This is a genomic window from Nannocystis exedens (genome assembly GCF_002343915.1).
Taxonomy (GTDB): Bacteria; Myxococcota_A; Polyangia; order Nannocystales; family Nannocystaceae; genus Nannocystis; species Nannocystis exedens.
The window spans coordinates 692,060-749,730 of sequence record NZ_NETK01000001.1 but is presented as its reverse complement, the minus strand read 5'-3'; the positions used below and the strand labels follow the sequence as shown (position 1 = coordinate 749,730).

Here is a 57,671-nt window from a genome sequence, read left to right as displayed (position 1 = left end):
GCTGCGGCAGGTCGACGGTGAGGACGGCGGTCGGCTCGCGGAACTCGTCGCCGCCGAGCGGGCCGAACAAGCCGGGCTCCTGGGCCCGCAGCGGGCGCGTCGCGGCGGCGGCGCACAGACCGGCGGCGCCGGCGAGCAGGCTGCGACGGGTGCGGGGCATGGGTGGCGAGGATAGCATCGCGCGGGGCCGGGAGCAGGCCGCTTCACGGCAGCAGCGCGCCGAAGGTCTGGGTCCAGTAGTAGGTGAGGTTGCCGGTGCCCTCGTAGAAGCCGACGCCGGTGTGGGTGTACTGCGGGTTCATGAGGTTGGCGCAGTGGCCGTCGCTGTCGAGCCAGCCCTGGACGGTCATGCCGGGGTCGTCCGAGCCGGCGGCGATGTTCTCCCCGGCGGCGGCCCAGCCGGTGTAACCGGCCTCTTCGATACGGTCGAACGGCTCCTCGCCGTCGGGGTTGACGTGGTCGAAGAAGCCGCGCTCGGCCATGTCCTGCGAGTGCTTGCGCGCGGCGCAGTGGAGCCGCACGTCCATGCCGAGCGCCGGGGCGGGGCCGAAGCTGCCCATGCTCCCGCAGTCGGCGCCCTCGGCCCGCGCGGCGTTGATTCGCTCGAGCACCTGCTGTTCGCGCTCGATCCACGCGGCCAGCCACTTCTTGTCGGCGACGGTGTAGCAGTACGGGGTCATCCACGCCGGGTCGTCGGCGCCGCCGGTGGTGTCGCCGGTCGGGTCGTCGGTGGTGTCGCCGGTCGGATCGGCGGTGGGGTCGGTGGCCGCGGAGGCGCCTTGTTCGGTCCCGGCGCCGCCGTCGTCGCTGCAAGCTGTCCCGAGGAACATGGTCGCACAGACTTGTACGAAGAGACAGGTGACTCGGAGCCCGCGCGACGTCATGCGGGCAGCGTAGCAGAGGCGCGCCGAGGACGGCGACGGCGATGCCGGGGCGCGCGGCGCGACGGCGGCGGGCGGGGCGGGGTCAGGGAGAGAGGGGAGAGCCCGAGGAGCGCCCGTTCGCGCGAGCGAGGCGCGCGAGGGCGTCCGCGCGAGGGGTTCGGGAGGTCGCCGGGGGAGCGCGTGACGTCAGCGCGGGGCGGCCAGGGTGAGCGTCCAGTAGGCGGCCCGCTGCGGCTCCTCGGCTTCCTTGGCCATGTAGGTGGCCTCGCGGCCGCCGACGCCGACGTCGACGAGCTCCCGGGCGTAAAGCTGCCAGCAGCTGGTCGGGTTGTCGCGCCAGGCGGTGACGACGTCGGCGGCGTCGTCGAGCTCGTCGACGGCGTCCTCGGTGACGACGGCCACGACCTCGGCGAAGGTGGCGGCGTTGTACTCGAGGCTGGCGAGGCGGCTGCCGACGCCGAGGCCGTCGGGGTCGACCGAGCTGACGTACTCGCGCTCGATCATGTCGGCGGTGTGCAGGCGAGCGGCGCAGCGCAAGGCCGGCTGCATGCGCAGGGGCGGCGCGGGCGAGAACTGCAGCTCGCCGCAGCGGCCGCCCTGGGCCCGCAGCTCGTTGATCCGCGCGAGGACCTCGTGCTCGGCCGCGGCCCAGGGATCGGGCCACTCGCCGTCGGCCGCCGGCTCGCACGCGGCCAGCTCGGGGACGGCAGGCGCAGGCGCCTGCTCGGGCGGCAGCGGAGGGTCGCAGGCGAGGACGAGGAGCGCGCCGACGCACGTCCCGCGGAGCGCGGTGGCCATGGCCCGGGACGATAGCCGAAAACTCCGGCGGCGACGCCGTCAGGCGACCAAAGAGCATCGGGCCGAGCGCGGCTCGACCCGATGGGGTGGTGCGGATGGCGGAGGGCTAAGTTAGGAGAGGGCTAAGTTCTAGATAAGCCAGTGGTCAAGCCAAGTAAGCCAAGGCCGGGCGGCTCGCAAAGAAGCGGAGGAAGCGGCGCGCCGCCCGTGTCAGACCAGGTTTGCAACGACGGGGCCTGGCTTGGATGTGGTTGAAATGACAGCGGTTTGGTGTGGAGGCCGGAGCCGGGCGGGAGATCGCGCGACGCCTGTGCCCGGGCGCCCGCCGGATCGCGCGACAGCCCTGTCAGGGGTTTGCCGCCGGGGCCGGATCGACGATCGTGGCGGCCATGGACGCGAGCTCCCGGGTCCGGCTCAGCAAGTTCCTCGCGCTGCACCTGCGCCACGATCCGGCCGGCCTCGGCCTCGAGCTCGAGCCCGGCGGGTGGGTCACGGTCGAGGCGCTGCTCGCCGCCTGCGCCCGCAAGCAGCGGCCGATCTCGCGGGCGCAGCTCGAGGAGCTGGTGCGCACCAGCGACAAGCAGCGCTTCGCGTTCGACGCGACGAAGACGAAGATCCGCGCCAACCAGGGCCACACCGTCGCGGTCGACCTGCAGCTGGTCCCGGCGGCGCCTCCGCCGGTGCTGTACCACGGGACAGGCGAGCGCTCGGTGGCGGCGATCCTGCGCGAGGGGCTGCTCAAGATGCGACGCCACCACGTGCACCTGTCGGCCGACGCAACCACGGCCCACCGCGTCGGGGCCCGCCACGGCCGCCCGGCCGTGCTGAAGGTCGACGCGGCGGCGATGGCGGCGGCGGGCTTCGTGTTCTACCGCGCCGAGAACGGGGTCTGGCTGGTCGAGCACGTGCCGCCGGACTACCTCCGCGGGCCGTGAGGCGCGGGCGTCGAACGCGACCGATGAGGCGGCTCGGCGACCGATGCCGAGGCCCGTGGGCTCGTCGTCGGGCGAGTCGCGGCGCGTCGGTCTCCGCGTCGTGGCCGCCCGTGAGGTCGGCGCTGCCGTTCGCGCTCGCCACGCCTCGCGCGGCGAGCCGGCCGCGGGCGCCCCCGAGGACATGCTCGAAGGGAAATGTCCGCAGCGACATGGCCTTTCAGGCATGTCCCGCGGACCTCCGATCACTGCGGCATGTAGGCGTGGATCGTGTGCAGACCGACGCCGCTGGCCGGCTCGGTCGACGGGACGAAGAAGCGGAACTCGACGCTGCGGGCGACCGGCTCGACGGGGTCGGTCTCGGCGACGATCCGGGCCTCGTCGATGCGGCCGCGGGCGGCTCGCAACATGGCCTTTCGGACAGGCTCCGCGCGCGGGCCGACGAGGCGGAGGCAGAGGTTGGGGTTGCGCTCGAGCTCGGCGAGGGCCTGGACGAACGCGGGCGGCGGTCGGCGCGGCTGGGTCCGCGCCGGCTCGGGCTCGGCACGGGCCGTGGGCTGCTCCGGCGGCGCCTGCGTCGTCGTCGTCGGGGCACACCCGAGAACGGCGAGGACGAGGAGCAATGCGGCGCGGCGTACCACGCCCTCACCCTGATCGGTTTTCACAGGGTGGGGTTGTGCATGCCCTCACCAGTCGGCGATAGCGGCGCCCCAGGTGAATCCGCTGCCGAACGCGACCATCGCGACCTTCTTACCGCGCACAAGGCGCCCGTCCCGCGCGCTCTCCGCCAGCAGCAGCGGGATGGTGGCCGCGGTGGTGTTGCCGTAGCGCTCGATGTTGTGGGGGACCTTCTCTTCGGGGATCTGCAGCTGCTGGGCGATGAACTGATTGATGCGCAGGTTGGCCTGATGAAAGAAGAACAGGTCGATGTCCTGCAGGTCGAGCGAGAGCGACGAGCAGGCGCGCATCAACGAGCCGACCATGGCGGCGACGGCGTGCTTGAACACGACCTTGCCGTCCATGGTCGCCCACAACATGTCCGCGGGGACAGTGCCGCTGCGGTCGGGGTTCTTCGGCACGAACGGCCGCTGGCGGATGTCCCAGATCTTCTGGCACAGGACCTCGGCGAAGCGGCCGTCGGCGCCGAGGAACACGCCGCGCACGCCGCGGTCCTCGTCGGTGGCCGAGACGATGACGGCGCCGGCGCCGTCGCCGAACAACGAGGAGACGGCGCGACCCTCGGCCGAGAGGTCGAGCGCGGCGGAGTGGGTCTCGGCGCCGACCAGGAGGACGTGCCGCGCCATGCCGGCGCGCACGTGGGCGACCGCGGTCGACAGGCCATAGAGGAAGCCGGAGCACTGGTTGCGGACGTCGAGCGCCGGGACGAACTTGGCGTCGTCGCCCTCGCACAGGCCGAGCTTGCGCTGCAGATAGACGCCGCTGCCGGGGAAGGCGTGCTCGGGCGAGAGGGTGGCGACGATGATGAGGTCGAGGTCGTGGGCGGTGAGCCCGGCCTCCGCCAGCGCCGCGCGGGCGGCCTCGGCCGCCATGTCCGCGGTGCCGACCCCGGCCTCGGCGAACCGGCGCGCCTCGATCCCGGTGCGCTGGACGATCCACTCGTGCGTGGTGTCGACGCCGAACTCGTGGATGAGGGCGTCGTTGCTGACGACCCGCGGCGGCACGTAGGAACCTGTCCCTGAGATGTAGGCGTTGACCACGGCGGGTCCTCCGGCGGCGCAGTCTAACACGCAGGTCCCACCCGGCCAGGTCGCGGCTCCCGGCCGCGCCGCGCCGGCGCTGCTCCGCTTCAAACAGGCCGCAGGCGCGTGGCGACGGCGTGTGTGCGCGACGAGCGTGACGCCGCGTGACCGAAATATGACGGTCACGCGCGCGGCGATGCCGGGCGCACGTGAGCGAGTGACGGCGACGCGCCGGGCCGCGCGCGACCGCGACGGACGGTCACGCGCCGGCCGGGGCGAGCGCGGTCAGTGGCCGCTGCGCGGGCCGCCGATCGTCATGCCGTCGACGCTGTCGAAGCCGTCGAGCAAGAACTTGCTCGGGTCGGGCGGGCCGAACTGCTTGACGCCCTTCTCGGTGCACGGCTCGCAGGCGGTCTCGCTGAGGAAGTTCTGCAGGACCTCGCCGCGGTGCGGCAGGAACACGAAGCGGACCGCGTCGGACAGCGGGAAGCGGGTGCCGAACGGACCCTCGGCGGTGAACTCCTCGCTGATGTGGACGAACCCGAGGCTCGGCTCCCACGGCAGGCCGTCGCCGAAGTCGAGGTTCTCGCCGAAGTTGTTGTGCTCGTGGCAGCCGGCGCACGACAGCGCGAGCGCGCGGTTGATGATGTTGTCGGCGGTGAGGCCGGGGACGGTGATCGCGTCCTCGATCTTCTGGCGGAACGAGCCGCTGAAGCCGGACTGGATGCGGTAGTTGTCGAACTCGCCCTCGGAGTTGCTGGCGCCGGAGGCGAAGGTGCCGACGTCGGTGGTGAAGAACAGGTTGCTGCCGGCCTTCTCGAGGTTCGGCACCTGGCGCACGAACCACTCCTGGAACGCCTCGGCGCCGGGCCACGGCGAGTCGTCCTGGAAGAGCTCGGGGAACGGGTTGTCCTTGAGCAACGTCGGCTTGATGCAGGCCGAGTCGCCGCAGTCGTGGACGAACTCGAACTGGCGCAGCTGCCAGGCGTTCGGCCCGTTCATGAACATGTTGGTGCGGATCTGGCCGCCCTTCGGGCCGTAGTTGTCGGCGTGCACGACGGGACCGGCGCCGGCGGCGTCGACGAAGTAGAAGTCCTCGACGCGGTCGCGGATCTCGGTGATGTCGTCGATCTGGCTGAGGTCGGCCCAGAACTGCGCGATCGGCCGGCAGCCCTCGATGCCGCAGCTCGGGTTCGGGTTGGGCAGCGTGGCCTCGAAGATGATGAGGTTGCGATCGTTGGGGTCGAACAGGCCGGACTGCTTGGCGAACACGATGCGGTACTCGCCGCAGTTGCTGCCGTCGAGCGGGGCGAGGTCGAAGCGGTTGAACACGCCGAGGGCGATGTACGCGTCGGGGTTGTTCGCCGGGTCGTCGAACGGATCGGTGTCGGCGAGCCGACCCTCCGGGCGCGGACACGCGTGGGGGAAGGCGCCCATCGCCGGCGAGCCGTCGACGAGCTCGTCGTCGCAGTGGAAGGCGTCGGGGTGGACGCCGGGCTTCTCGTTGAAGAAGTCCCACCAGCGCTGGTAGAGGACCGTCGGCGTGACCGCGGGCGCCGGGCTGGTGCTCAAGATCTGCGTCATCACCCGCGTGAAGGTGAAGGGCTCCATCACCGTGAACTCGCTGAGGACGAGCGAGCGACGCAGGTCGAGCTCGATGTCGTCGCCGCACAGCTGGCCGCCCTTGTCGGGCGCCGCGAGCGGAGCAGGTCCTGGCGACTTCGGCGACGGGCCGGGCTCCGGATCGAGGCTGTCCGAAGGGTCACATCCCGCCGCGGCGACGGCCGCAGTCAACAACAATAAGTTAAGGTGCAGCGTACGAGCGAGCACAGGTACAAGATAGCGGGCGCGCCGCCCGTCCGCCAGCGGGGACAGCGCGCGCCAGCGAACGGGGGGCCGCCGGGGAGGCGGGCGAGGGGCCGTACGGGGCCCCGCGGGCCAAGCCCGGCGGCCGGGTCCGAAGCCGGTCCGGGTGCGCGGGGCCGTCCGCCGGTCAGGAGCCGGTGCGGGCGATCTTCACCGGGTCCGGGGCGTCCGGCGGGTGCTCGGCCCACTCGGCCTCCAGCTCGGCCCACAGCCCCATGACGACGGCCTCCTGGTCGGCCCAGACCTCGCCGCCCAGGCCCTTCGTCGGTTCGACGCCCAGCATCTTGAGGGTGACCGGCTTGTCGGGGTCGAGCCCGAACTTGGCCGCGCGCCCGCGGAAGTACTTGCCCATGATGGCGGCGACGTTCTCGTTCTTGCTCGGGCACAGCTTGCCGCCGCTGACCGCCCGATGCACCGTCTCCCAGGTCGCCTTGGTGGTGTGCTGATAGGTGCGGCCGTGAGCGTCGGTGCATTCGATGGCAGATCCCGCCTTCTTGATCACGCGGGCGACGGCGCGGCGGTAGACCAGGATGTCGACGATCGCGTCGCACAGGACGCGCGGGTCGGCCTGGTTGTCCCAAACCTGCGTGAAGTAGTTGGAGTTCATGCCGAATAGGCCGTAAGTCTGCCAGTGCTCGGGCGCGGCGTGGTGCGGGTTGCCCTCGTAGAGCTTGGCGGTCTTGTGCCACGCTTGTAGGCTGGCCTCCAGGTCAGGTGACAGGCGGTGCACCAACCCTTGCTGCAGGCTCGACTCCCGCGCTGCCACCAGCTGGAGCAGCTTGAGGAAATCGTCGCTGGCCTTGAGCCGCTTGACGACGTGGGCGAGCACGGCATAGGTCCGTTTCTGCTCGTTCCGCGTCAGTCGCGGGCGCTGCTCGTCGACGCCGTGAACGCACTGCCGAGGTAGGAACTGCCGGACCTGTGCGCGGTCGGCGGCCGCGCGCGCGGTCTCGTCGGCGTCGGCCTCCGCCGGCACAGGAGCCAGCGGCGCGGCGACGCGGGTCGGGGCCTTGAGAACTTCGTCCAGGCTGCTCGGGACGGTCCGTCCGGCGCTGCTCAGGTCGCCGTCGAAGTCGTAGCGGTCGTCGTACCGGACCTCGTGGGCCGCTTCCGCGCTGGCGCCGTCGTCGAGGACGTCGGTGACGACGGCGACGATGTACGCCAGAGCTGTCAGTTGCACCAATCTCATTCCGCAACACTCCTTCGTCTCCGTTGAGCTCGCTGAGGTGGTTCGGCGGCTTGGCTCATCAGGCCGACAAGAAGAAACCGAAAGCGGTGGTCCGTCCAGTGCGCGCGTGCAGGAAATTGCCGCGCGCGCGAGCGTACGGCCGCGTCAGTCGCGTGCATGTGCACGAGCGACCGGCGTGAGAATGTGACAGTCGCTCGTCTGTGTCCGCGCGTCCGCTTTGCTGCAGGCACAAGTTGTGGACAGCGCTGCGCGCGTAAACCCAAGATGTTGTATGTGGAGCGACTTCGACGTCGCGCACATCATCGCCGTGGTCTGAAAGCCGCACGCGTCGCGACGCGCCTCGATCGCTGCGCCCTCGCGCAGCGCAGGAACGCATGCTCTGGCTCAGACAAAGTCACGCGGATCGGCGTGCGCGTGCTGCGGTGCGGTCAGTTGACCGCGTTCGTCCGATCGAGGCGCGGACCCGCGACGAGGATGCATGTACACCGACGCGCTCAGCCCGCGAGCCCGCGCAGGCCACGACGCCGCAACAACCACAAGAAGAACGGGGCCCCGACCAGGCTGGTGATCACTCCTGGAGGGATCACGACGCCGCTGGCCGAGCGAGCGACCGCGTCGACGAGGATGGTCGCGCTCGCGCCGACGAGCGCCGCGAGCGGGACGAGCCGGCGGTGACCTGGCCCCGAGGACATGCGGGCGACGTGCGGCGCGACCAGACCGACGAACGCCAGTACGCCGGTCAGCGCGGTCGCGGCACCCACGAGCAGGCCGACGGCGACGACGACGAGCAGGCGGAGGCGCGCCAGGTCGACGCCGAGCGAGGCCGCGGCGTCGCTGCCGAGGTGGAGCGCGTCGAGGTCGCGGCGCAACCATAGCGCCAGCGCGAGCCCGAGCCCGCAGGGGGGCACGGCCCACGACAGGTGCGGCCAGCTGCGGCCCTCGAAGCTGCCCATCAGCCAGTAGACGACCTTGAGCCCGAAGTCCCACTGGTGCGAGGCGAGGGCCTGGCACACGGTGATCAGCGCCGAGCACAGGGCCCCGAGCGCGACGCCGGCCAGCAGGAGCACGGCGAGGCTGGCCTGTCGCCCGGCGGCCGCGAGCAAGAGCACCATGGCCGCGGCCGCGCCGACGGCGGCGACGACGGGGATCGCCCACAGGCCGGCGCGGTCGAGGTTGAACAGCAGGCCGACGACGGCGAACAGGGCGGCCCCGGAGCTGACGCCGAGGACCCCGGGATCGGCCATCGGGTTGCGGAACAGGCCCTGGCACAGCGCGCCCGCGGCGGCCAGGGCGGCGCCGACCAGGCCGGCCAGCAGCGCCCGCGGCAGCCGCAGGTCCCACACGATCGCGCCGCGCAGCCCGAGATCGTCCCCGGAGAGGCGGCGGCCGATCACGCCCAGCGCCTCGCCGAGGCCGATCTCCCCCGGACCTGTCCCGAGAGACACGAGCAGCGCGAGCGGGATCGCGGCCGCGGCCAGCCAGGTGGTGCGCGTCACGGCCGCTCCGCGAGCAGGCGGTCTTGCAAGATCTCCGCGGCTCGCGCCATCCCCTCGCCGGTGCTGGCGAGCGCGCGGCCGGGCACCGCGATGATCCGCCCGCTGCGCGCGGCCGCGGTCGCGCCCACCCCCGGCAGCGCGGCGATCGCCGCCTCGGCGGCGGGGCAGGCCGGGTCGTCGGGCTCCGCCGCCGGGCAGCCGGTGACGATCACCGGCGGGTCCCACGAGACCATCAGCTCCAAAGCCACAGGGACATGTCCTTCGAGACCTTTCTCTTTGGCCAGGTTCGAAAGGCCAGCCGCCTCGGCGATGTCGTCGAAGCTGGTGCCCGCGGCGGCGGCGTGGCCGTCGCCCCAGCTGATCGCGGAGAGCGGGGCGGCGGGGCGGCGGGCGGCGAGGCGGGCGAGGCGGGCGTCGAGGTCTTCGAGCAGGCGCTCGCCGGCGGGCGGGTCCTCGACCACCGCGGCGAGCCGGCGCACGTGGGCGCGGTAGTCGGCGAAGCCGGTGAAGCGGGTGAACTCGAGCAGGCGCACGCCGTGGCTCGACAGCAGCTCGCGCACCTCGGGCGAGGTGAAGCTGGCGATGATCGCCAGGTCGGGGTCGAGGGCCAGCAGGCCCTCCGAGGTGAGCGCGCGCCGCGGGGTCTCGGGCGGCCACACGCCGGCGACGCCGGAGTAGCGCGGGTCGTCGGCCAGCGCGCTGACGCCGACCACGCGGGCCTGCGCCGCCGGACCGAGCGCCCACAGCACCTCGTCGGAGAGGATCGTCTGCGAGACGATCCGCCGCGCCGGCGCGTCGCCGGCCTCGCGCGCGGGCGCGGATGCACCTGTACAAGCAGACAGGGCGAAAAGGACAGCGAGGCCGCGCGGCACCGCGGGCAGTCTAGTGCCGCGCGCGCGCCGTTTCGACCCCTTTTCGCCGCGCGCGAGGACGGCGCGCGGCAGGTCGCGTGCGCGAGCACCGGCGAGGCCGCGCCACCGCGTCGCGCTTCCCGAGGCGCGGGCGGTGGGCGCGGCGTCGGAGCGCGCGCAGGCCGAGGTCGCGGATCGCGGCCGGGCCGCGTCGGGGACGGTTTGTCGGCGTGACCGGGACGAGATCGCCGGGGCTCGCTCGCGGACCGCGGACATGGCGTTCACGGGATCGCCACGGCCGCGTACGGGGCGAGACCGAGCGCGAGCGGGGCGCCTTGCAGCGGGGCCGGCGGGTGCTGGCGCAGGTCCCACGCGCGCAGGCCCGAGGCCCCGTGGGCCCGGTCGCCGAAGTAGAGGATGTCGCCGACGACCTCGAGGCTCTGCTCGACCGATTGCAGGCCGGCCGCGATCTCCTCCAGCGGCTCGTCGCGGTCGAGCGCGGCGCGGAACAGCGCCAGCTCGCCGAAGTCGGCGCGGTAGGCGGCGAGGTAGATGTCGGCGCCGCCGGGGCCGAGGTCGAACGCCTGCGGCTGGCGGTAGTCGGTCAGGCCGGCCGCCTGCAGGCGCGCGTCGGCGACCGCCCACGTGGATGTCCCGGAGGACAGGTCGACGCGCTCGAGCCCGGTGGTCAGGACCAGCGCGGTCCGGCCCGAGGGATCGGCGGGGTCGAGCCGGAGCTGCCGGGCCCACGAGCCGAGCAGCGCCAGGCCCTGGGCGCCGGGCACCTCGGGCTCGAGGTCGTGGACGGCGCCGCTGGCGAGATCGACGGCCGCGAGACGGGCGCGCGGCTCGTTGGGCACCAGGCCGGCGTCCTGGTCGACGCGGTCGACGGCGACGAACAGCACGCCGCCGCACAGCAGCAGGTCGGAGGCCTCCGGGTTGCCGTCGGCGTCGGCCAGCGGCCCGAGATCGATGCGCCCGGTCAGGGCTGGATCTGTCCCGTCGGCCAGGTCCCACACCTGCACCTCGGGGGCGCCGAACAGCGAGACGTAGCCGCGCCCGTCGGCGCCGACCACCAGGGCGTGCGGGTTCGCGCTGACGACCGCGGGATCTTCGGCGACGATCGCCCGCTGCGCCAGCAGGCGGAAGCCGTCGTCGGGGTCGAGCACGTCGAGCGCGTCGAGGCCGTAGCGGTGCAGCACGTAGGCGACGCCGTCGTACCAGAACGGCTTGGCGTCGGTGCTGCCGAGCGCGACGTCGGCCTCGGCCGTGAAGTCGGCCAGCGCCACCGTGCTGATCCCGCCGGTGGCGAAGTCGGTGGTGGTCACGAGCAGGCGGGTCGGCGCCGCCGGCTCGCCGACGCAGGCCCCGACCTCGCGCGGCCAGCCCGCGATCGGCGGCGGCGCGTCCGCGGCCGGCGGCGCCTCGTCCGCGGGCGGGCCGCCGGGGTCGCAGGCGATCCCGACAAGCGCGAAAGTACAGGTACGAACGGACATGTGCATGAGGACCTGGCTCTCAGGGCAGGGGGATGAAGGTCCACGGGGCGACCGCGGTCTTGAGCCCGTCGCCCTGCAGCTCGTTCTGGGTGGCGGGGTCGTAGACGCGGACGCGCGGGTCGGCCGGGTCGGCGTCGCCGATCCACAGGAAGCCGCCGACCCGCTCGAGCATCTTCTCGCCGGAGTTCAGGCCCTCCATCACCTTGACCGGCGCGGCCGGCTCGCCGCCGTCGAGGCCGACGTGGAACACGGCGGCGGCCGGGAACTCGCCGTCGGTGGCGGCGAGGAAGATCGAGGCGCCGCCCTGCGCGAGCACGAACGCCTGCGGGTCGAAGCCGTCGATCCCGGCCTCCGCGAGCACTTCGGGCGCGACCGCCCACTCGGCGGTCCCGCGGGACAGGTCGACGCGCTCGACGCCGGAGGTCAGGACCAGCGCGGTGTGGCCGGCGGCGTCGGCCGGGTCGCGGCGGATCTGCTTGGGGTAGGGGCCGAGCAGCGCGATGCCCTGGGTGCCCTCGGTCGCGGCGTCGAGGTCGAGGACGGCGCGCGCGGCGAGGTCGACGGCGACGAGGTAGCTGTTGTCGACCGGCGCGAAGTCGACGAGGCGCTGGACGCCGACGAACAGCACCCCGCCGCAGGCGAGCGCGACCCCGGCCTCGGGGCTGCCGTCGGCGTCGGCGACCGGCGACAGGTCGATCTCGCCCTGCAACCAGGTCGACGAGTCGGCCGCGGAGAAGTCGTAGATCTGGACCGCCGGCGCCGCGAACAGCGGCACGTAGGCGAGGCCGTCGGCGGCGAAGGTGACGCCCTGCGGGTTGGGATCGTCCGAGGCGGGGTGGGTGACGTCGACCGAGCCGCGCAGCAGCCACTCGCCGGCGCGGTCGACCACGTCGATGCGGTTGTGGCCGAAGCGGTGGACCATGACCAGCCAGTCGCCGGTGGCGCCGAGGACGGTGTCGGTGGTCGCCGGCAGGATGTCGGCGGTGACGGCGAGGTCGCCCGCGTCCACCCGGCCGAGCCCGGCCGGCGTCACGAAGTCGTTGGTCACCAGCGCCAGCTCGCTCGCGTCGTCGGGCCCGAAGTCGCACGGCGCGTCGAGCTCGACGACCACCGGCGCCTCGCCTGTCGTCGGGGACATGTCCGTCGTGCCATGTCCTTCGGTATCGGTGCCGGTGTCGGTGTCGGCGTCGGTGTCGGTGTCGGTGTCGCCCTTGGAGGGGTTGCAGGCGGCGAGGGCGAGGGCGGTGGTGAGGAGGGCGGGGCGGCTGATCATGACGGTCTCTCGGTGGTTCGCGGGCGGCGCGAGGGCTGGAGGTCGACGCGCAGGGTGGTCCAGAGGCTGGTGCCGGGGAGCGGGAAGAAGAAGAAGTCGCTGATCGGGACGGTCACCGTCGGGCCGCCGGCGACCGGGGGGCGCCAGGCGGCGACGCGGGCGCCGAGCAAGTTGCGGACCTCGAGGGCGAGGTGGATCCGCTGCAGCAGGTGCAGCTCGAGGAAGGCGCCGACGAGGGTGCGCGCCGGGACCTCGAAGCGGCCGCTCGGATCGAGGAAGGTCCGCGCGGCGTGCTCGAAGGTGGCGCCGAGGCGCGGGAAGAACTCGCGGCCGCGGAGGTCGTAGGCGTGGCCGGCGACGACCTGCACGAACAGCTCGTGGCGCGGGCGACCCGGCAGCGGCTGGCCGCGCATCGACGGCTCGGCGCTGCCGTTGCGGGTGGCGAGCAGGGTGTAGTTGCCGCGCAGCTCGAGGTCGCCGCCGAGCAGGCGCAGCGCGGCCGCGGCCTCGAGGCCGGCGACGCGGGCGCGATCGAGGTTGGTCGGCCGCAAGTAAGGGCCGGTCTGCGTCCACGCGATCAGGTCCTCGGACCAGGTGACGAACCCGGCCGCGTGGGCGTACAGGCTGGTGCGCGCGGGCGGGGTGCCGACGACGAGGCCGCCGTCGAGGCCGGTGCCGCGCTCGGGGCGGAGGCCCTCGTTGCCGACGGCGTAGCCGCGATCGCCGAACAGCTCGACGAGGGTCGGCGGGCGGAAGTAGCGGCCGGCGCTGGCGCGCAGGCTGATACCTGGCCGAAGAGACAGACGCATGCCGAGCCGCGGCGAGACGCCGAAACTGGTGTGATCGCGGCCCTCGTCGCTCTGCTCGCCCTGGCCCGCGGGCACGGCGAAGGCGCTGCGGAGGACGTCGAGCCGCACCGCGGGGGCGAGCTGCAGGCGCCCGGCGAGCAGGCGCTGGTCGAGCTCGAGCCCGAGGCCGCCGGCGACGCGCCGGCGATCGGCGTCGCCGGTGGCCCCGAGCGGCCCGGTCGAGGCGGCCCGCTCGTCGACGCGGACGAGCTCGCCGCGCACGTCGGCGACCAGGCCGATCTCGGCGCCGCGCCACACGCCGACGCGGCCGCGCGGCGAGGCGTAGAGGTCGAGCGCGCGGGTGCGCTGGTCGTCGCGGGCGAGGCCGATCTCGCCGGCCGGGTCGCGGAAGCGGACCTGCTCGGCGAGCACGCCGAACACGCCCTCGACATGTCCTGCGGGCCAGGTTCGGCGGACGCGCGCGACCGTCCGCGCCGCCACCGTCCCCAGCCGGGTGTGCCGCGCCTGGGCTCCGGTGGCCATGCTCGGCACGCCCTGCTCCTTGACGAACACCAGCTCCTGCACGCTGTAGCGCAGGTCGCCGACCCGGCCGTGGACGGCCACCTGGGCCAGGGCGCGGTCGTAGCCGTTGTTGACGCGGCGGTCGAGGCGGTCGTCGCTCGGGTCGAGCGGGGTCTCGCCGATGTTGTGGAAGCGGAAGTCGCCGGCCGAGCCGGTGTAGCCGGCGCGCACGTCGAGGCAGTGCGCCGCAGATGTCTTTCGGGGCATGCCCGATCGGGCATGTCTCGAAGAGCGCGCCACGAGCGGGACGGTGGCGCCGACGCGGGCCTCACGGGCGGCGAACGAGCCGGCGCCGACGACCGCGCGCAGGCGCGGGGCGGGGGCGCAGCGCAGGTCGGAGCCGAGGTCGACGGCGCCGCCGAGCGCGGCCCCGCCGTAGGCGATCGGCACCAGGCCGCGGTAGATGGTGACGGCGCCGAGGGCGTCGAGCGGCAGGTCGGCGAGGTTGACGACGCCGCCGCTGCCGGCCGACAGCGGCACGCCGTCGAGGAACAGCGCGACCTGCTGGGCCGAGGAGCCGCGCAGCGACAGCGCCGAGTACTGCCCGAGGCCGCCGAGGCTGCGCACGGTGGCGCCGGCGCTGCGCGCGAGGATCTCCGGCAGGCCGTCGGCCGACCGTGCCCCGCGCTCGGCGGCCAGCTCGATCGCGGTGTGAAACCCCGGCCGCTGGGCGTCGAGGCGGCGCTGGGCGTCGAGGCCGTCGCCGTCGCCGGCGCGCACCACCGTGCGGTACGGCCCCGCGCGGCCGCGAGCGCGGCCGGCAGGGGAGGGCCGCGCGGCGGGCTCGCGGTGCTTCGCCGGGCCGGCCGCGGCGGCCCCGTCTCCGGCTCGCGTCGCGTCGGTGGCCCCGTCTCCCGCGCGCGTCGGGTCGGTGCTCCGCGCGGCCTCTTCTTCATGACGAAGCGCGGCGCCGGCCGACTCGGCGCCATCGCTCGCGCTCCGGCCGTCGCGGCTCGCCGAGCCGCGCGCGGCGGCGCTCGGGATCACGACGAACGCCGCGACGGCGGCACGGACGAGGCCGCGGAGGCCCGGTATGAAGGGGGCGAGTGCGATGGCGAGTGAACTCCCGTCTCACCAGGCTCTCGGGTCCGAGAGCCGTCACGGCCGCAGCCGTGCATGCGGATCGCAGGAGCGGGGCCACGCGAACGCGCCCGAGGTCGAACTCCCGCGACCTCCCGCCACGGGCCGAACGGCGCGGGCGGACGTGGCACGCGGCAGGTCTCCTGGCTCACGGGTCATCCTCGACCGGCGCCTTCCCACGGCCCATGGCCGCAGTGGTCCCCTTTGCGGGGTCGCCGGTCTCGTCGCCGTTCACAGTGGCGGGAGCCGCATCGGACTGGGCGCCGACGACGTGAGTCGAGGCACCGCACCGATTTCCCTCTTCGAACCGGGCTGGAGATCCAGCCCGACCGCGTGCGTGGATGGCTTGTCAAGCAGCGCGCCTCGGACCTGTTTCGGGCGAGGCGAGGGCCTTACTGCGCTTTCGGGCGCGCGATTGTCAACGGCGCGATCGCGCGCTGACTCACACGTTTCGCGCGTGCTTTTCCCGGACCGCCGGGGTTTTGCGAGTTGAGAGGCCCATAAAAAAAACGTAAGTTCCGAAACATGCTGCGCTCCTCCATCGCTCTCGCGCCTCTCCTCTGTCTGTCGGTCGCGTCCGCGTGTTCGGACGACGGCGGTGCCTCGGGTACGGAAGCGCCCGACACGACCGCCACGAGCGCCACCAGCGACGACTCGACCGGCGGTGACACCACCGCCGAGCCGACCACGGGCGAGCCGTTCGAGCCGTTCCCGGCGCGCGGCGGGATCGTCATCGACCGCGTCGAGGCCAACTCGGGCGTGGCGGTGGCGATCGGCAAGGACGGCGCCGAGGTCCCCGGGGCCGATCGCGTGGCCTACCTGCCGGCGCGGCGCGACACCCTGGTCCGCGCCTACTTCAAGCTGCCCGAGGGCTGGGTGCCGCGCGAGCTCGAGGCGCGGCTCCACCTCACCGGCGGCGGGGTCGACAAGGTCTACACGGCCAAGATGCTGGTCGAGAACGACTCGCGCGACTCCGACATCACCAGCACCTTCTCGTTCGGCGTCAAGGCCGAGCACGTCCAACCTGGCCTGAAGTACAGCATCAGCCTGTGGGAGACGGCACCTGGCCAGGAGGACACCCCGGAAGGCGACGTGCCGCCGCAGGCGCCGTACAGCGGCACCGCGTTCGTCGGCATCGAGAACGCGGTCGCCAACATGCGCGTCGTCCTCGTCCCGGTCGCCTACGACTTCGGCGGCTGCCAGGCGACGGTCGACCCCGCGGCGATCGAGAGCAAGTTCAAGCAGGCGCTGTTCCAGCAGAACGCGCTCGAGTCGCTCGAGTTCACCGTCCACGAGCCGTACCCGGTGACCTACGACATGACCGCGTACCAGGGCCTGTCGCGGCTCGTCAGCGAGATGAGCCAGCTGCGCACCGCCGAGGGCGCCGACCCGAACGTCTACTACTACGGGCTGTTCGACAACTGCGGCGAGTGCATCGGCGGCGGCAGCGGCATCTCCTCGGGCTGCACCGTCGGCCTCGCCGCCGACATCACCGGGCCCGACAAGTCCGACGCCTCGCGCCGGGCCGCCGCGGGTCAGCTCAACAGCGGCGCCGCGGACACCTTCGTCCACGAGATCGGCCACACCCAGGGCCGGCGCCACATCGAGTGCCCCGGCGGCAACTCGCAGGGCAACGACGGCACCTACCCGCACGCCAACGGCGTCATCGGCGTGTGGGGCTTCGGCATCCAGGACATCCGCCTGCGTCACCCGAGCACGCACTCCGACTACATGAGCTACTGCGGCTCGACGTGGGTCTCGGACTGGCAGTGGAACGCGACCTACCAGCGGATCCGCACCCTCAGCTCGTGGGACCTCGAGGGCGCGCCGGCGCCGGGCCACGACGATCACCCGGGCGAGGGCGGCCTGCTCCTCGGCGCCATCGACGACGGCCAGGAGATGTGGTGGACGGCGCCCGGCTCGCTCGCCGCCGACGCCCCGCGCAGCGCCACCCACACCGTCGACTTCGAGTTCGCCGACGGCACCACCCCGGTGGCCGCCCAGGTCAGCGTCCGGCCGCACGGCACCACCCTCAACATCGTCGCGCCGCTGCCGGCCGACTTCGACGGTCGTCAGCTGCAGCGTCTCACCTTGCGCGCGCCGGAGGGCGACAGCGCCGTCGAGCCCACGGCCGTCCGCTGGCTTCACCGCCCGGATCGCCTCAAGGCCGCCGAGTGAGTCCACGGGCCGCCGTCGCGCCGCGCGGGAGATCTACTCCGCGCGCGGTCGCGGCGCGCGGTCCGCTCGCGTGCGGCGAGTGATTTCTGGCCCGCGGACGCGCGCCCGCGCCGGCTATCCAGGACCTTGGACTTGGGTTAGCCTGGGCCGACTGGAGTAAGCGGATGCTCGACTTCCCGATCGCAGAGCTCATCACCCCCGAGGAGCAGGTGGCTGTCGCCCGCGCCGTGGCGATCATGGCATCCCGCGACAACCAGGTCTCCGACAGCGAGCGCCACTTCGTCGAGGAGCTGATGGGACAGATGATGCTCCTCCCCGAGGAGCGTGACCTGGTCCGGCGCGAGTTCTCCCACCCGTCCGACCTGTCCAACGTGGCGCGGTCGGTCCAGCACCGCGAGGCGCGGATCTTCCTGTTCTACCAGGCCGTCTGCGCCGCCCTCGCCGACAACAAGATCGTCGACGGCGAGATGGACGCGCTGCTGTTCCTGGCCGAGGCCTTCAACTTCCGCCGGGAGCACGCCACCGCCTTCATCGCCTGGGTCCGCGACACGCTCGACCTGCGCGAGCGCGGCCAGCAGCTCCTCATCGAGATGTGAGTCATGTGAGCCGCCGCGGTCTTCGCCGAGGGCGGCCGTTCTGAGCCGCCCGGCCGGGACTTGCGCCTTCGCCCCTCTCCCCCCATACTCCGCCCCCCATGGCCCGCGTCACCGTCGAAGACTGCCTCGAGCTGATTCCCAACCGCTTCGCCCTCACGATCCTCGCCGCCCGCCGGGCTCGGGCGCTGCTGGAGGGCAAGGGCACCGCCCAGGTCGTCTGCGACAACAAGCAGGCCGTGACCGCCCTCCGCGAGATCGAGGGCGGCCAGGTCCGCTACCAGGAGCAGATCACCGGCGTCATGCTCGACTTCATCGAGGAGCAGCGCCAGAAGCTCAAGCTCACCAGCAACGACAACACCTTCCTCGAGGCCGCGGCCTTCAGCGTCATCGAGGGCGAGGAGGAGTCGGAAGAGGGTGACACCATCCCCGAGCTCACGGCGGACTTCGAGAAGGTCGGCATGGCCCCCGAGACCACCGAGGGCGACGAGAACGTCGACGTCGAGGAGACCGAGACCGAGACCGAGGAAGCCGGCGAAGAGGAAGAGGAGCTGGGCCCGGCCCCCGACCTCGACGACGCCGCCGGCCTCGAGGATCTCGACGACGCGGGCCTCGACGACGAGGAGCTCTCCGGCGGCGAGGCCGAAGAGGACGACGAGTAGCGAGGAGCCCGTGCGATCGTCCGGCCCGAGCTCGCGCCGCAGCACCGCAGGGGTGCTCGTCGCGCTGTTCGGGCCGCTCCTGCTTCTTGCGAGCTGCGTCGACAAGACGCCGCCGCCGCTGTGGCCGACCCCGCCGCCCCCGCCGATGGCGACGCCGATCGGGGTGACCGAGCGGCGCGCGAGCGCCGGGGGCGGGCAGGGCAGCGAGCATGAAGAAGGATCCATGAAGCCCGAGGTCGCCGCCCCGGCCGTCGACGCTCCTGCGGCCCACGAGCCCGAGACCTCGCCGCAGCAGCAGGGAGCGCTCGGCCCCTGGCAGCCCGCGCGCACGCATCGCTGAGGCCGCGCGGTCCCGCGTTTTGTGCTACCGATCCGGCGTTCTGCCATGACGCCGCCTTTTCGCAAGATCCTGGTCGCCAACCGCGGTGAGATCGCCCTGCGCGTGTTCCGAACCTGCGCCGAGCGTGGGATCGCCACCGTGGCCGTGTACAGCGACGCCGACCGCGACGCCCTGCACACCACGATGGCCGACGAGTCGGTCCACATCGGCGCCGCGCCGGCCGCCGAGAGTTACCTGCGCGTCGACCGGATCCTCGCCGCCGCCAAGGCGACCGGGGCCGAGGCCATCCACCCCGGCTACGGCTTCCTCAGCGAGCGCGCCTACTTCGTCGAGGCCTGCAAGCAAGCGGGCGTGGTGTTCATCGGCCCGAGCGCGCACGCGATGAACGTGATGGGCGACAAGGCCGGCGCCCGCAAGGCGATGCGCGAGGCCGGCGTGCCGGTGGTCCCGGGCTTCGACGACATCGCCGACGCCGAGCAGGCCGAGGCCGCCGCGCGCGAGATCGGCTTCCCGGTGATGCTCAAGGCCTCGGCCGGCGGCGGCGGCAAGGGCATGCGGATCGTGCACGACGCCGCCGAGCTGCGGCGGGCCTACGAGGGCGCCGCGCGCGAGGCCAAGGCCTCGTTCGGCGACGATCGGATGCTGATGGAGCGCGCGGTGCTGAACGCGCGCCACGTCGAGATCCAGCTGATGGCCGACCAGTACGGCGAGACCGTCTACCTCAACGAGCGCGACTGCTCGGTCCAGCGGCGGCACCAGAAGGTGATCGAGGAGAGCCCGAGCCCGAGCCCGCAGATGACCCCCGCGGTGCGCCAGGCCATGGGCGAGGTGGCGGTGCGCGCGGCCAAGGCCGTCGACTACACCGGCGCCGGCACCGTCGAGTTCCTGTTCGAAGAGACAGCCAAGGGCCCGCGCTTCTACTTCCTCGAGATGAACACGCGGCTGCAGGTCGAGCACCCGGTGACCGAGGCGACCTGCGGGCGCGACCTGGTGTGGGACCAGATCCGCGTCGCCGCCGGCCAGCCGCTCGGCTACACCCAGGCCGACGTCGAGCTGCGCGGGCACGCCGTCGAGTGCCGCATCTACGCCGAGGACCCGCGCAAGTTCCTGCCCTCGCCGGGGCTCGTGCGCCTGGTCCGCTGGCCGGTCGGCGCCAACATTCGCATCGACACCGCCGTCGCCTCGGGCAGCGTCGTCTCGCGCTTCTACGACCCGATGATCGCCAAGATCACCACCTGGGGCCCCGACCGCGCCGCCGCGCTGGCTCGCATGCGCGAGGCGCTGCGCGACACCGTCGTCCTGGGCATCGAGACCAACCTCGCGTTCCACTTGCGCTGCTTGGGCGAGCCCGACTTCCTCGCCGGCGACTTCTCGACCCGCTACATCGACAAGCACCCCGACCTCGTCGCCGAGCACGTCCCGAGCGAGGCCGACGCGCGGGCGATCGCTGCGGCCGCCGCGGTGCGGGCCGCGGACTCGCTGTCGCGTGGTGCGTCGACTCAAGGCGGCGAGGCCGACGTGTCCGCCTGGCGCCGCTCTGTCCGCTGGCGCGGCTGACGGCGGACGACCGTCGAGCACGATCTTTCTGCGCGGTCGCGTGAGCTAGGCACCCGGCGGCGGCGATGGATCCGGCCGCGCTTTTTTGCCATACCACGGGCCCGTGGCATCAAGTCGCGGGAAGCACACCAAGTTCATCTTCGTCACCGGCGGCGTCGTTTCTTCGCTGGGCAAGGGGCTGTGCGCGGCGTCGATGGGGGCGCTGCTCGAGGCGCGCGGGCTCAACATCGGCCTGCAGAAGCTCGATCCGTACCTCAACGTCGACCCCGGCACGATGAACCCGACCCAGCACGGCGAGGTGTTCGTCACCGACGACGGCGCCGAGACCGACCTCGATCTGGGTCACTACGAGCGCTTCGTCTCGCACCGGATGTCGCGCCACAGCAATTATACTTCGGGACAGATCTACGAGGCCGTGATCCGCAAGGAGCGGCGCGGCGAGTACCTCGGGCAGACCGTCCAGGTCATCCCGCACGTGACCAACGAGATCCGCAGCTGCATCCTCGCCGCGGCCGAGGGGCTCGACCTCTTGATCGTCGAGATCGGCGGGACCGTCGGCGACATCGAGAGCCTCCCGTTCCTCGAGGCGATCCGGCAGCTGCGGCTGACGCTCGACCCGCGCGACACCGTGTTCGTGCACCTCACGCTGCTCCCGTTCATCCGCACCGCCGGCGAGCTCAAGACCAAGCCGACCCAGCACTCGGTGATGAAGATGCGGGAGATCGGCATCCAGCCCGACCTGCTGGTGTGCCGCTCCGAGCAGCCGATCAGCAAGGGCACGCGCGACAAGCTGGCGCTGTTCACCAACGTGCGGGCCGACAGCGTCATCTCGCTGCCCGACCAGGACATCATCTACAAGGTCCCGATGGTCCTGCGGGCCGAGGGGCTCGACGACAAGATCTGCGAGATGCTCAACATCTGGAGCCGCGAGCCGCCGCTCGAGGAGTGGCGGCGGATCGTCGACACGCTCGAGCACCCGCAGCACCGGGTCTCGATCGGCATCGTCGGCAAGTACGTCGACCTGGCCGAGAGCTACAAGAGCCTGCACGAGGCGCTGGTCCACGGCGGCCTCGCCTGCAACGCCGCGGTCGACATCGTCTACGTCGACGCCGAGCAGATCCAGGCCTCGGGCGCCGAGGCGCTGCTCGGCGGGCTCGGCGGCGTGCTGGTCCCGGGCGGGTTCGGCTCGCGCGGCAGCGAGGGCAAGATCGCCGCGATCCGCTACGCCCGCGAGCGCAAGATCCCGTACCTCGGCATTTGCCTCGGCATGCAGATGGCCGTCTGCGAGTTCGCGCGCCACGTCGCCGGCCTCGCCGGGGCCCACAGCACCGAGTTCGACCCCTCGCTCGACGGGGCCGTGATCGCGCTGATGGCCGAGCAGGAGGACGTGGCCGACAAGGGCGGGACGATGCGGCTCGGCGCCTACGACTGCGACCTCGCCCCCGGCAGCCTGGCCGCGCGGATCTACGGTCGCAGCCGGATCTCCGAGCGCCACCGCCACCGCTACGAGGTCAACAACCGCTACCGCGACCGGCTCGAGGCCAGCGGGCTCGTGCTGTCCGGTCGCTCGCCGGACGGCACCCTCGTCGAGATGATCGAGCTGCCGCAGGACCGGCACCCGTTCTTCGTCGGCTGCCAGTTCCACCCCGAATTCAAGAGCCGGCCGACCGCGCCGCACCCGTTGTTTACGGCGTACATCGCCGCATCTTTGCAGTACCAGCGCGAGCGCGCCTGAGGACCCTGGCGGCTCGGTCCGGGGCGCGCGCGGCCCCGGAGAGACGGGCCGGCGTTTGCGCTGCAATTCGAGGCGCGCCGCCAAATCAACGGCGCGTCACCGCGTGCGAGCGTGGAGGTGGGTGCTGGGGCCACCCGCCTCGTCGCCGTTGGTTCCAGGTGTACGCTCTGCTAAATTACCGGTTTAGCGAGACGAGGGACCATGGCACTTCAGATGCGCCAAGACCTGCGGATGAGCACGCAGCTCGTGATGACGCCGCAGCTCCAGCAGGCGATCAAGCTGCTGCAGTTGTCCCGACCCGAGCTGGTCGACCTGGTGCGCAGCGAGCTGATGGAGAACCCGTTGCTCGAGGAGGCGCACGAGATCGGGACCAGCGCCGAGGAGCCGGTGAGCTCGGTCGAGCTGCAGGACGCGGTCGACGCGCCGCAGCAGGAGGCGGCGGGGGGGGAGCCGGATCGCAGCGCTCCCGAGGTCAAGGTCGACGAGGTGCCGAAGGAGGGCGCCGACTGGGAGGCCTACGCCGACTCGATGGAGTACTTGCCGCCGTCGGCGGGGAGCACGACGCGCACCAACAACGAGGACGAGGAGGGCCCCTCGATCGAGGCGACCCTGACCCGCGCCGAGACCCTCGCCGAGCACCTGATGTGGCAGGTCCGCCTGTCGAACTTCGGCGAGACCGGCGAGGAGGTCGCCGAGTACATCGTGCGCTGCCTGTCGCCCGCGGGTTACTTGCAGGAGAGCGCCCCCCAGATCGCGCGCAAGCTCGGCGTGTCGACGCTCAAGGTCGAGATGCTGGTGCGGAAGATCCAGCAGCTCGACCCGGTGGCGATCGGCTCGCGCAACCTCGCCGAGTGCCTGTGGGTGCAGGCCAATCACCCCGAGCACCCCGTCGAAGACCCGTTGGTGCGGGCGATCATCGCCAAGCACCTGCACAACCTCGAGATCCGCAACTACCAGGCCGTCGCGCGCGACACCGGCGAGGCGCTCGAGGAGGTCTACGAGGCCACCAAGGTCATCATGGGCATGGACCCGCGGCCGGCGCGGGCCTACGGCGTCGAGGCGCCGCAGTACATCACGCCCGACGTGTACATCATCAAGGTCGGCGACGAGTTCGTGGTCACGCTGAACGACGACGGCCTGCCGCGGCTGCGGATCAGCGGCCTCTACAAAGAGGCCGTGGGGGAGCACCCCAAGGCCAAGGAGTACATCCACGAGCGCATGCGCTCGGCGCAGTGGCTCATCCGCTCGATCCAGCAGCGCCAGCGCACCATCGTCAAGGTCACGCGCAGCATCCTCAAGTTCCAGCGCGAGTTCTTCGAGCGCGGCCCGCAGCACCTGCGGCCGCTGATCCTCAAGGATGTCGCCGAGGACATCGAGATGCACGAGTCGACGGTCTCGCGGGTCACGACCAACAAGTACGTCCACACCCCGCAGGGCATCTTCGAGCTCAAGTATTTCTTCAACGCCGGCATCAGCCGCACCACCGGCGACGACCTCGCCAGCGAGGCGGTGAAGGAGCGGATCAAGAAGCTCATCGACGCCGAGGACGAGGCTCATCCGTACAGTGATCAGCGCCTCGTCGAGCTCTTGCAGGAGGAAGGCATCGACATCGCCCGGAGGACGGTCGCCAAGTACCGCGAGCAGCTCGGCGTGCTCTCCAGCGCGAAACGCCGTAAGCTCTTTTAAGCCCAATTTGCCTGGCCTTTCCTGGCCTTGCGGTCAGACAATCAGAAGACGCCGGCCACGGCCGGAGCCAAACCCACCAAGAAGGTGCCCGATCGATGCAGACTCACTTCGTTTTCCGCCAGATGGAGTCTTCAACCGCCCTGCGCGGCTACGCCGAGGAGCGCCTCGAGAAGATCAAGCGCTACTTTGCCGAGCCGTTGCGGGTGAGCTGCACGTTCACCGTCGACAAGGTGATGCACATCGCCGCCTTCGACGTCACCCTGCGCAACGGCCTGCAGCTGCACGCGCAGGAGTCGACCGAGAACATGTACTCGTCGGTCGACATGGCGCTGGCCAAGATGGAGCGGCAGGTGCGGCGCTACAAGGCGCGGATCAAGCACCACAAGAGCAGTGAGGGCCGTTCGGCCAAGGTCCGCCTCGGGGTCATCGCCGCCGAGAGCATGGTCGACCAGATCGTCGAGGAGGAGGACGCCGCCGCCGAGGCCGCCGCGACCGTCGCCGCCCTCAACAACGGCAACGGTCACGCCAAGCCGGAGTCGCGCCCCGTCATCATCCGCCAGACCGAGGTCACGACCGAGCGCATGACCGTCGACGGCGCCATCATGCAGATGAACCTGCTCCACAAGCAGTTCTACGTGTTCACCAACGCCGGGTCCGGCGAGATCAACGTCGTCTACGTGCGCGAAGACGGCAACTACGGCCTGATCGAGCCCAACGGCACCGAGGCCGAGGCCGCCGCCGCCACGTGACCGGCCGCGCAACGCGCCCCGGCGGGCTCTCGCGCCCGCCGGGCGGCCCCTGCTAAACTGCGCCCATCATGCGCAGAGACGCCTCGATCGAGGTCGGCAAGTTCCTCGACGCCGCCGCCGAACCGCTCCAGCTGACCTTGCTGTCCGACTGGGGCGAGCTCGACCGCAAGATCACGAGCATGCGGATCCAAAAGCCCGGGCTCGCGCTGTCCGGCTTCGTCAAGCACGTCTTCCCCGACCGGATCCAGGTCCTCGGCCTCACCGAGATCGACTACCTGCTGAGCTGCTCGCCGGAGCAGGCGAGGGCGGGCCTCGAGGCGTTCTGCAGCAAGCCGCTGTGCTGTCTGGCGATCTCCCGCGGCCTCGACCCGCCCGACTTCCTGATGGACGTCGCGCGCCGCCACGGCGTGCCGGTGCTGCGCAGCCCGCTCATGAGCTCGGTCTTCATCTCGCGCCTGACGCGAAAGTTGGAGGATCTGCTGTCGCCGCGGGCCACCATCCACGGCGTGCTGATCGACGTGCTCGGCGTCGGGCTGCTGCTGATCGGCCGCAGCGGCGTCGGCAAGAGCGAGGCGGCGCTCGACCTGATCCTCAAGGGGCATCGCCTGGTCGCCGACGACATCGTCGAGGTCTCGGTGCGCCCGCCCGACACGGTGTGGGGCGCGGCCCTCGAGATGCACCAGCACCACATGGAGATCCGGGGCCTCGGGATCCTCAACATCACCCACCTGTTCGGCGTCGCCGCCGTCCGCGACAACAAGAAGATCGAGGTCGTCGTCGAGCTCAGCGAGGCCCAGGAGGAGGACTACGACCGCCTCGGCACCGAGCCGCAGGTGTGGCCGATCCTCGGCGTGGATGTCCCGTTGGCCAGGATCCCGCTGCGGCCGGGGCGCAACATCGCCTCGCTGATCGAAGTCGTCGCCCGCAACCAGGTGCTGAAGTTCCGCGGCCACGACTCGGCGCGCGAGTTCCAGGAGAAGATCAACGCCCGGATCGCCGCCAGCGCCCGCGGCGCCAACATCCGCGGTCCCGGCCCCGACGTCCCGGTGCCGACCCCGCGCGCCAGCTCCGGCGCCGTGCCTTCCCCCGAGGTCGAGTAGTCGTGGAGCTGCTCGTCGTCACGGGCATGAGCGGGGCGGGCAAGTCGACCGCGCTGGCGGCGCTGGCCGACATCGGCTTCTACTGCGTCGACAACATCCCGGTGCTCTTGCTGCCGCAGCTCGTCGAGCTCCTGGCCGCCGAGGAGGCGACGCGGCGGATCGCCGTCGGCATCGACGCGCGCGAGGTCGGCCACCTCGGCGCCTTCGCCAGCGTCCACCTGCAGCTCGTGCAGGCCGGCCACCGCGTCGAGATCTTGTTCCTCGACGCCCCCGACGACGTGCTCGTGCGCCGGTTCGCCGAGACCCGCCGGCGCCACCCGCTCGGCGAGCTGCCGGACGCGATCACCGACGAGCGCGCGGGCTTGCGCTCGCTGCGGGCGCGCACCACCGCCACCATCGACACCGGCGGCCTGCGGGCGCGCGAGCTCCGGCAGATGATCCGCGACCGCTACAGCGCCGCCTCGGTGCTCCACCTCGTGCTGACGTCGTTCGGCTTCAAGACCGGCCTGCCGAGCTTCGCCGACCTCGTGTTCGACGTCCGCTTCCTCGCCAACCCCTACGACGTCGCGACCTTGCGCCCGCGCACCGGCCTCGACGCCGAGGTCGCCGCCTTCGTGCTCGGCCAGACCGACGCCACGGTGCTCCTCGACCACCTCGAGGGCCTGCTCCGCTTCGTCGTCCCGCGCAGCGTGCGCGAAGGGCGCTCTTACCTCACCGTTGCGCTCGGCTGTACCGGCGGGCAGCATCGTAGCGTGGCCTTGACGGAAGCCCTCGCGCAACGGCTGTCCGCGGGCGAACCGCTGTCGCGGCCGCCGCCGCAGCTCATCATCCGCCACCGCGACCTCCCGGAAGCGGCGGCCAAGGAGACGGTCCATGCCTGAGCAGGTCGGCATCGTCCTCGTGGGACACGGGCGCAGCGCCAGCGCCTTGTTGGAGGCCGCGCGCGGCGTGTGCGGCGAGACGGCGCTGGCCGACGTCATCGCCGTCGACGCCGGCCGCGGCGAGACCGACGACCTCAAGACGCGCCTCAAGGCCGCGCTCGCGGCCGCCGAGCGCGGCCGTGGCGTCCTGATGATCGCCGACGCCTACGGCGCCAGCCCGTGCTCGTGCGGGATCCGCGAGGCCGCGGCGCCGCCCGTGGTGCTCAGCGGGCTCAGCTTCAACATCCTGCTCAAGCTCGCCAGCCTCGATCGCGCCACGCTGTCCCCCGAGGAGCTCGCGCGCACCTGCGCCGACTCCGCCAAGCGGGCCCTCGCCGTCCACGTCCCGTCGCCCGCGCCCGCCAAGGAGAGCACCGCATGAGCAAGCAGATGCAGGGTGAGTTCGAGATCGTCAACAAGCTCGGGCTCCACGCCCGGGCCGCGAGCAAGCTGGTGAACCTGGCCAACAAGTTCAAGTCCGACGTCTGGATCGCGCGCGAGGGCACCGAGGTCAACGCCAAGAGCATCCTCGGCGTGCTCATGCTCGCGTGCGGCCAGGGCAGCCGTGTCATGCTTCGCGTCGAGGGGGCCGACGCCACGCCGGCCTTCGACGCGCTGAGCAAGCTGATCAAAAACGGGTTCGGAGAGCTGTGAACGACGGAGCGGAGAGCGCCGCCTTCTCGGGCTTGTTTCGCCAGGCCGACCTCGGCCTGCGCCGCGAGATGGACGGCGCGGCCGCCAGTCCCGGCGTCGGCATCGGCCCGGCCTACGTCGTCGATCGCCGGCGCGTCCACGTCCTCCACACCCACATCGACCGCGACCGGGTCGAGGCCGAGATCGAGCGCCTGCACGAGGCCCTGCGCGCGTGCCGGCAGCAGATCGAGGTCGTCAAGAGCCGGCTCCCGCACGGCGAGCACCGCCAGATCTTGAAGGCGCAGCAGATGATCCTGCGCGACCCGGATCTGATCCAGCGCACCGAGACGCTGATCCGCGAGGAGCTCGCCAACGCCGAGTGGGCGCTCACCACCGTCACCGACCAGATCCTCGAGGTCCTCGGCAACGCCGACGACAACTACTTCCGCGAGCGCGGCAGCGACCTCACCTACCTGATCGAGAACGTGCTGCAGGCGCTGCTCGGCGAGCACGGCGACGAGATCGATCCGCCGGCCGGTTCGGTGGTGGTGGCGCAAGACCTCAGCCCCGCCGACACCGCGCGGATGCACCGCTGCCAGGTCGCCGGGCTCGTGACTGGCGTCGGCGGCAAGACCTCCCACAGTGCCATCATGGCGCGCTCGCTGCAGATCCCCGCGGTGGTCGGCGTCGACGACGTCCTGGCCGCGGTCGACGCCGGCGACCTCATCGTCGTCGACGCGGTGCGCGGACGCATCATCGTCCGGCCGACGCCCGAAGAGGTCGCTCACTTTCAGGCCGAGCGCGAGCGCCACCTCGCCTTCGAGCAGAAGATCCGCAAGGAGCACGCCTTCCCCGCCGTCTCGCTCGACGGCTTGCACGTGCGCGTGCGCGCCAACATCGCCATCTCGGAGGAGCTCGACCTCGCCCTGCGCCACGGCGCCGAGGGCGTCGGCCTCTACCGCAGCGAGTACATGTTCATGAACCGCGACACGCTCCCGAGCGAGGAGGAGCACTACCGCATGGCGAAGCACGTCCTGCGGCGCTGCGCCCCCTACACGGTGGTGTTCCGCACCTTCGACCTCGGCGCCGACAAGCCGACGAAGCTGCTCGAGCTCGAGGATGAGCGCAACCCGGCCATGGGCATGCGGTCGCTACGGCTCGCGCTGCGCGAGCGCGACATGTTCCTCGCCCAGCTCCGCGGCTTCCTCCGCGCCGGCGTGCACGGTCCGCTGGCGATCATGCTGCCGCTGGTGGGCGGCGTCGACGAGCTCGGCGCCGGCCTCGACGCGATCGAGGAGGCGCGCGATCAGCTGGCCACCGCCGGGGTCGCGCACGCCGACGACATCGACATCGGCGTCATGATCGAGACGCCGGCGGCGGCCCTCACCGCCGAGCACTTCGCCCGCCGCGTCGACTTCCTCAGCATCGGCACCAACGACCTCATTCAGTACACGCTGGCGATCGACCGCGAGAACGAGGCCGTCTCGTACCTCTACCAGCCGATGCACCCGGCGATCCTCCGCCTCATCAAGGAGGTCGCCGAGGCCGGCGCGCGCAACCACGTGCCGGTCAGCCTGTGCGGCGAGATGGCCGCCGACCCGCGCTACACCTGGGTCTTGCTCGGCCTCGGCGTCGCCGAGCTGTCGATGCACCCGAGCGCGATCCCCGTCATCAAGCACATCATCCGCTCGTCGAAGACCGACGACATGAAGGAGCTGGCCGAGCGCGTGCTCAAGGTCGACTCCGCCAGCGAGGCCGACGAGCTGGTGCTGGCGACCATGCGCGCGCGCTTCCCCGAGCACCTCCGCCACGGCTGCAGCGAAGGCGAGGGCGGACCGTGAGGGCCCCGGGCTATCAGCCCGTCGTGCCCGACCGTTCGCGGCTGGTGTCGCTCGACTTCGGCCGCCTCTACCTCCGCGATCTCGGCCCTGCCGGCGCGACCTCGGCGGCTCTCGCTGCCGGTCCGCCGCTCCTGCTGATCCACGGCCTGCTCGTCTACGGCTATGCCTTCCGCGCGCTGGTCCCCGAGCTCGCGCCCACGCGGCGGCTCCTGATCCCCGACCTGCCCGGCGCCGGCGACAGCGACCGCCCGCCGCCGGTGCACTGCGCGGGCTACAGCCCGACCTGGCTCGCGCGGGTCTTGCTGGCGCTGCTCGACGACCTCGGGATCGCGCAGGTCGACGTGCTCGGCCACAGCTGGGGCGGCGCGATCGCGGTCTGCCTCGCCGACGCCGCGCCCGAGCGCGTGCGTCGCCTGCTGCTCGTCGACGCCACCTGCTTCGCCATGCCGCTGCCGCTCGAGGGCCGCCTCGCGCTGGTCCCCGGCGTCGGCCCGTATGTCTTCAAGAACCTGTACCGAAGGGCAGCTCTGGCCCACTACCTCGCGCGCGCGCTGGCCGACCCGACCCGGCTCGGCGACGACGACCTCGACCTCTACTGGGACCGGCTCGCGCGCACCGGCGGACGCGAGGCGGCGTACGCGATGTTGACCCAGCTCGCCAACGACGAGCGCATGGCCGCCATGTTGCCGCGGCTGAAGGCCCTCTCGTGTGACACGCTCGTCATCTGGGGCGAGCGCGACGCCATCGTCCCGCGCGAGCACGCGGGGCGCCTGCGCGACGCCATCCGCGGCGCGGAGCTCGTGTGGGTCGAGGGCTGCGGCCACGCCGTCGCCGAGGAGCGGCCCGCGGCGCTGACGGCGCTGGTCCGTGAGCACCTCGGCGCGACGGCCTGATACCATTCGAGGGTGTCTGCGTCACGCCCCGGCCGCGCGCGGTGGTTCGCGTTGGGGTGCCTGTTGCTGCTCACGCTGGTCGCGACGGTCGCGGAGGCGGGCACCCGCGATCAGCGGTGGCGCACCCTCGAGACCGAGCACTTCGTCGTTCACTACTACCAGGGCAACGAGGTCGCGGCCGAGCGGGCCGCGGCCACGCTCGAGCGGGCCCACTCGCGGCTCGCCCCCGACCTCGGCCACAGCCCGTACCTGCGCACGCAGGTGATCCTCACCGACGACACCGACTCGTCGAACGGCAGCGCCTCGGTCGTCCCGTACGCGCACATCAACGGCAACGTCACCGCGCCCGAGTCGATGTCCGTGCTCGAGAGCTACGACGACTGGCTCGACGTGCTGCTCACCCACGAGTACACGCACATCGTCCACATCGACACGATCCACGGCATCCCGCGCCTCGTCAACGCGCTGCTCGGCTTCGGCGTGCTCGGCAAGGTGTGGCCGCCCAACGGCGCCCAGCCGCGGTGGTTCATCGAGGGCCTGGCGACCTACGAGGAGTCGCGCCTGTCGTCGCAGGGCCGCCACCGCTCGGCCCAGTTCGACACCATGATGCGCATGCACGTGCTCGAGCACGGCTTCCAGCCGATCGACCGCGTCTCGTCGCCCGGCACGATCTTCCCCAACGTCACTACCGTCTACCTCTACGGCCTCCACCTCGTCGACTACATCGGCACCCGCTACGGCCACGACAAGCTGCGCGAGCTCAGCCACACCTACGGCGGCCAGGCCCTGCCGTACGGGATCCACCGCGCCGTCTCGCGGGTCCTCGGCGTCAGCTTCGAGCAGCTGTGGAAGGAGTTCGAGCTCGACATCACCCGCCGCTTCCAGGCCCAGGCGCGGGCGATCCGCGGCCGCGGGATCCGCGAGGGCCGCCGCCTCACCTTCACCGTCGCCTCCGAGGCCAGCAACGCGTTCACGCGTCGGCCCTTCTGGTCGGCCGACGACCGCATGATCTACTTCTACGACGACGACGGCCACTCGAACCCCGGGATCCGCCGGATCTCGAGCCGCGGCGGCCGGATCCGCGAGGGCGTCGGCGTCGGCCGCCAGGGCCAGAGCACCGACATCGAGCGCGTCGTCGAGGTCCAGGGCGCGACCACCGGGTCTTTCCTACCTGGCGGAAAGGACATGGTCTTCGAGCAATGGTCGCTCCACGACCTGCGCTACTCGTGGAACGACCTCTACCTGTGGCACGGCGAGCAGGGGGCCCCGAACGCCCGCCAGGGCCCGGCCGACACCGAGCAGCTGACCTTCGGCCTGCGCGCCCGCGACGCCCAGGTCGCGCCCGACGGCCGCACCGTCGTGTTCGTCCGCAACGACGCCGCCCAGTCGCGCCTGGCCTTCCTCGACCTTCACACGCGCGAGGTCACCGAGGTCGCCCCGCTCGAGCGCACGCAGCAGGTCTACACCCCGCGCTGGTCGCCCGACGGGCGCAAGGTCGCCTACTCGATGCACCGCGCCGGCGGCTACCGCGACCTCTACGTCTACGACCGCGAGGCCGGCACGCACACGCGGCTGACCGCCGACCGCTGGCTCGACATCACCCCCGCGTACTCGCCCGACGGCCGCTGGCTGCTGTTCTCGTCCGACCGCGACCACGTAATCAACGTCTACGCGATCGACCTCGCCACCGGCCGCACGCACCAGGTCACCAACGTCCTCGGCGCCGCCTTCGACGCCGTCGTCAGCCACGACGGCACCCGGATCGCCTACATCGGCGCGAGCTCGACCGGATATGACCTCTGGGTCATGAAGTTCGACCCGAGCAGCTTCCTCGAGCCGCTGCCGACCGTCGACGACCTTCCGGCGGCCGACGAGCCGACCCCGCCGCTGCCCGAGGACCGCGGGCGGCCGGCCAGCGCCCGCAGCACGCGCTACAAGCCGATCCGCACCATGTACCCGCGAGCCATCGCCCCGGCCTCGCTCGACCTCGGCGGAGCCGGGCAGGGGCTCGAGCTCGGGGCCAAGCTCGAGATCGCCGACGTCGTCGGCTACCACCGCCTCACCGGCGTGTTCCGCCAGTTCGTCGACCACCAGCAGCCGACCGGCTCGGTCGAGTACACCTTCGCTCGCCTGGTCCCGACCTTCCGCTTCGCCTTCCGCCGCGACTTCCGGATCCACGACAGCAGCCAGCGCTACAGCTACGACAACATCTCGGCCGACGGCAGCTTCCAGCCGTACGCACAGAAGGGCTACCGCGAGCGCCAGACCGCGGTGCGCGCCGGCATCGACGTGCCGATCGTGCGCCACGCGATCCACAACGCCAGCGCCAGCCTCGACTACGTGTTCACCCGCTTCCGCGACCTCGACCGCGACCGCGAGCGGCTCGACCCCAACGCCCCCGCGAGCACGCCGCCGGCCGCCGGCGACCTCGGCCGCGTCGACCTCGAGCTGCGCTACAGCAATCTCCGCAGCGTCCGGTACGGCTACGGCGACGAGACCGGCCGGGCCGCGAGCGTGCGCCTGTCGGTGGTCGACCCGCACCTCGGCGGCCAGTACGGCGACATCCAGGTCGGCGCCGCGTACACCGAGCGGATCCGGATGCCCTGGCGCGGCCACCAGGTGCTGGCGCTGCGGATCGGCGGGGGCGCCTCGGCCGGCGGCCTCGGCCGGCTCGGCGGGTTCCGCCTCGGCGGCCTGCGCGACCAGCCCGACGTCATCCAGTCGTTCCTCCGCCGCGAGGCCTTCGGTGAGGCCGGCTACCTGCGCGGGTTCGCCTGGCGCTCGCTGCCCGGCGACTACTACGCGGTGGTCAACACCGAGTACCGCACCCCGCTGGTCGACGTCGAGCGCGGCATGAGCTCGCTGCCGCTGTACCTGCGCCGGCTGACGATGATCCCGTTCGCCGACGTCGGCGTCGCCTGGACCGAGCGCCTCACCCGCGAGGCCCTGCGCTGGAGCCTCGGCATGTCGCTCGTGTTCAGCTTCCGGATCGGCTACCGCGACACCATCGACCTGTTCTTCACCTACGCCCACGGCTTCGCCCAGCGCGGGGACGTCAATTACTTCCGGGCGCTGATCGCCCGCAGTTTCTAAAAGACATGTCCGCCTGGGCATGCGAGAAAGGCCATGTCCCGAAGGGCATGGCCTTTCGAGCATGTTCCCACGTTCAGGGTCGCAGCGACGTCTCGCTCGGGTCGTCGAGCACGCTCGGCAGCTGGGGCCCGGCCTGCGGCTCGGGCTCGCGACGGGCGGGCGTGCTCGCCAGCGGGCGCGGCGCCTCGACCGGCTCCTCGACGGCGGGCTTGGCCTGCGCGGGCGCGGGCGGCTCGGGCGCGGGCGCGGGCGCGGCGGGCGTCGCCGCGAGCACCGGCGCGGGCGCGAACGCGGGCGCGGACTCCATCTTCTTCTGCGTCGGGAAGCGCAGCGGCTGGCTGGGGACGGGCAGGGGCGACATCGGATCGCCGCGGCCCTTCCAGCGGGCCACCGCCGCCATCACCCGCTCGTCGCGGCGCTGCGCCAGCTCGCCCTGCGGCGTCCCGTCGGGCCCGCCCAGCAGCTCGCCGACGATCAGCTCCGTCACCAGATCGGCCGGATCGTCGGCCGCGTGGTCGAGCATCCGGCCCTCGTAGCGCGGGCGATCGCGGTCGATCGCCGCCGCCGCCGTGGCCCCGCGGATCGCCGCCACCGCGTCGCGCAGCCCGGCCTCGATCGAGTCGGCGTGGCCCCGCCGCACCCGCAGGCCGGCGACCACCGCCCGCACCCGCGCGTCGATCCCCGGGTCGGCCGCGAGCGCGCGCAGCAGGTTGTCGTAGGCCTGCGGATCGGCGGCCGCCAGGCGCGAGCGGGCCTGCAGCGCGTAGTCGCCGAGCGGGCGGAACACCAGATCTTCGCCGTGCTCGACCGCCACGCTGCGGTCGCGGATCGCCGCCTCGACCTCGCGGCCGTCGAGCTTGACCAGGCTGCAGGCGCCGGCCGGCGTGGTCGCCAGCCACGTCCACACGTGGGCCCGCAGCGTCGGCGAGTCGGCCCGCAACAGCGTGGCGATCGCGGCCGGGCTCGCCCCGGACAGCGCCTTGTCGATGCGCACCAGCTCGCGCTCGGTCAGCAGGTCGACCGCCTGCGCCTGGGCCACCGCCTCGAGCGGCCGCCGCGGCAGGCCCGACAGCCGGATCGCCTCGTCGGCCGGCAGCGTGCCCTCGCGGGCCACCTGGCGCGGCTCCGGCTCGGCCTCGTCGGCGGCGGTCTCGAAGAAGTAGGCCATGTCGGCCCACGAGAACTCGCGCAGCGTCGCCCGCGTGCGGTCGAACTGCTGCGCCGGCGCGGCGCCCAGGCCGGCCGCGCAGCTGCTCGCCGCCGTCGGCCGCGGGCCGGTCGCCGCCACCCCCTCGTCCTCGTCCTGGCTGGCCTTTCGGCGCTGTTTCTTCGGACCGGTCTTTTTCACCATGTCGGAAGAGTCAGCCACCTGCGCCGGCGCCGGGGCCTCGTCGGCCTCCCGCTCGCGCGCCGCCGGCGCAGGGATCGGCTCGCGCGTGACCACGGCCGGGGTCTGGCGACCGGATGGAGCCGCGTCCAGCTTCTCGCGGTCGGCGTCGCTCGTCGCCCCGTGGACCTCGCGCCGCGTCTCGGCCCGGGCGCGGCTGGTCCCGCGGGCCGCGGTCGCCTCGACCGGGCGGTTCGTCGCCGGTGCAGCGGACGGGCGAGCCGTGCCGCGCGTCGCGGTCTCGACGGCCTGGCTCGGATTCTTGGCGGTCGGCCGGGCGGCGCTCGTCGCCGTCCCGGCCTGCCGCGTCGGCTTGCGGCGGTACAGCTCGCGCAGCGCCGCCGCGTCGCGGCCGTCGATCACGTCGGCGCGCTTGCTCGCCGGTCCGCGCCCGTCGACGGCCTCGGTCCGCCGTGACTGCGTCGTCGCATTCGGCCGGGCGGGGGCCGTCGTGCCCGATCGCACATGCGTCGCCGCCGGCTCGCCGCCTGGCCTTTTCACCATGTCCTGGCGGCCAGCCGCGGCCGGGCCGGCCGGCTTCGTCGCCGCCTGGCTCGGTCGGGCCGGCGCCGGGGTCGTCGCCGCCGGCCGGCCTGCATCGGCCTTCTGGCGCCCGGCGGCGGCCGTCGCCGGCCGTTGTGTGGATCCGCGCGTCGCCGTCGTGGCGGTGCTGGCGGAGGCCGGAGGCGCGAGCAGGGCCGCGAGCAGGGCGGCGCAGACGAACAGCGACGGACGGGCGGACATTGGCCGGACCCTACGAGTCCGGGCGGCGGAGGGCAAAAAAAGGGCTGGCTGCCGCGACAACCGCCGCGGTGCGCGCCGCGCGACGCTGGCGTACAATCGCGCCGCTGATCATGCACATGCCTGCGCTCGATCCAGACCGCACCTCTGTCCGTAAGGAGAGCCGCCATGGCTGAGGCGGGCGACCGATTCGGGCTCGTCGGCACCCTCGTCGCCGACAAGTACTTCATCGAGCGGGTGGTCGGGGAGGGCGGCTTCGGCATCGTCTACCGGGCGAATCACCGGATCTGGGACGAGCCGGTGGCCGTCAAGTGCTTCACGGCGCTGTCGAACGCCCCGGTCGAGATGCGCGAGGAGCTGCTCGAGGCGTTCGTCCGCGAGGGCAAGCTGCTGACCGCGCTGTCGAGCCGGACCACCGGCATCGTCCAGGCGCGGGACATCGGCACGCTCACCACCCCGGGCGGCGTGTGGCTGCCGTACATGGTGCTCGAGTGGCTCGACGGCCGCCCGCTCGAGTCGTGGATCGGCCACGACGACGGCAAGGCCCGCTCGCCCGAGCGGAGCGCGCTCGAGACCTTCAACCTCATGGACGGCTGCGCCCGCGCGCTCGCGCTGGCCCACGCGCGCGGCGTCGCCCACCGCGACATCAAGCCGGCCAACTTCTTCGTCCTCGGCGACACGCTCGCGCCCGGCGTCGTCATCAAGGTCCTCGACTTCGGCATCGCCAAGGTCATGCAGAGCCAGGCCCGCACGGCGATGCAGGCCACCGGCACGCAGATCTCGAGCTTCACCCCGACCTACGGCGCGCCCGAGCAGTTCGACCGCAGCTACGGCGCCACCGGGCCGTGGACCGACGTCTATCAAATGGCGCTCGTGCTGGTCGAGATCATGCGCGGCGGCCTGCCGGCGCTCGAGGGCGAGCAGTTCATCCAGTTCGCGTTCGCGACCCAGAACACCCAGCGGCGCCCGACCCCGCGGACCTTCGGCATCACCACCAGCGACGCCGTCGAGGCGGTGTTCCAGAAGGCGCTGGCGGTCAAGGTCGTCGACCGTTACGCCAACATGGGCGAGTTCTGGACCGGCCTCGCCGCCGCGCTCGAGCTCAAGGAGTACCCGGCGATCCAGGCCGGCGAGACCGCGATCGGCCAGACCGTCGTGCCCGAGGGGCAAGGCGGCGGCCTCAAGACCCGCCGCTCCGGCGAGCTGCTGGCGCAGCAGCCGGTGCTGACGATCTCGGCGCCGCCGACCCCGGCCTCGCCGCCGGTCCCGGCCACCGTCGTCACCCCGCCCGCGCCGACGGTCAAGCCGATGGCCGCCGGTGGGATCGCGGCGATCGTCGGCGCCCTCGTGGCCGTCGGCGCCGCCGTGTTCGTGGCCACCCGCGGCGGCGGCGAGGCCGAGAAGCCGCCCGAGCAGCCGCCGCCCGTCGAGGCCAAGAAGGTGATCGAGGAGCCCAAGCCCGAGACGAAGGTCGAGCCGCCCGCGCCGCCGACCTCGTGCCCCGAGGGCATGGCCTACGTCACCGGCAAGAACTTCTTCATGGGCACCGAGTCGGAGAAGCCGGTGCTGGCGCTGGCCCGCCCGCTGCACAAGGTCGAGATCCGGCCGTTCTGCATCGACATCTACGAGGTCACGACGGCCAAGTACGAGGAGTGCTCGGACCAGGGCGAGTGCAAGCGGGCCTACCGCGACAGCTTCTGGCCGCAGGGCGCGAGCAAGCGGGCCGACTGGGAGAAGGCCAAGACCGCCTACTCGACGCTGTGCAACGCCGGCAACCCCGAGCGCAAGGAGCACCCGATCAACTGCATCACCTGGGCCCAGGCCGACGAGTACTGCCGCGTCCACGGCAAGCGCCTGCCGAGCGAGGCCGAGTTCGAGTTCGCCGCCCGGGGCTCCGACGGCCGCGTGTATCCGTGGGGCGACGGCGCCCCGAGCCCCGAGCACCTCAACGCCTGCGGCACCGAGTGCGTGGCGTGGCGCAAGCAGAAGGGCCTGCCGCCGGTCGAGCCGATGTACCCCGCCGACGACAAGTTCGTCGGCACCGCGCCGGTCGGCAGCTTCCCCGGCGGCAAGACCGAGAACGGCCTGTTCGACCTCGTCGGCAACGTGTTCGAGTGGACCGCCGACCGCTTCGAGCGCTACCCGACGACCGAGGGCGAGCCGGCCCCGCCGATGCCCGGCAACAACCGGGTGATCCGCGGCGGCGCCTTCAACAGCTCCGAGCCCGAGCACACCGACCCGGCGCTGCGCTTCCCCAACGACGCCGACGCGCACACCCACGGCATCGGCTTCCGCTGCGCCGCCGACCCGCGCTGACGGCACCAATCACATGTCCCGCGGGACAGGTCCGGAACGCCTGTCCTCGGGGCCATGTCTCACGGCCGAGTCCGCTCGCCTGACATGTCCCTGAGGACATGTCGGCCGGCCCGCGTGCGCAGGCGCAGGTCGCCCCGGGCCTCGCCGGCCGCCGCGGGCGCCGGGACCGGGTCGACCGGACGCTCGCTTGTGGTAGAACCCGCAGCGTGAGCACTAACGCGCGTCCTCAAGGCGGCCCTGGCAGCGTCTTCCTCATCGACGGCAACAACTTCATCTTCCGCGCCTTCCATGCCATGCCGAGCCTGAGCGCGCCGGGCGGCGTGCCGATCAACGCCGTGCACGGGTTCGTCCGCATGATCCAGGCCATGCGGAAGGAGTTCCAGCCCGAGGTCTTCATCGCCGTGTTCGACCACAGCGAGAAGAGCTTCCGCAACGAGCTGTACCCGCCGTACAAGGCGCACCGCCCGCCGATGCCCGAGGATCTGGTGCCGCAGATCCCGCTGGTGCGCCAGGCCACCGCCGCCCTCGGCCTGCCGGTGATCGAGGTCCCCGGCGTCGAGGCCGACGACATCATCGCCTGCTACGCCCTGAACGCGCAGAAGGCCGGGCGCTCGGTCGTCATCCTCTCGACCGACAAGGACCTCATGCAGCTCGTCGACGCCGGGGACGCCGCCCGCAAGCCGATCCTCATGTGGGACTCGATGAAGTCGAAGCTGATCGGCCCGGCCGAGGTCGTCGAGAAGTGGGGCGTGCCGCCGTCCAAGCTCGTCGACCTGCTCGCCCTCACCGGCGACAGCTCCGACAACGTCCCCGGCGTGCCCGGCATCGGCCCCAAGACCGCCGCCCAGCTGCTGGAGGAGTTCGGCGACCTCGAGGGCCTCCTCAGCGGCGCCGCTTCCATCAAGCAGGTCAAGCGCCGCGAGGCCCTGCAGGAGCACGCCGCCAACGCGCGCCTCAGCCGGCAGCTCGTGCAGCTCCGCTGCGACGTCCCGCTGCCGCGCCCGCTCGACGAACTCGTCGACCGCGGCAGCGACCAGGCCACGATGGAGGCGTTCTTCGCCCCGCTCGGGTTCAAGAGCCTGCTCGGGCTCAAGAGCAAGGCCGCCGAGGTCAAGCCGCCCGAGGGCCCGCTCGAGCTGCGCCCCGGGGCCCCGCTCACCCTCGACAAGTCGCGCTACAAGGCGCTCACCACCGAGGCCGAGCTTGTCGCCTACGTCGACGCCGTGCTGAAGGGGAGCAGCAGCCTCGCGCTGCAGATCGTCGTCGACGTCGCCGACTCGATGCGCGCCGCGCTGGTCGGCGTCGCCCTGGCGCCGGGCGGCGAGGGGGCTCCGGCCCCGGCCTACGTCCCGGTCGCGCACGAGGGCGACGCCTTGCTTGTGAAACCTGTCCCGAAGGACGTCATCGGCGCCCAGCTGCGGCGGCTGACCACCGGCGCCCTGCCGCTGGTCGCCCAGGGGTCCAAGTTCCAGGCGATCGTGCTGCGCCGCCACGGCGTCGAGCTCGGGCCGCTGGTGATGGACCCGAAGCTCGCCTCGTACACCCTCGACCCCGCGCGCGCCTCCCACAACCTCACCGAGCTGGCCAAGGACCTGTTCGCCTACACCGCCGGCGTCCAGGAGGACGTGCTCGGCAAGGGCAAGAAGGCCGTCACCTTCGCCCGCGCCCCGGTCGACCGCACCACCGTCTACGCCTGCGAGCGCGCCGAGCTGGCCTTGAAGACAGGTGCGCACCTGCGCCCGCAGCTCGACGAGTCGACCGCCCTGCGCGCGCTGTTCGACGAGCTGGAGATGCCGCTGGCGCGCGTCCTGCAGCGCATCGAGGAGACCGGCGTGCGCGTCGACGCCGGCGTCCTGGCCGAGCAGGGCGAGGCCATGGGCGCCGACATCGCCGCCTTGCGGGCCCAGATCGCCGAGCACGCCGGCTACGACCTCAACCCCGATTCGCCCAACCAGCTGCAGAAGCTCCTGTTCGAGGACCTCGGGCTCGAGGCCGGGCGCAAGACCAAGACCGGCTTCTCGACCGACGCCGCGGTGCTCGAGGAGCTGGCCGCCTATCACCCGGTGGTCGGCCTCATCCTCGAGTACCGCGGCCTCACCAAGCTCAAGGGCACCTACCTCGACTCGCTCCCGAACGAGATCAACCCGGTCACCGGGCGCCTGCACACCAACTTCCGCCAGGCCGTGGCGCAGACCGGCCGCCTGTCGAGCAAGGACCCCAACCTGCAGAACATCCCGATCCGCAGCGAGGTCGGCCGGCGGATCCGCGAGGCCTTCGTCGCCGGGCCGGGCAAGCTGCTGGTCGCGCTCGACTACTCGCAGATCGAGCTGCGGATCTTGGCCCACCTCTCGGGCGACAAGAACCTGGTGTCGGCGTTCCGCGACGGCGTCGACGTCCACCGCCGCACCGCCGCCGAGGTGTTCGGCGTCGCCGAGCAGGACGTCACCGCCGAGCAGCGCCGGATCGCCAAGGCCGTCAACTTCGGCGTCATCTACGGCCAGTCGGCGTTCGGCCTCGCGCGCCAGCTCGGCATCCCGCGCGGCAAGGCCGGCAGCTACATCAAGGTGTACTTCGAGAAGATCCCCGGCGTGACGCGCTACATGGAGGAGCTGATCGACGTCGCCAGCGCGCGCGGCTACGCCGAGACCATCTTCGGCCGCAGGCGCCGGATCCCCGAGCTCGCGCGCAAGGGGGCCGCCCGCGGCTACGGCGAGCGGATCGCCCGCAACACGCCGATCCAGGGCAGCGCCGCCGACATCATGAAGCGGGCGATGATCGCCGTCGACGCCGCGCTGGCCGACAAGCCGTGGGCGCAGATGCTGCTGACCGTCCACGACGAGCTCATCTTCGAGTGCGACGCCGGTCGCGTCGACGAGCTCATCGCCGTGGCGCGTCCGCTGATGGAGGGCGCCGCGGGCGACAAGCTCCAGGTGCCGCTGCAGGTCGAGTCCGGCCACGGCCCGAGCTGGGCCGCCTGCAAGGGCTGAACGCCGTCAGGCCGCGGCCATGTGGGCCGCGGCCTCGACGGTGGCGATGAAGCCGTCCGGGTCGTGGAGCGAGAGGTAAAGCTCGCGACATCGCCAGGGGAAGGGCGCGCGAACGCGCTGGGGCCGGTTGAAGTGGACGCAGACCACGCCTTCGAGCGAGCCGATGAGGCCGACGCGACCGCGGGCGCCGAGCCGCAGACCGAGGCCGCTCCACCACGGCCAGGTCGAGCGGCTCACGTGCTCGATCTGCTCGAGCGCGAAGCTGCCGCGGAACAGCACGCCGAACTCGACCTCGACGTGCCCGCCGCCGACATGCACCGCCGCTCGCTCCCCCGAGGCCCGGAGCGGAAACAGCAGGGGGCGGAGGAGGGGCGTGATGCGGATGGGGAAGTCCATGGCCAGGGTCAACCATAGCATCGGCGTGCGAACCCGGCCGCGCGAGTGATAACGTCGAAGGCATGATCCCCACGCCCTCGCAGGCGGCGGCCCTGCTGCGCGCCGCGCCGATCCCGGCCGCGCTCCGCGAGATCGCCCAGATCCTCCACGACGCGGGACACGAGGCCGTGCTGGTCGGCGGCGCCGTCCGCGACGTGCTCCTCGGCCGGCTCCACGGCGACTGGGACCTCGCCAGCAGCGCCACGCCCGAGGAGGTCCAGACGCTGTTCAAGAAGACGATCCCGACCGGCGTCGCCCACGGCACGGTGACCGTCGTCCATGGCCGTGGCCCCAACAAGGTCCACGCCGAGGTCACGACCTTCCGCGGCGAGGGCCGCTACGAGGACGGCCGCCGGCCCGCCGAGGTCAGGTTCCTCCGCGACCTCCGCGAGGACCTCGCGCGCCGCGACTTCACCATCAACGCGTTCGCCTGGAACCCCATCCGCGAGATCTTCACCGACTGCTTCGACGGCCTCGGCGACCTCGGCCGCGGGGTCATCCGCGCCGTCGGCGACCCGGCCCAGCGCTTCCAGGAGGACGGCCTCCGGGCCATGCGCGCGGTCCGGCTGTGCGCTGTCCTCGAGTACAGGCTCGACCTCGACACCGCCGCGGCCATCGGCGGCGCCCTCGACGTCCTCGACAAGGTCAGCCGCGAGCGCGTCCACGTCGAGCTGTTCAAGCTGCTGGCGGCCGCGCGGCCGATCCTCGGCCTCCTGCCGATGGCCGAGACCGGCATCTGGCCGCGCGTCCTCGCCCCGCTCGAGCGCGAGGAGCAGCTCGCCGCGATCGAGCACATCGAACGCCTGCCGCGCGACCCGGTGATCCGCCTGGCCCGACTGTTGTGGCCGCTGCGCGCCGACAAGGCCGTGATCGAGAAGGTCATCGACAACCTGCGCCCGAGCCGGGACGAGCGCGCGCGGGTCCTCGCGCTCACGAACCCCGCGCTGGGGCCGCTGGCGCACACGCACGACCCGCTGCAGATCCGGCGGATCCTCGCCAAGCTGGGCCGCAAGTACGCCGCCGACGCCGCGGCCCTGCACGCCGGCGAGTGGGCCCAGGCGGTCACGATCGAGGAGGCCATCCGCGGCGCGCCGCTGGCGATCGGCGAGCTGGCCATCCGCGGCGACGACCTCGTGCGCGAGGGCCTGGCCACCCCCGGCCCCCAGATGGGCAAGACGCTGGCCGACCTGCTCGACTGGACGCTCGAAGATCCGCGCCGCAACACCCGCGATCGACTGCTGGCGCACCTGCGCGGCGCAGGGTAGCGAGCGCGCCGCGGGGGCAGGGCATTCTGTCCCTCGGGCCGTATGAAGCGCCGTCATGCCTGGCCGGGCCGGCAGGCGCTTGGTTCATAGGTCTGAAGGGACATGTTTGAACGGATAGGCCGAGAGCCGGGGCGCCTGGGGGGGGAGGGCAGTGTCCGCGGAGCGGGGCGGGAGCTCCTGTTCCGCAGATCCCATGAAGCGCCGTCATGCCTCTCGCTGGGCGGCAGGCGCTGGGTTCATATGTCTCCGGGGACATGTTTGGGGGCCCGGGCGGGCGCGGTGAGATCGTCCTTGCCGCGTCGCCGCGCGGGGGATGAGCATCCGATACAGCGCCCGGCATGTCGGGCTCGTGGCCCTCGAGGTCGGACATGGGGGCGCGCATGCGAGGCAGCTCGCGGCAGGTGTTGCGGGGCGGGAGCATCGAGGTCGGACACACGGGCGCGCCTGCGAGGCATATGCGAGGCAGCGGCAACAGGTATCGGAGGCGGGGGCCGCGAGGTCAGCGTGCGCGCGCCATCGCGGCGGACCGCTGCAGCCCACGACGCGGGGGCGCTTCTTCCTCGCGCAGCGTCCTGGACGCCTCGGTTCCGGCGCGCGCGTGGCCTTCGGCGTCGCATGCGAAGGGCAGATGCGTCCTGGCGACGAGCGTCGGCGTCGTCACCGCAGGGCGGACGCGCGGAGCACACTGGCGCGTCCTGGGCCTCGGGGGTACGCTGGTGGCCATGCGCGGTGTCCGGGCGGTCGCCTGTGGGCTCGTGGTGGCGCTCGGCGCCGATTCGGCGGCGGCGAAGCCGACCCAGGGTCCGGTCAGCGAGAGCGTCCTGTGGAGCGACAACCTCGCCGGTTACGCCGACCAGCGCGCCGCCGCGGGGGACCACGCCGGCGCGGCCGACTTCTACTTCCGCGCCCACGACCGCCTCACCGGCAGCGCCACCCCGCAGCGATTCCTCGGCAGCGCCCACGAGCCGCTCGAGAAGGGCGTCAACGCGGCCGGCGCGGCCCAGCTCGTCGATCCCGCGCGCACCGATCTGCTGTGCGCCGCCGACCTCCGGCTGGTCCGGCACGCGCGGCTGCTCGAGTCGGCCGACGTGCTCACGCCCGCGGCGGTCGCCCTGCTGCGCGGGGCCCGGTCCCGCATCGACGCCCGCCTGCGCGACGCCGGGGCGGTCTGCACCAACCCGACGGCCGCGGTGCCGGCCTCCGTCGCCCTCAGCGTGGTCGTCAGCTATCCCGAAGGACATGTCCTTCACGACCGGCTCCTCGAGCCCGGCGCGCTGGCCCGCGCCGCCCCGCAGGGCGCGCCCTACGTGCCGGCCATCCCGCCGCGCTCGGGCAAGCGCGGCAAGCTGTGGACGAACCTCGGCGTCGCCTTGATGGCCGGCGGCCTGCTCGTGGTCGGCCTCGGCGTCGGCCTGGCCGGGCGCGAGCGCGACGCCTCGGCCGCGCTCAGCATCGTCACCGGCGCCACCGCGTTCACCGTCGGCATGCCGATGCTCATCATCGGCGACAAGCGCCGCCGCGCCGCCGCCCTCGCGCTCGGCGGCCGCGGTCTGTCGGTCGCGTTCTAGCGCGCGTCCGGGGGGACCTCTGGCTCGGCCGTGTGCCGGCGGGGGAGGCGTCGAAGACGGGCCGCGCCCCTGCATCGCGCGGCAGATGGCGCGCTGCGGATGTTCCTCCGCGGCGGGCCCGGGCGATGAGTCGGCCTCGCACGAGCGAACATGTCCTTGTGATCATGGCCTTCAAGGCATGCACGAGCAGACATAGCCTTTTAAACATGTCCTGCCGGCCATGCCGCCGCCCGGCTCACGCGAACGGCGAGCGGTAAGGCGGCCGCTTGGGCGTGTTGAGCCCGAGCTCGGCGTAGCTGGCGCGCAGGTAGACCGCGTCGATGGTGGCGACGTCGGCGGGCGCCTCGCGCAGCGCGGCGCGGGCCGCCGCGGCCCACAGCCCGGGGCCGTCGGCGCCGGGGACCTCCAGCGAGCGCGCGCGCAGCTCGGGCGGCAGGGCAGGGCCGACGGCGGTCACGCCCGGGCCGACCGCGCGGGCCTCGGCGACGAACTCGGCCGGCAGCTCGGCGAGCACCTGCTCCAAAGGACAGCAGCGATCGTCGGCCAGGCGCTCCGGTCCGTCGTCGCCGAGGACGAACGGCGCCGCGTAGACGTCGCCGCGGCGGGCGTCGAGCAGGGCCAGCACCGACCCGCGCACGTGCTCGGCGCCGGCGACGATCGCCAGCGTGCTGAGGCCGAACAGCGGGCAGTCGAGGCCGAGCGCCAGCCCCTTGGCGGTGGCGAGCGCGACGCGGCTGCCGGTGAACATCCCGGGCCCGAGGCCGCAGGCGATCGCCCCGAGCTCGCGCGGCGCCACGCCGGCCGCGGCCAGCAGCGCCGAGATCCGCGAGGTCAGCTCGGCCGAGGCCGGGCGCCCGCGATCGTCGTGCGTCGCCTCGGCCACCGCCTGCGCCTCGCCGGTCGCGCGATCGAAGCGGCCGACCGCCAGGGCGGTCCGCGGCGTCGACGTGTCGAGCGCGAGCAACCAGGTCGTCACTAGTCCATCCAGAAGCGGGTGATGTCGTTGCGCAGGGCGATCAGCAGCAGCACCAGGATGATCACCAGGCCGACCGCGCTGGCGACCTCGCGCGCGCGCTGGCCCAGCGGTCGCCGGCGCAGCGCCTCGAGCGTGAAGAACATCAGGTGCCCGCCGTCGAGGATCGGGATCGGGAGCAGGTTGACGAACCCGAGGTTGATGCTGAGCAGCGCCATCAGCAGCAGGAATTGTCCGGGGCCTTGCTCGGCCGCGGTGCCGGCGACGTTGAAGATCCCGACCACCGAGCTGAGCTCGTCGACGCCGCGCTCGAGCGTCACCATCTGCCGCAGGCTCGTCCACATCATGCCGAGCATCGACAGCGTCTCGTCGACCGCCGAGCGGACGGCGTAGGTCACGCGGCCGCGGATCGGCTCGGGCGGCGGGACCTCGCGCTTCGCGTACGGCTCGGCCCCGAAGAACAGGTAGCTGCGCTCTTGCTTGTAGATCCCGCGGTGAGTGCGGATCTCCTGCTCCACGCGGACCGTGCGCGGCGCCTCGCCCGGCGACTGCACCCGGAGGTCGATCGGCTTGGTGCCCTGGCGGTCGAGCATGACCGCGACCGTCTCCCAGCGCGTGACCGGCCGGTCGCCGACCGCGAGCACGCGATCGCCCGGGGCGATCCCCGCCTTGGCCGCCGGCGAACCGGGCGCGACCGTGCGGATGAACGTGTTGGCCGGCAAGAGCCCCGTGCTCGCGCCGCCCTCGTGTCGCGGCAGCAGCCGGGCGTGGTGCGACGCGTACCACCAGTACGTGCCGAGCTCGCCGCGCACCGGCACCGCGCGCAGGTACGTCAGGCGCAGCAGCGCGGTGCCCTGGCGAGTCAGCTCGCGCTCGAGATCCTCGACGGTCTCGATCGGCTCGCCGTTGATCGAGGTGATGATGTCGCCGGTCATGAGGCCCTGCTCGTGGGCCGGCGAGTGGGTGTCGACGATGCCGATCTGCGGCGCGTAGACCCATGGGAACACGCCCAACATGCCGCGCGCCTCGGGCTCGTCGACGGCGTTCTTGACGACGCTGCGGCGCGGCGTGACGAAGCGGTCGAAGCGGACCCCGTCGCGCTCGATCTGCAGCTTGACCTCGCGGTCGGGCGCGGCCCGCACGTGGTCCTGCATCTCGCCCCACGAGTGGATGTCGGTGCCGTCGATGGCGACGATCCGGTCGCCCGACCGCAGCTCGCTGGTGGCGGCGGCCGAGTCGTCGAGCACCGTGCCGATCACCGGCGGCGCGATCACCGTGTGCCCGAGGTAGAACGTGAAGTAGAGCAGCAGCGGCAGCAGCAGGTTGAACAGCGGTCCGGCGCCGAGGACCAGGTAGCGGGCCCACAGCGGCCGGTTCCGCAGAGCTCGGTGGGCCTCGTGCGGCGCCAGTGGTTCGTCGGGCGACTGGCCGAGCAGCGTGACATAGCCGCCGAGCGGGATCGGAGCGATCCGGTACTCGGTCTCGCCGAGCTGGATCCGCGCGAGCGCCGGGCCGAAGCCGAGCGAGAAGCGCACTACCTTGACGTCGACCAGCTTGGCGGCCAGCAGGTGGCCGAGCTCATGCACGAAGATCAGCGGGCCGATCAGGAGGATGAACGCCAGGAATTGCGTCATCGACCGCCTCCGCGGCGTCGCTCGCGGGTACCGGCGCGGTCGCGCCCGGCTGCCTCCGGCCTGGACATGGCTGACTGTGGATACTCGACCCGGGGCTCCTGGCCGAGCGTGAGGGCAGTGACGCGGCTCACAGGTCGCGTGGAGGCGCTGGGGTCGCACGGACCCGGCCGTTTTCGCCACCGCGAATCAATTCATCACCGTACACTCGCAGCGCGCAGACTCCCCGTTCCTGCGGGCCCGAGCCCGCCTGAATCCCTGCGCCGAGGGCGTCGTCACAGGCGCCACGTTCTGACCTCCAGAGGATTTTCATGCTTCGCACGTCCGTGATCCTGGTCGCGAGCTTCGGGCTGCTCGCTGGTTGTGCCTCTTCTTCGGCGAACGCGCCGCAATCGAACTCTCCCGACGCCGGCAAGGTGGACTACGACGTCGGGACGCCCAGCGGCGGCAGCGGTGGCAGCAGCACGCCGGCCGACGGCGACGGCGACGGCGGCAGCGAGCCGGCGATCAAGGGCCGCGACTCCACCACCACGCGCGGCGCTTCGGTCGGTCCCAAGGTCGTCAAGCGGATCGCGGCGAGCAAGCCGCCGAAGGCCGAGGAGCCCGAGACCCCCGCGCCGGCCAAGCCCAAGCCGGGCCGCGTCGTCAGCCCGAACGGCCTGCTCGGCGAGGCTTTCTCCATCCCCGCGGCCACCGAGAAGCTGCCCGACTTCGCCGGCCTGACGCCGACGAAGGCCTTCATTGCCTCGGGGCTCGACGCCTCCGCCACCGCGCCCGTCGTCGGCCTGCCGAAGGGCGTCGCCGCCCCGATCGCGCTGCGCTTCACCGGCTCGGTCAACGTCGTCAACGCCGGCGAGTACAAGCTGTGCGCCACCAGCGACGACGGCAGCCAGCTCTACATCGAGGACACGCTGATTGTCGACAACGACGGCGTCAAGACCTCGGCCGCCGAGGTCTGCGAGCTCGTCAGCCTCGACCCCGGCGAGTACAAGCTCGAGCTGCGCTCGTTCCACACCAGCGCGCCGATCGTCGTCGGCCTGTCCTGGGCCGAAGGCAAGGACGGCACCCCGGCCGCCATCCCGCTCAAGAGCCTGTACAAGCCCGAGGGCGCCGACGCCCGCGCCAAGGCCGGCAAGTAGGCTGTCCCCGCGAGCAGGTCTTCAAGGGCATGCCCCCAAAGACCTGTTCGATCGTCCATGGCGGAACGAGCCTGTCCGCCGGGACAGGCTCGTTTCCCCGCCGAGTTCAGGGCGCTTCGTCCTGAGCGTCGTCGTCGGCGCAGCCGATCTGCACCCGGCGGCTCGGCGCCGACTCGGCGCGCACGACCACCTGGCCGCGCCCGGCGCGGAGGAGCGACGCCTTCTCGGCGACCTCGAGGGTGCCGACGATGTCCTCGTCGATCGTCACCCCCTCGATCGGCGCCACGTACCAGTGCTTGGTCGGTAGCTGGCCGAGCGCCACCCGGCTGCCGAGCTGCAGCAGGTGCGAGTGCAGCTCCTTGTCGAGCAGCGCGATCACCCCGCCCTCGTCGGTCGTGTTCGCTCCGAGCAGGTCGGCGCGGAACAGGTAGTCCGCGGGGGCCGCGTCGGCGCTGGTGCCGTCGGGGGCGGGGACGAGCCCCGCGAGCACGTAGATCCCGAGCGGATCGGCCGCGATCTGGGCGGGTGAGGGCAGCACGGGGCCGTCGGTCGACCAGGCCACGTGGTCGCGGCGGGTCAGCACCGGCTTCTCGGCCGCCGGGTCGCGCTGGAGCGCGAGGCTGATGATGTGCGTCTGGAACGTCTCCGAAGGCATCTCCGGAGCGGGCGCTCCGTCGGGGAGCCGGGCGATCGAGATCAGCAGCGCGGCCCCGGCGACGCTGCCCGGCTCGGCGATGTCGAGGACGCTGAGCTCGCGCAGGTCGTCCCAGAAAAGCGGGCAGTTCAGCTCGCTCAACGGCGGGCAGGTCACCGCCGCCGTCATCGCCCAGCGTTCGCCGAGCCCGAGCTCCGGAGTCACCGCCGCCATGTGGAGCGGCACCTCGCCCACGGGCGTGAGCCGCGGCAGCGCGAGCAGGTGCGGGCTGTGGCCGAGGAACACCAGGCGATAGAACCACTCCGTCGTCGCGTCGCCGGGGAAGTCGGCGAGCGTCGGTCCGGCCGAGACCTCGGCGACGTCCTCGTCGATCCGCCACAGCTGCGCCTCGGTGCCGCCGTCGAGGGTCAGCCAGATCTGGCCCTCGATCGGGCCGCGCGTCAGCGTGAACTCGTGCGGCGCGCCGACGGTCGACAGGTCGACTCCCGGGATGTCCTCGGGGACACGTCGAAGCGCCAGCTCGCCGGGGTGCTCGCTCGCCAGGTACCAGGTCGCGTCCTCACCGGTCCGGGCGATCGCGGCCGCGTGGAGCCGCCAGCCCGGCAGCACGTCGGGGTCGGCGACCGCGAGCTCGATGTCCCGGCAGGTGCGGCCGACGTCGAGCACCAGCCCGGGCGGTGTCACCGGGCTGCACGCGAGCAGCAGCGCCGCGCCGACGAGTCCGCGAGCCCTCATCGCCGCGATGATACCCGCGACCCGGCCTCGCCGCGACCGACACTCGCCGACGAGTTGTCCTCGGCTCGACCGTGTCGCTGCTGGTCGCTGGAGCTGCTTCACTCGGCCACGGCGCGGATGGCCGCGATCGTCGCCGCGGCCAGGCGATCGAGCTCGTCGTCGTCGATCACCAGCGGCGGGAACCAGTAGATCGTGTCGTGCAGCGGCCGCAGGAGCACGTCTTGGGCCAGCGCGGCCTCGCGCAGCAGCAGCCCGAGCCGGCCGTCGCGCGCTCCGGGGCTGCCGGCCGCGGGGACCACCTCGAGCGCCGCGATCATCCCGGCCTGGCGGTGGGCGACCACCGCGTGGCAGGCCGCCGCGACCGCCCGACGGCGCGCCGCCATCGCCTCGACGCGGGCCGGCAAGCGGGCCAGCAGGTCGGTCGAGCGGAACAGCTCGAGCCCCGCGATCGCGGCCGCGCAGGCGATCGGGTTGGCCGTGAACGTGTGGCTGTGGAGGAAGCTGCGGGTCGGCGCGCCGCGGAAGTCGACGTCGAAGCCCTCGCGCACCAACACCGCCGCGAGCGGCAAGATCCCCGCCAGACCCTTGCTGAGGCACAGCAAGTCGGGCTGCACTTTCGACCATGTACTTGCGAACATGTGGCCGGTGCGGCCGAAGCCGACCGCGATCTCGTCGGCGATGACGTGGATCCCGAGGCGCTGGGCCGCGCGCGCCACCTCGCGATAAAAGCCCGCGCCGGTCATCGTCATCCGCCCCGCGCACTGCACGAGCGGCTCGACCACCACCGCGGTCAGCTCGTGCGCGTGCTCCTCGAGCGCCGCGATCGCGGCCTGCGTCTCGGGCGCGTCGCGACCGAGGTCGGACGCCAGGTCGGCGTGCTCGTGCTCGCGGAAGCTCGGGGCCGGCAGCTCGAGCGGCGAGAACAGCAGGGGCGCGAACGTGTCGCGGTACGCGCTGGCGCCGCAGAGGGCCAGCGCGCCCAGGGTCTCGCCGTGATAGCCGTTGCGCAGGGTGGCGAAGCGGCGGCGCTCGGGCTCGCCGCGCTGCTGGCGGGCCTGGAAGCTGAGCTTGAGCGCGACCTCGACGGCGGCCGAGCCGCAGTCGGCGTAGAACACCCGCTCGTAGCCCGGCGGCGCCGCGGCCAGCAGCGCCTCGGCGAGCGCGACCGCGGGCTCGTGGGTGAAGCCGGCGAACATCACGTGATCGAGGCGCTCGACCTGCTCGCGGACCGCGGCGACGATGGCCGGGTGGCCGTGGCCGTGGACGCACGTCCACCACGACGCGATCGCGTCGAGGATCGCCCGTCCGCCGGCCTCGTGGAGCCAGCACCCGCGGGCGCGCTCGACGGCGATCGGCGGCAGGCGGTCGAGATCGGCGAAGTGCGTCGCCGGGTGCCAGACGTGCGCGCGATCGCGGTCGATGAGCCTCGCCACCGCCGCGAGGCTGACCTCAGGCGCGCGCGCCCGTCAAGCCCCGGCGGCCGCGCCGGGCCGGTCATCGGCGTCCGCGCCGGCTTTGGCCGGACCAGCCCGCGTCCGTGCGGTCCCCATTGCGTGGGCCCGGCCGCTCGCGCAACCTTGCGGTGGGCGCGGCTCGCGACCGGCCGTGCCGCCTCGGGTTTTTGCCATGCAGCGCACGCTCTCGACCCTTCGTACCGCCCTCCGTTCGCTCCCTCTGTTCGCCGGGCTGTTCACCGCCGCCGTCGCCGGCGGCTGCGTGCTCTACGGCGAGCCCGACGACTACAAGACCTGCCAGGAGGTCGCGTGCGGCAACCATGCGAGCTGCGGCGACGGCAAGTGCTTCTGCGATCCGGGCTACGAGGGCAACCCGTACACCGGCTGTCAGGACGCGACGCCCGCGGTCGACGAGGCGTGCGCCAAGGACTGCGGGCAGAACGCCTACTGCTCCGAGGGCGACTGCTACTGCGAGCTCGACCACGTCTACGTCTGCGGGGAGAACGCCGGCTGCATGCCGACCGAGCGGCTCTGCGACAAGACCGCCGACTGTCCCAACGGGGCCGACGAGGCCATCGCGGTCTGCTCGCCGCCGATCTTCCAGGAGTGGCTGTTGACGGACGACTGCGACGACGGCCTCGACATCGAGTGGAAGCTGTTCGCGCAGGACCGCGATTGGGCCTGGCCGGACGGCGACTCGACCTTCCGCACCGCCGGCCGCGGCGTCGACGTCTATCAGACCATTCAGTGCTTCAAGGACGAATGGATCTGCTTCGCCGGCAAGTCCGGGGACGTCACCTGGGGCTTCAACCTCGACGGCACCGGGCAGTGTGAAGCGTGTTGTGCCGCCTGCGGCTCCAAAGAGCTGCTGGATCTCGGGTTCCTCACCTGCGAGGGCTGAAAGCCGGCGAGGGCGCGGGGGTGCGCGGGCCCCTTGCTTTTGCGCCTGATTGCCGCTACGTCTCCCCCGACACGCGTGTGCCCGTGTGGGCCGCATGCGGCGTTCGTGGTGGACTTCCATGACAGAGATCGCCCAGCTCTTCGAATCTGCCCTCCGCCAGAATCGGGCCACGTTGCTCCGCAAGGCCGCGATCAACACGGTGGCGCGGATGCCGGCCACCACCAAGCTCAGTGAGCTCCTCAGCAGCGAGGCCGGCGCCTCGATCCGCCAGCTCAGCATCAGCGAGCTGCGCGAGGCCCTCGCCGCGCTGGTCCCCGCGCGGGCGGGCCGCCCGGCGGCGGCCGCCGCGACGCCCGCCTCGGAGGGCGAGGGCGCGGCCAACGGCGCCGGGGAGGCGCGCGAGGTCCAGGTCTACAAGCAGATCCTCACCGCCATCGAGGACGAGCCGCTCACCATCGGCCAGCTCGCCAAGCGCATCGACTGCGACATCGCCGAGCTGCGCGGCTACCTCGCGTGGATGAAGAAGATGGGCAAGATCGACAGCACGGGGCGCGCCCGCGCGACCCGCTATCACAAGCCGGCCGGGGCCTGAGCCGCCGGCGATCGCATCTCCATGGCATTCGCGGTCGCCGACTTCCCCGAACAGGTCGCCGCGCTCAAGCACGACCTCGGCAAGTACGTCGCCTGGATGTCCGCCAACCTCGGCGACGACCACTGGCACGGTCCGCTGCGCGACGAGCTGATCGAGGCCCTGCGGCGCGATCTTCTGCGCACGCGCAGCGGCGGCGACGGCACCGTCGAGACCGCGTGGGAGCTGTGGTCGCGGTTCGCCGCCGCCTGGCCGCGCCCGTTGCCGGCGCCCGAGCTCGTCCTGGTCGAGGCCGCCGTCGACGTCCTGCGCGCGCACGGCCCGGCGCTCGTGCGCGGCGACCGCGACGCCATCGCCGCCGCGCGCCCGCAGATCCGCGCCGCGCAGCAGACGATCCGCAGCGAATTGCAGAAGCTGCACCGACGCCTCCAGTCACAGCGCGGGTGAGTCGTGCCGTCGATCCTCATCATCGACGACGAAGACAACTACCTCGAGCTGTGCCGGCGCTACATGCCCGAGCACAGCTTCCTGCCGCCGGCCCGCAACTACCGCGAGACCGCGGCGGCGCTGCGGCGCTACGCCGGCCAGGTCGACCTCGTCCTGCTCGACGTCCACTTCAACATCCCCGACGCCGAGCTGCTGCCGCACGACAAGCAGCCGCTCCTCGCCCGCGGCGGCGATCCGGCCAAGGTGTTCGAGCGGCTGCGCCGCAGCCAGGGCCTCTACATCCTCGACCAGATCCGGCAGAGCCACCCCGACCTGCCGGTGATCGTCATGACCTCGCGCGACGACCTCCCGCTCGAGGCCGACGCCGAGCGCCTGCGCGCCGAGGACTACACCTACCTCCTCGCCGACGACTACCTCGACGCGCGCGCGCTCAAGCTGCAGATCGACGGCATCCTCGCCCAGCGCGAGCGGCACGTCGCTGCGGCGAGCGAGCCGTTCTATTGGGGCAACTCGGCCGCCATGATCGGCCTGCGTCGCCGCCTCGGCATCCTCGCGCGCGGGCGCCTGCCGGTCATCATCCAGGGCGCCACCGGCACCGGCAAGAGCCTCGTCGCCCGCGAGTTCATCCACCCTCGCTCCGAGCGCGCGGGCCCGTTCGTCGCCGTCGACCTCTCGACCTTGCCGAACGACCTCATGGCCGCGCACCTGTTCGGCGTCGTCAAGGGCGCCTACACCGGCGCCACCAGCTCGCGCGAGGGCGTGCTGGCGCGGGCCCACGGCGGCACTTTGTTCCTCGACGAGATCGGCAACCTCGGCCTCGAGCTGCAGAAGTCCTTGCTGCTCGTGCTGCAGGAGGGCACCTACCGCCCGATCGGCGCCACCAAGGAGCTGCAGACCGACATCAAGCTGGTCGTCGCCACCAACGAGAACCTCGCCGCCATGGTCCGCGCCGGCCGCTTCCGCGAGGATCTCTACATGCGCCTCAACCCCGCGACCGCGGTCACCTTGCCCGGGCTCCGCGAGCGGCGCGACGACTTCCAGGAGCTGCTCGAGTGGTTCATGCGCCGCGTCACCGCCGAGGCGTACAACCGCGACCTCCTGGCCCAGTACGCGCTGCAGCGCGGCCTCCCGGCGCCCGGCCCGAACGACAACCTCGCCGTCACCGTCGGCCGATCGATCCCTCCGCGCGGCGACGCCCGGCGCATGCACGTCCTCCTGCACCCGAGCAGCTTCAAGCTGCTGCAGGAGTTCGACTGGCCCGGCAACTTCCGCCAGTTCGAGATGACCCTCTCGAACCTCCTCACCTTCACCCTCGTCGACCTCGTCGATCGGCCCGAGCGCATCGAGCCGGAAGATCTGGGCGAGGCCGGGCGTCCTGACATCATCCCGATCCTGCCGCGCACCGTCAGCGACCTCTTGCGGCCGATGACCGCGCCCGCCGCGTCCGAGGCGCCGGTCGAGGAGGTCGCGGCCGACGGCGCCGACCTCGCGCGCCTGGCGATCGTCGTGCGTCCGGGCGAATCGCTCAACGCCGTCTCGTGCGCGGTCGAGCGCCAGTACCTGGAGCACCTCTACGAGCGCTGCCTCGGCGACCTCGGCAAGATGGGCGAGATCCTCCTCAACGACGCCGGGGCGGGGCGGAAGATCCAGCTCCGCATGAACCAGCTCGGGATCAAGCTGCGCCGGCTCAAGCGCCGCGCCGACGGCTAGCGGGGGGTTTTGACCATGCGTCGCTCGCCGCCTGCGCCTGCTAACCTGTCGCCTCGGGCCGGGCGGCGCGAGCCGTCCGGCGCGGGCTCCACCACCTCGGCGAAGGGCTAGCGACCGTGCGCAAGGGACATGTCCGATCGGCAATGCGCCTTGGGGCATGCCTGTTCGCACATGTCCTCTTCGCCAGCGCGCCCGTCGCCTCGGCCGCGCCGGCCCCCACGGTCGGCAAGGCCGCCAAGAAGCCCGGCAAGGCCGAGGACGGCAGCACGGTGAAGCCGGTCTACGACCCGCTGGCCGAGCTGCCGCTGCCGCCCGAGGAGGACAGCGCGTTCGAGGAGCCCGGCGGGCTCACGCCCGAGCAGCGGATGGAGCAGTTCGACGTCAGCATGAGCCGGGCCGCGCGGTTCGAGCGCGAGGGGCGGCCGGACGACGCGCTGCGCGAGTACAACAACGCCCTCAAGCTGCAGCCCGGCGACCCCGGGGCGCTGCGCGGGCGGGCCTACCTGCGGGCCCGTCGCGCGCGCGAGAACACCTGCCCGCGGCGGGCCATCGACGACCTCAAGCTGCTGCGCACCTACGACCCGCGCGGCCTGTGGCTGGCCGAGCGGCGCACTCTGGTCGAGTGGATGGGCCGCTGCGACGAGCGCTACGACGACGAGCGGCTGAACCTCGCGCTCGAGATCGCCGAGCAGGACCCGCGCACCGAGGGTCGGCCGCCGGAGATCCGCTTCACCGTCGCCTCCTTGCTCAGCAAGCAGGCCGAGCGGGCCGCCTCGACGCGCGAGCGCGACAGCCAGCGCGAGGCGGCGCTCAAGCAGCTCGACCTCTACCGCCGCGAGTGCGTCGCCGGCGGGCGCAAGCCGGGCGCCGACGCGCTGCGGCTGCAGGCCGACCTGCTGCTCGAGCAGAACGACCTCGAGGGCGCGATCGCCATCAACGAGGAGCTCAGCGCCGCGTACCCCGGCACGCCGCTGGCCAAGCGGGCCAAGGAGCAGGTCGACGACCTGCGCCTGCAGGTCGAGCTCAACAAGCTCGAGAAGGAGCAGGGCGGCCGGCCGAGCGAGCTCGCCGAGCAGAGCTACCGGCGCGCGCTCGCCTCGATGCGCGCCGGCGACCTCGACGCCGCCGAGCGCGACTTGCTGGCCGCGATCGAGAACTCGCCGTGGTACCCCAAGGCCCACTACACCCTCGGCGTCATCTACGCCCGCAAGGGCCGGATCCCCAAGGCCGTCGATCAGCTCAAGCTGGCCGTGCGCATGGATCGCTTCGACTACGAGGCGCACATGGCCCTCGGCCTCGTCTACAAGAAGCAGTTCGCCGGCGCCGAGGACGTGCGGGCCATCGAGCACCTCGAGAAGGCGCTGCTGCTGCGGCCCGATCTGCATCACCTGCACATCCTGCTCGGCGAGCTCAACGCCCGCACCAACCGCGAGGCCGCCCGCCGGCACTACGAGCGGTTCCTGCGCACCGCGCCTGACGACGATCCCGACCGCGCGCAGGCCGAGCGCGCGCTCAAGGACCTCACGCAGGAGGTCAGCCCCGAGGAGCCGCTCTACCTCAACGAGCCGCCCGACAACCTGCAGCGCCTCGATCCGTCGCTGCAGCGCATGATCAACGAGGCCTACCTGCGCGTCTCCGAAGAAGGCGACCTCAACCAGGCCGAGAAGATCCTGCAGCGCGCGCGCGAGCGGTTCCGCAGCGAGCCGGTGGTCTACAACGAGCTCGCCAAGGTCGTGTACGCCCAGGGTCGCACCGGCGACGCGCGTCAGTTCTGGGAGCAGAGCCTGGCGCTCGCCGAGGAGCAGATGGAGGTCCACGAGCGCCTCGGCATCTTGCTCGAGGGCGACCTGCCGGCGCAGTCGACGGTCCACCTGCGCCGCGCCGCCGAGCTCGGCTCGGCGACGGCCCGCTTCCGCCTGGCCAAGCGGCTGTGGGACGACTACCACCTGATCGAGGCCTCCGAGCAGCTCGACCAGTTCCTGCGCGAGGCCGACGAGTACAACCTCCACTGGGACGCCGCGCACCGCCTGCGCGAGCGCATGGACGCGACCTTCTTGCGGATCTACCTCGGCGCCGGCGCGCTCGCGTTGTTGCTGGTGGCGATCCCGGCGTGGCAGGTCTATCGCCGCCTGCGCGGCGCCTCGCTGGCGCAGATGCTCGAGCGGGCGCCGAAGAGCTTCCCCGAGGTCGCGCGGATCTTGAGCCTCATCCGCCACGAGATCCTCAAGCACAACACCTCCTTCCTGTCGGACGTCGGCCGCGCGCTCGAGATGGACGAGCCCGACGCCGAGGCGCGCACCGCCGTCGTCGCCGCGCGCCTGTTCGGCGCCCCGCGCGACCGCAACGAGGCCACGCCGGCGCCCGGGCGCGGGTCGCTGCGCGAGCGCGGGATCCACGGCCGCTTCCTCGGCTACGTCGACGAGCTGCAGAAGGTCGGCCGCAGCCACAACATCAACCTCAACCTCTACCGCAAGGACCCGATCTTCAGCGCCATGATCGCCGCCTTCGAGGACCTGCGCGGGCTCGAGGGGCTGCAGCGGGCGCCGAACCGCGAGCGGCACGCGCTCAAGCTCGAGTGGGCGCGCCGGCTCAGCCGCAGCGGCCACGTCCTCGGCCGCAAGGCGTTCGAGGAGCTGTCGGGCGTCATTCGCTCGCTGTGCATCGTCGCCGTCGACCCGGCCACGATCCGCGAGATCTTCGCCCAGGTGGTCGCCGAGCCGCAGTTCGCCAGGGTCCAGATCGCCGAGCCGCACATCGCCGGCGAGGGCGCCAAGATCCGCGTGTTCCACACCGACCTCGAGGACATCGTCACCAACGTGCTGCGCAACTCGCTGCAGTCGAGCGTGCTGTACGGGCCGAAGCCGATCGCGCTGGGCATCGACCTCGTCACCGAGATGGACGAGATCACCGGGCTGTCGACGCTGGCGATCCGGATCAAGGACCGCTCGACCGAGCAGCTCAGCAACGAGATGCTCCGCGGCCGCTATGTCGAGCGCGGCATGGGCATCACCGCCGACCTCCTGTCGCGCTACGACGGCTCGATCGCCGTCGAGCCCGAGCGCGGCTGGCAGAAGGCGGTGGTGCTGCGCTTCTTCACCGTGGAGGAGGGGCCATGAGCGAGATCAAGGTCCTCGTCGTCGAGGACGGGGACGAGTACCTGACCAACCTCTCGACCTTCGTGGCGCGGGGGATCCGCTACACCCAGGCGAAGAGCGGCGAGCAGGCGTGCGCGCTGCTGCCGTCGCTGCAGCCCGACCTCGTGTACCTCGACATGCGCTTCGACCGCACGCCGATCGAGGCGCTGCTCGGCGACCTCGTGGCGCTGACCGCCCGCTTCAACGGCGACGTCGCCCGCGCGCGCGCCTTCCAGCAGGACAACCAGGGCCTGTTCGTGCTGCGGGCGCTGCGGGACGCCGGCTTCCGCGGCCCGGTGATCCTGTCGTACGACTTCGGCGCGGAGGAGCGGCGGTTCCGCGCCCTGTCCGAACGAGATCCTGCCCTCAGCTACTGCCCCGACTACGCCGACGCCGACACGATCTACGCCGCGATTCAGCGGGCCGTCGGGCGCACGCCCGCGTGACAATCGGCGCCGATTGGCGCATCGTCCGCCTCATGCAGCCCGCGATTCGGGTCATGATGATGCCGCGCGACACCAACGCGCACGGCACGATCTTCGGCGGTCACATCCTCAGCCTGCTCGACCAGGCCGGGGCGGTCGCGGCGCACGCCATCGGCGCGCGCAAGGTCGTGACGGTGGCGGTCCGCGAGGTCGTGTTCAAGGAGCCGGTGCACGTCGGCGACATCGTCAGCCTCTACGCCGAGG

46 protein-coding genes and 1 riboswitch (2 of these 47 running past the window's edge) are annotated in these 57,671 nt (G+C 72.4%); of the genes, 28 read left to right on the top strand and 18 right to left on the bottom strand.

The window, feature by feature from the left end:
• The 3 genes from NAEX_RS02840 to NAEX_RS02830 all read right to left on the bottom strand — a co-directional run.
• Positions 1 to 160, bottom strand: partial view of a DUF4159 domain-containing protein gene (locus NAEX_RS02840; RefSeq protein WP_170135400.1) — the start only. The gene continues 647 nt to the left of window position 1, outside the view; only the first 160 of its 807 coding nucleotides appear in the window; the start codon lies at positions 158 to 160; the stop codon falls past the left edge of the window.
• Positions 161 to 203: 43 nt separating this feature from the next.
• The gene (locus tag NAEX_RS02835) at positions 204 to 884 is read right to left on the bottom strand and encodes a CAP domain-containing protein (RefSeq protein WP_143140409.1); all 681 of its coding nucleotides are present in this window, start codon (positions 882 to 884) and stop codon (positions 204 to 206) included.
• Positions 885 to 1,070: 186 nt separating this feature from the next.
• The gene (locus tag NAEX_RS02830; protein ID WP_096325978.1) at positions 1,071 to 1,682 is read right to left on the bottom strand and encodes a CAP domain-containing protein; all 612 of its coding nucleotides are present in this window, start codon (positions 1,680 to 1,682) and stop codon (positions 1,071 to 1,073) included.
• Positions 1,683 to 2,071: 389 nt separating this feature from the next.
• Between NAEX_RS02830 and NAEX_RS02825 the strand changes: the two genes are divergently transcribed.
• A complete protein-coding gene (locus NAEX_RS02825) occupies positions 2,072 to 2,617 on the top strand; it encodes an RNA 2'-phosphotransferase (protein ID WP_096325977.1) in 546 nt (181 codons plus the stop codon).
• 242 nt (positions 2,618 to 2,859) lie between these two features.
• Here NAEX_RS02825 and NAEX_RS02820 read toward each other — a convergent pair whose 3' ends face one another.
• The 9 genes from NAEX_RS02820 to NAEX_RS02780 form a co-directional block, all read right to left on the bottom strand.
• A complete protein-coding gene (locus NAEX_RS02820; RefSeq protein ID WP_143140408.1) occupies positions 2,860 to 3,255 on the bottom strand; it encodes a hypothetical protein in 396 nt (131 codons plus the stop codon).
• 45 nt (positions 3,256 to 3,300) lie between these two features.
• The gene (locus NAEX_RS02815) at positions 3,301 to 4,332 is read right to left on the bottom strand and encodes a 3-oxoacyl-ACP synthase III family protein (protein WP_096325975.1); all 1,032 of its coding nucleotides are present in this window, start codon (positions 4,330 to 4,332) and stop codon (positions 3,301 to 3,303) included.
• A gap of 267 nt (positions 4,333 to 4,599) precedes the next feature.
• Complete coding sequence (locus NAEX_RS02810) at positions 4,600 to 6,108, bottom strand: hypothetical protein (RefSeq protein WP_096325974.1); 1,509 nt, start codon at positions 6,106 to 6,108, stop codon at positions 4,600 to 4,602.
• 199 nt (positions 6,109 to 6,307) lie between these two features.
• Positions 6,308 to 7,360, bottom strand: coding sequence for a hypothetical protein (locus tag NAEX_RS02805; protein WP_143140406.1), 1,053 nt, complete (start codon positions 7,358 to 7,360; stop codon positions 6,308 to 6,310).
• 503 nt (positions 7,361 to 7,863) lie between these two features.
• Entirely contained in the window at positions 7,864 to 8,865 is a 1,002-nt protein-coding gene (locus tag NAEX_RS02800) for a FecCD family ABC transporter permease (protein WP_170135399.1), read from the bottom strand.
• Complete coding sequence (locus NAEX_RS02795; protein WP_170135398.1) at positions 8,862 to 9,737, bottom strand: ABC transporter substrate-binding protein; 876 nt, start codon at positions 9,735 to 9,737, stop codon at positions 8,862 to 8,864. Before NAEX_RS02795 ends, NAEX_RS02800 begins: the two co-directional genes overlap by 4 nt.
• A 260-nt stretch (positions 9,738 to 9,997) precedes the next feature.
• Positions 9,998 to 11,212, bottom strand: coding sequence for a hypothetical protein (locus tag NAEX_RS02790; protein WP_143140404.1), 1,215 nt, complete (start codon positions 11,210 to 11,212; stop codon positions 9,998 to 10,000).
• Positions 11,213 to 11,231: 19 nt separating this feature from the next.
• On the bottom strand, positions 11,232 to 12,485 hold the full coding sequence (locus NAEX_RS49470) for a hypothetical protein (protein WP_170135397.1): 1,254 nt from the start codon (positions 12,483 to 12,485) through the stop codon (positions 11,232 to 11,234).
• The gene (locus NAEX_RS02780) at positions 12,482 to 14,575 is read right to left on the bottom strand and encodes a TonB-dependent receptor plug domain-containing protein (protein ID WP_143140403.1); all 2,094 of its coding nucleotides are present in this window, start codon (positions 14,573 to 14,575) and stop codon (positions 12,482 to 12,484) included. Before NAEX_RS02780 ends, NAEX_RS49470 begins: the two co-directional genes overlap by 4 nt.
• A 476-nt stretch (positions 14,576 to 15,051) precedes the next feature.
• A riboswitch (cobalamin riboswitch) is annotated at positions 15,052 to 15,284 on the bottom strand.
• Positions 15,285 to 15,460: 176 nt separating this feature from the next.
• Between NAEX_RS02780 and NAEX_RS02775 the strand changes: the two genes are divergently transcribed.
• From NAEX_RS02775 to NAEX_RS02705, 15 genes are all read left to right on the top strand, one after another.
• Positions 15,461 to 17,113 (top strand): hypothetical protein, encoded by a 1,653-nt coding sequence (locus NAEX_RS02775; RefSeq protein ID WP_096325968.1) that lies wholly within the window; start codon positions 15,461 to 15,463, stop codon positions 17,111 to 17,113.
• Positions 17,114 to 17,277: 164 nt separating this feature from the next.
• Positions 17,278 to 17,709, top strand: a complete 432-nt coding sequence (locus tag NAEX_RS02770; RefSeq protein ID WP_096325967.1) for a tellurite resistance TerB family protein — start codon at positions 17,278 to 17,280, stop codon at positions 17,707 to 17,709.
• A 98-nt stretch (positions 17,710 to 17,807) separates the two neighbouring features.
• Complete coding sequence (rpoZ, locus tag NAEX_RS54330) at positions 17,808 to 18,368, top strand: DNA-directed RNA polymerase subunit omega (RefSeq protein WP_096325966.1); 561 nt, start codon at positions 17,808 to 17,810, stop codon at positions 18,366 to 18,368.
• Between the two features lie 10 nt (positions 18,369 to 18,378).
• The gene (locus NAEX_RS02760) at positions 18,379 to 18,708 is read left to right on the top strand and encodes a hypothetical protein (protein WP_143140402.1); all 330 of its coding nucleotides are present in this window, start codon (positions 18,379 to 18,381) and stop codon (positions 18,706 to 18,708) included.
• Positions 18,709 to 18,753: 45 nt separating this feature from the next.
• The gene (locus NAEX_RS02755) at positions 18,754 to 20,265 is read left to right on the top strand and encodes an acetyl-CoA carboxylase biotin carboxylase subunit (RefSeq protein WP_096325964.1); all 1,512 of its coding nucleotides are present in this window, start codon (positions 18,754 to 18,756) and stop codon (positions 20,263 to 20,265) included.
• A gap of 103 nt (positions 20,266 to 20,368) precedes the next feature.
• Positions 20,369 to 22,000 carry a CTP synthase gene (locus NAEX_RS02750; RefSeq protein ID WP_096325963.1) on the top strand — a complete coding sequence of 544 codons (1,632 nt, stop codon included), beginning with the start codon at positions 20,369 to 20,371 and terminating at the stop codon, positions 21,998 to 22,000.
• 201 nt (positions 22,001 to 22,201) lie between these two features.
• Positions 22,202 to 23,686: an RNA polymerase factor sigma-54 gene (gene rpoN, locus NAEX_RS02745; RefSeq protein ID WP_096325962.1), complete on the top strand. Its 1,485-nt coding sequence runs from the start codon at positions 22,202 to 22,204 to the stop codon at positions 23,684 to 23,686.
• 95 nt (positions 23,687 to 23,781) lie between these two features.
• Positions 23,782 to 24,435 carry a ribosome hibernation-promoting factor, HPF/YfiA family gene (gene hpf / locus NAEX_RS02740; RefSeq protein WP_096325961.1) on the top strand — a complete coding sequence of 218 codons (654 nt, stop codon included), beginning with the start codon at positions 23,782 to 23,784 and terminating at the stop codon, positions 24,433 to 24,435.
• Positions 24,436 to 24,503: 68 nt separating this feature from the next.
• Complete coding sequence (gene hprK, locus NAEX_RS02735; protein WP_096325960.1) at positions 24,504 to 25,535, top strand: HPr(Ser) kinase/phosphatase; 1,032 nt, start codon at positions 24,504 to 24,506, stop codon at positions 25,533 to 25,535.
• Between the two features lie 2 nt (positions 25,536 to 25,537).
• Complete coding sequence (gene rapZ, locus NAEX_RS02730; RefSeq protein ID WP_245913593.1) at positions 25,538 to 26,416, top strand: RNase adapter RapZ; 879 nt, start codon at positions 25,538 to 25,540, stop codon at positions 26,414 to 26,416.
• On the top strand, positions 26,409 to 26,837 hold the full coding sequence (locus NAEX_RS02725; protein WP_096325959.1) for a PTS sugar transporter subunit IIA: 429 nt from the start codon (positions 26,409 to 26,411) through the stop codon (positions 26,835 to 26,837). The genes rapZ and NAEX_RS02725 overlap by 8 nt, the downstream gene beginning before the upstream one ends.
• Complete coding sequence (locus tag NAEX_RS02720; protein ID WP_211302344.1) at positions 26,834 to 27,109, top strand: HPr family phosphocarrier protein; 276 nt, start codon at positions 26,834 to 26,836, stop codon at positions 27,107 to 27,109. Before NAEX_RS02725 ends, NAEX_RS02720 begins: the two co-directional genes overlap by 4 nt.
• Complete coding sequence (gene ptsP, locus NAEX_RS02715; RefSeq protein ID WP_096325958.1) at positions 27,106 to 28,929, top strand: phosphoenolpyruvate--protein phosphotransferase; 1,824 nt, start codon at positions 27,106 to 27,108, stop codon at positions 28,927 to 28,929. The genes NAEX_RS02720 and ptsP overlap by 4 nt, the downstream gene beginning before the upstream one ends.
• A gap of 23 nt (positions 28,930 to 28,952) precedes the next feature.
• Complete coding sequence (locus NAEX_RS02710) at positions 28,953 to 29,822, top strand: alpha/beta fold hydrolase (RefSeq protein WP_170135396.1); 870 nt, start codon at positions 28,953 to 28,955, stop codon at positions 29,820 to 29,822.
• 12 nt (positions 29,823 to 29,834) lie between these two features.
• Positions 29,835 to 32,915, top strand: coding sequence for a PD40 domain-containing protein (locus NAEX_RS02705; protein WP_143140401.1), 3,081 nt, complete (start codon positions 29,835 to 29,837; stop codon positions 32,913 to 32,915).
• Between the two features lie 73 nt (positions 32,916 to 32,988).
• On the opposite strand, the gene NAEX_RS47215 is transcribed toward NAEX_RS02705, so the two are convergent.
• Positions 32,989 to 35,046: a hypothetical protein gene (locus tag NAEX_RS47215; protein ID WP_100792870.1), complete on the bottom strand. Its 2,058-nt coding sequence runs from the start codon at positions 35,044 to 35,046 to the stop codon at positions 32,989 to 32,991.
• 165 nt (positions 35,047 to 35,211) lie between these two features.
• Between NAEX_RS47215 and NAEX_RS02695 the strand changes: the two genes are divergently transcribed.
• Positions 35,212 to 37,359: a bifunctional serine/threonine-protein kinase/formylglycine-generating enzyme family protein gene (locus NAEX_RS02695; protein WP_096325955.1), complete on the top strand. Its 2,148-nt coding sequence runs from the start codon at positions 35,212 to 35,214 to the stop codon at positions 37,357 to 37,359.
• A gap of 206 nt (positions 37,360 to 37,565) precedes the next feature.
• Positions 37,566 to 40,346, top strand: coding sequence for a DNA polymerase I (gene polA, locus NAEX_RS02690; RefSeq protein ID WP_170135395.1), 2,781 nt, complete (start codon positions 37,566 to 37,568; stop codon positions 40,344 to 40,346).
• Positions 40,347 to 40,352: 6 nt separating this feature from the next.
• On the opposite strand, the gene NAEX_RS02685 is transcribed toward polA, so the two are convergent.
• Positions 40,353 to 40,742, bottom strand: coding sequence for a hypothetical protein (locus NAEX_RS02685; RefSeq protein ID WP_096325953.1), 390 nt, complete (start codon positions 40,740 to 40,742; stop codon positions 40,353 to 40,355).
• A 62-nt stretch (positions 40,743 to 40,804) separates the two neighbouring features.
• Between NAEX_RS02685 and NAEX_RS02680 the strand changes: the two genes are divergently transcribed.
• Together NAEX_RS02680 and NAEX_RS02675 are read left to right on the top strand one after the other, a co-directional pair.
• Positions 40,805 to 42,046, top strand: coding sequence for a CCA tRNA nucleotidyltransferase (locus tag NAEX_RS02680; RefSeq protein WP_096325952.1), 1,242 nt, complete (start codon positions 40,805 to 40,807; stop codon positions 42,044 to 42,046).
• 722 nt (positions 42,047 to 42,768) lie between these two features.
• A complete protein-coding gene (locus tag NAEX_RS02675) occupies positions 42,769 to 43,614 on the top strand; it encodes a hypothetical protein (protein ID WP_096325951.1) in 846 nt (281 codons plus the stop codon).
• A 235-nt stretch (positions 43,615 to 43,849) separates the two neighbouring features.
• On the opposite strand, the gene tsaB is transcribed toward NAEX_RS02675, so the two are convergent.
• Both tsaB and NAEX_RS02665 read right to left on the bottom strand, forming a co-directional pair.
• Complete coding sequence (gene tsaB / locus NAEX_RS02670) at positions 43,850 to 44,590, bottom strand: tRNA (adenosine(37)-N6)-threonylcarbamoyltransferase complex dimerization subunit type 1 TsaB (protein ID WP_170135394.1); 741 nt, start codon at positions 44,588 to 44,590, stop codon at positions 43,850 to 43,852.
• Positions 44,590 to 46,221, bottom strand: a complete 1,632-nt coding sequence (locus tag NAEX_RS02665) for a site-2 protease family protein (protein WP_096325949.1) — start codon at positions 46,219 to 46,221, stop codon at positions 44,590 to 44,592. The genes tsaB and NAEX_RS02665 overlap by 1 nt, the downstream gene beginning before the upstream one ends.
• A 308-nt stretch (positions 46,222 to 46,529) precedes the next feature.
• Here NAEX_RS02665 and NAEX_RS02660 point away from each other — a divergent pair, with 308 nt between their 5' ends.
• On the top strand, positions 46,530 to 47,357 hold the full coding sequence (locus NAEX_RS02660; RefSeq protein ID WP_096325948.1) for a PA14 domain-containing protein: 828 nt from the start codon (positions 46,530 to 46,532) through the stop codon (positions 47,355 to 47,357).
• A gap of 106 nt (positions 47,358 to 47,463) precedes the next feature.
• Here NAEX_RS02660 and NAEX_RS02655 read toward each other — a convergent pair whose 3' ends face one another.
• Positions 47,464 to 48,747 carry a hypothetical protein gene (locus NAEX_RS02655; RefSeq protein WP_096325947.1) on the bottom strand — a complete coding sequence of 428 codons (1,284 nt, stop codon included), beginning with the start codon at positions 48,745 to 48,747 and terminating at the stop codon, positions 47,464 to 47,466.
• Between the two features lie 98 nt (positions 48,748 to 48,845).
• Entirely contained in the window at positions 48,846 to 50,180 is a 1,335-nt protein-coding gene (bioA, locus tag NAEX_RS02650) for an adenosylmethionine--8-amino-7-oxononanoate transaminase (RefSeq protein ID WP_096325946.1), read from the bottom strand.
• A gap of 193 nt (positions 50,181 to 50,373) precedes the next feature.
• On the opposite strand from bioA, the gene NAEX_RS02645 reads away from it, so the two are divergent.
• The 7 genes from NAEX_RS02645 to NAEX_RS02615 form a co-directional block, all read left to right on the top strand.
• Positions 50,374 to 51,102, top strand: coding sequence for a hypothetical protein (locus NAEX_RS02645; RefSeq protein WP_096325945.1), 729 nt, complete (start codon positions 50,374 to 50,376; stop codon positions 51,100 to 51,102).
• A 118-nt stretch (positions 51,103 to 51,220) separates the two neighbouring features.
• The gene (locus NAEX_RS02640) at positions 51,221 to 51,694 is read left to right on the top strand and encodes a hypothetical protein (RefSeq protein WP_096325944.1); all 474 of its coding nucleotides are present in this window, start codon (positions 51,221 to 51,223) and stop codon (positions 51,692 to 51,694) included.
• 21 nt (positions 51,695 to 51,715) lie between these two features.
• Positions 51,716 to 52,138 carry a hypothetical protein gene (locus NAEX_RS02635; RefSeq protein ID WP_096325943.1) on the top strand — a complete coding sequence of 141 codons (423 nt, stop codon included), beginning with the start codon at positions 51,716 to 51,718 and terminating at the stop codon, positions 52,136 to 52,138.
• A 3-nt stretch (positions 52,139 to 52,141) separates the two neighbouring features.
• Positions 52,142 to 53,848 (top strand): sigma-54-dependent transcriptional regulator, encoded by a 1,707-nt coding sequence (locus NAEX_RS02630; RefSeq protein ID WP_096325942.1) that lies wholly within the window; start codon positions 52,142 to 52,144, stop codon positions 53,846 to 53,848.
• A gap of 143 nt (positions 53,849 to 53,991) precedes the next feature.
• Positions 53,992 to 56,964, top strand: coding sequence for a tetratricopeptide repeat protein (locus NAEX_RS02625; protein WP_096325941.1), 2,973 nt, complete (start codon positions 53,992 to 53,994; stop codon positions 56,962 to 56,964).
• Complete coding sequence (locus NAEX_RS02620; RefSeq protein WP_096325940.1) at positions 56,961 to 57,428, top strand: hypothetical protein; 468 nt, start codon at positions 56,961 to 56,963, stop codon at positions 57,426 to 57,428. Before NAEX_RS02625 ends, NAEX_RS02620 begins: the two co-directional genes overlap by 4 nt.
• Positions 57,429 to 57,460: 32 nt before the next feature.
• On the top strand, positions 57,461 to 57,671 hold the 5' portion of the coding sequence (locus NAEX_RS02615) for an acyl-CoA thioesterase (protein WP_096333499.1). It continues 176 nt past the right edge of the window; the window shows 211 of its 387 coding nt (coding positions 1-211); it begins with the start codon at positions 57,461 to 57,463; the stop codon falls past the right edge of the window.

What these genes read in the sequence shown, in the direction of transcription:
- rpoZ (WP_096325966.1), top strand. Translation starts at nt 17,808, where the DNA reads ATGGCCCGCGTCACCGTCGAAGACTGCCTCGAGCTGATTCCCAACCGC.
- hprK (WP_096325960.1), top strand. Translation starts at nt 24,504, where the DNA reads ATGCGCAGAGACGCCTCGATCGAGGTCGGCAAGTTCCTCGACGCCGCC.
- NAEX_RS02645 (WP_096325945.1), top strand. Translation starts at nt 50,374, where the DNA reads ATGCAGCGCACGCTCTCGACCCTTCGTACCGCCCTCCGTTCGCTCCCT.
- NAEX_RS02665 (WP_096325949.1), bottom strand. Translation starts at nt 46,221, where the DNA reads ATGACGCAATTCCTGGCGTTCATCCTCCTGATCGGCCCGCTGATCTTC.
- NAEX_RS02685 (WP_096325953.1), bottom strand. Translation starts at nt 40,742, where the DNA reads ATGGACTTCCCCATCCGCATCACGCCCCTCCTCCGCCCCCTGCTGTTT.
- NAEX_RS02790 (WP_143140404.1), bottom strand. Translation starts at nt 11,212, where the DNA reads ATGTCCGTTCGTACCTGTACTTTCGCGCTTGTCGGGATCGCCTGCGAC.
- NAEX_RS02770 (WP_096325967.1), top strand. Translation starts at nt 17,278, where the DNA reads ATGCTCGACTTCCCGATCGCAGAGCTCATCACCCCCGAGGAGCAGGTG.
- NAEX_RS49470 (WP_170135397.1), bottom strand. Translation starts at nt 12,485, where the DNA reads ATGATCAGCCGCCCCGCCCTCCTCACCACCGCCCTCGCCCTCGCCGCC.
- NAEX_RS02635 (WP_096325943.1), top strand. Translation starts at nt 51,716, where the DNA reads ATGGCATTCGCGGTCGCCGACTTCCCCGAACAGGTCGCCGCGCTCAAG.
- hpf (WP_096325961.1), top strand. Translation starts at nt 23,782, where the DNA reads ATGCAGACTCACTTCGTTTTCCGCCAGATGGAGTCTTCAACCGCCCTG.
- NAEX_RS02660 (WP_096325948.1), top strand. Translation starts at nt 46,530, where the DNA reads ATGCTTCGCACGTCCGTGATCCTGGTCGCGAGCTTCGGGCTGCTCGCT.
- NAEX_RS02775 (WP_096325968.1), top strand. Translation starts at nt 15,461, where the DNA reads ATGCTGCGCTCCTCCATCGCTCTCGCGCCTCTCCTCTGTCTGTCGGTC.
- NAEX_RS02675 (WP_096325951.1), top strand. Translation starts at nt 42,769, where the DNA reads ATGCGCGGTGTCCGGGCGGTCGCCTGTGGGCTCGTGGTGGCGCTCGGC.
- NAEX_RS02655 (WP_096325947.1), bottom strand. Translation starts at nt 48,747, where the DNA reads ATGAGGGCTCGCGGACTCGTCGGCGCGGCGCTGCTGCTCGCGTGCAGC.
- NAEX_RS02755 (WP_096325964.1), top strand. Translation starts at nt 18,754, where the DNA reads ATGACGCCGCCTTTTCGCAAGATCCTGGTCGCCAACCGCGGTGAGATC.
- NAEX_RS02725 (WP_096325959.1), top strand. Translation starts at nt 26,409, where the DNA reads ATGCCTGAGCAGGTCGGCATCGTCCTCGTGGGACACGGGCGCAGCGCC.
- NAEX_RS02825 (WP_096325977.1), top strand. Translation starts at nt 2,072, where the DNA reads ATGGACGCGAGCTCCCGGGTCCGGCTCAGCAAGTTCCTCGCGCTGCAC.
- NAEX_RS47215 (WP_100792870.1), bottom strand. Translation starts at nt 35,046, where the DNA reads ATGTCCGCCCGTCCGTCGCTGTTCGTCTGCGCCGCCCTGCTCGCGGCC.
- NAEX_RS02835 (WP_143140409.1), bottom strand. Translation starts at nt 884, where the DNA reads ATGACGTCGCGCGGGCTCCGAGTCACCTGTCTCTTCGTACAAGTCTGT.
- NAEX_RS02830 (WP_096325978.1), bottom strand. Translation starts at nt 1,682, where the DNA reads ATGGCCACCGCGCTCCGCGGGACGTGCGTCGGCGCGCTCCTCGTCCTC.
- NAEX_RS02640 (WP_096325944.1), top strand. Translation starts at nt 51,221, where the DNA reads ATGACAGAGATCGCCCAGCTCTTCGAATCTGCCCTCCGCCAGAATCGG.
- rpoN (WP_096325962.1), top strand. Translation starts at nt 22,202, where the DNA reads ATGGCACTTCAGATGCGCCAAGACCTGCGGATGAGCACGCAGCTCGTG.
- NAEX_RS02680 (WP_096325952.1), top strand. Translation starts at nt 40,805, where the DNA reads ATGATCCCCACGCCCTCGCAGGCGGCGGCCCTGCTGCGCGCCGCGCCG.
- NAEX_RS02720 (WP_211302344.1), top strand. Translation starts at nt 26,834, where the DNA reads ATGAGCAAGCAGATGCAGGGTGAGTTCGAGATCGTCAACAAGCTCGGG.
- NAEX_RS02625 (WP_096325941.1), top strand. Translation starts at nt 53,992, where the DNA reads ATGCGCCTTGGGGCATGCCTGTTCGCACATGTCCTCTTCGCCAGCGCG.
- NAEX_RS02620 (WP_096325940.1), top strand. Translation starts at nt 56,961, where the DNA reads ATGAGCGAGATCAAGGTCCTCGTCGTCGAGGACGGGGACGAGTACCTG.
- NAEX_RS02695 (WP_096325955.1), top strand. Translation starts at nt 35,212, where the DNA reads ATGGCTGAGGCGGGCGACCGATTCGGGCTCGTCGGCACCCTCGTCGCC.